Origin of the sequence: Paenibacillus sp. YIM B09110 (assembly GCF_037167145.1) — a bacterium.
Classification (GTDB): Bacteria; Bacillota; Bacilli; order Paenibacillales; family Paenibacillaceae; genus Pristimantibacillus.
In genome coordinates this window covers 115,343-173,013 of the sequence record NZ_JBANSP010000007.1, presented here as the reverse complement: position 1 = coordinate 173,013, position 57,671 = coordinate 115,343, and the positions used below count along the sequence as shown (strand labels likewise).

The 57,671-nt window shown below is 49.9% G+C and carries 49 protein-coding genes (2 of these 49 running past the window's edge); 14 read left to right on the top strand and 35 right to left on the bottom strand.

All coding sequences use genetic code 11. The features are described 5' to 3' along the window. The 6 genes from V8F51_RS13075 to V8F51_RS13050 all read right to left on the bottom strand — a co-directional run. Positions 1-485: the 5' portion of a response regulator transcription factor gene (locus tag V8F51_RS13075; protein WP_337100710.1), read on the bottom strand. Its footprint begins 190 nt before the window's first position; only the first 485 of its 675 coding nucleotides appear in the window; it begins with the start codon at positions 483-485; the stop codon falls past the left edge of the window. Positions 486-524: 39 nt separating this feature from the next. Continuing rightward, positions 525-2,270, bottom strand: coding sequence for an ABC transporter ATP-binding protein (locus V8F51_RS13070; protein WP_442956427.1), 1,746 nt, complete (start codon positions 2,268-2,270; stop codon positions 525-527). Between the two features lie 140 nt (positions 2,271-2,410). Next, a complete protein-coding gene (locus V8F51_RS13065; protein WP_337100708.1) occupies positions 2,411-2,869 on the bottom strand; it encodes a hypothetical protein in 459 nt (152 codons plus the stop codon). A 99-nt stretch (positions 2,870-2,968) separates the two neighbouring features. Continuing rightward, positions 2,969-3,463 carry a glutathione peroxidase gene (locus V8F51_RS13060; protein WP_337100707.1) on the bottom strand — a complete coding sequence of 165 codons (495 nt, stop codon included), beginning with the start codon at positions 3,461-3,463 and terminating at the stop codon, positions 2,969-2,971. A gap of 145 nt (positions 3,464-3,608) precedes the next feature. Then, positions 3,609-3,941 carry an MGMT family protein gene (locus V8F51_RS13055; protein ID WP_337100706.1) on the bottom strand — a complete coding sequence of 111 codons (333 nt, stop codon included), beginning with the start codon at positions 3,939-3,941 and terminating at the stop codon, positions 3,609-3,611. A gap of 99 nt (positions 3,942-4,040) precedes the next feature. Next, positions 4,041-4,691 (bottom strand): glycosyltransferase, encoded by a 651-nt coding sequence (locus V8F51_RS13050; protein WP_337100705.1) that lies wholly within the window; start codon positions 4,689-4,691, stop codon positions 4,041-4,043. A gap of 398 nt (positions 4,692-5,089) precedes the next feature. On the opposite strand from V8F51_RS13050, the gene V8F51_RS13045 reads away from it, so the two are divergent. Next, on the top strand, positions 5,090-5,521 hold the full coding sequence (locus V8F51_RS13045; protein WP_337100704.1) for a DUF1641 domain-containing protein: 432 nt from the start codon (positions 5,090-5,092) through the stop codon (positions 5,519-5,521). Positions 5,522-5,551: 30 nt separating this feature from the next. Then, positions 5,552-6,733 carry an NAD(P)/FAD-dependent oxidoreductase gene (locus V8F51_RS13040; RefSeq protein ID WP_337100703.1) on the top strand — a complete coding sequence of 394 codons (1,182 nt, stop codon included), beginning with the start codon at positions 5,552-5,554 and terminating at the stop codon, positions 6,731-6,733. A 55-nt stretch (positions 6,734-6,788) separates the two neighbouring features. Here the strand turns inward: V8F51_RS13040 and V8F51_RS13035 are convergent, their stop codons facing one another. The 6 genes from V8F51_RS13035 to V8F51_RS13010 all read right to left on the bottom strand — a co-directional run bounded on the left by V8F51_RS13035 (position 6,789) and on the right by V8F51_RS13010 (position 17,608). Then, positions 6,789-8,075 carry a polysaccharide deacetylase family protein gene (locus tag V8F51_RS13035; protein ID WP_337100702.1) on the bottom strand — a complete coding sequence of 429 codons (1,287 nt, stop codon included), beginning with the start codon at positions 8,073-8,075 and terminating at the stop codon, positions 6,789-6,791. A gap of 57 nt (positions 8,076-8,132) precedes the next feature. Beyond that, on the bottom strand, positions 8,133-8,780 hold the full coding sequence (locus tag V8F51_RS13030; protein WP_337100701.1) for a hypothetical protein: 648 nt from the start codon (positions 8,778-8,780) through the stop codon (positions 8,133-8,135). A 295-nt stretch (positions 8,781-9,075) separates the two neighbouring features. Next, entirely contained in the window at positions 9,076-9,555 is a 480-nt protein-coding gene (gene greA / locus V8F51_RS13025) for a transcription elongation factor GreA (protein ID WP_337100700.1), read from the bottom strand. Between the two features lie 130 nt (positions 9,556-9,685). Continuing rightward, complete coding sequence (gene rlmN / locus V8F51_RS13020) at positions 9,686-10,768, bottom strand: 23S rRNA (adenine(2503)-C(2))-methyltransferase RlmN (RefSeq protein WP_337100699.1); 1,083 nt, start codon at positions 10,766-10,768, stop codon at positions 9,686-9,688. 166 nt (positions 10,769-10,934) lie between these two features. After that, a complete protein-coding gene (locus V8F51_RS13015; protein ID WP_337100698.1) occupies positions 10,935-14,210 on the bottom strand; it encodes an Ig-like domain-containing protein in 3,276 nt (1,091 codons plus the stop codon). 152 nt (positions 14,211-14,362) lie between these two features. Then, positions 14,363-17,608 carry an Ig-like domain-containing protein gene (locus tag V8F51_RS13010; RefSeq protein ID WP_337100697.1) on the bottom strand — a complete coding sequence of 1,082 codons (3,246 nt, stop codon included), beginning with the start codon at positions 17,606-17,608 and terminating at the stop codon, positions 14,363-14,365. A 301-nt stretch (positions 17,609-17,909) separates the two neighbouring features. On the opposite strand from V8F51_RS13010, the gene V8F51_RS13005 reads away from it, so the two are divergent. Next, positions 17,910-18,749, top strand: a complete 840-nt coding sequence (locus tag V8F51_RS13005; RefSeq protein ID WP_337100696.1) for a DegV family protein — start codon at positions 17,910-17,912, stop codon at positions 18,747-18,749. Between the two features lie 255 nt (positions 18,750-19,004). Here the strand turns inward: V8F51_RS13005 and V8F51_RS13000 are convergent, their stop codons facing one another. After that, entirely contained in the window at positions 19,005-20,630 is a 1,626-nt protein-coding gene (locus tag V8F51_RS13000; RefSeq protein ID WP_337100695.1) for a hypothetical protein, read from the bottom strand. A gap of 170 nt (positions 20,631-20,800) precedes the next feature. Here V8F51_RS13000 and V8F51_RS12995 point away from each other — a divergent pair, with 170 nt between their 5' ends. Further along, positions 20,801-21,736 carry a helix-turn-helix transcriptional regulator gene (locus V8F51_RS12995; RefSeq protein WP_337100694.1) on the top strand — a complete coding sequence of 312 codons (936 nt, stop codon included), beginning with the start codon at positions 20,801-20,803 and terminating at the stop codon, positions 21,734-21,736. Positions 21,737-21,774: 38 nt separating this feature from the next. Here the strand turns inward: V8F51_RS12995 and V8F51_RS12990 are convergent, their stop codons facing one another. Then, the gene (locus V8F51_RS12990) at positions 21,775-22,611 is read right to left on the bottom strand and encodes a YitT family protein (RefSeq protein WP_337100693.1); all 837 of its coding nucleotides are present in this window, start codon (positions 22,609-22,611) and stop codon (positions 21,775-21,777) included. A 25-nt stretch (positions 22,612-22,636) separates the two neighbouring features. Beyond that, a complete protein-coding gene (locus tag V8F51_RS12985; protein WP_337100692.1) occupies positions 22,637-23,029 on the bottom strand; it encodes a winged helix-turn-helix transcriptional regulator in 393 nt (130 codons plus the stop codon). Positions 23,030-23,187: 158 nt separating this feature from the next. Between V8F51_RS12985 and V8F51_RS12980 the strand changes: the two genes are divergently transcribed. Together V8F51_RS12980 and V8F51_RS12975 are read left to right on the top strand one after the other, a co-directional pair. Continuing rightward, positions 23,188-24,399: an MFS transporter gene (locus V8F51_RS12980; RefSeq protein WP_337100691.1), complete on the top strand. Its 1,212-nt coding sequence runs from the start codon at positions 23,188-23,190 to the stop codon at positions 24,397-24,399. 28 nt (positions 24,400-24,427) lie between these two features. Then, positions 24,428-25,288: an aldo/keto reductase gene (locus V8F51_RS12975; protein WP_337100690.1), complete on the top strand. Its 861-nt coding sequence runs from the start codon at positions 24,428-24,430 to the stop codon at positions 25,286-25,288. 87 nt (positions 25,289-25,375) lie between these two features. On the opposite strand, the gene V8F51_RS12970 is transcribed toward V8F51_RS12975, so the two are convergent. The 11 genes from V8F51_RS12970 to V8F51_RS12920 form a co-directional block, all read right to left on the bottom strand. Beyond that, positions 25,376-25,885 carry an SRPBCC domain-containing protein gene (locus tag V8F51_RS12970; protein ID WP_337100689.1) on the bottom strand — a complete coding sequence of 170 codons (510 nt, stop codon included), beginning with the start codon at positions 25,883-25,885 and terminating at the stop codon, positions 25,376-25,378. 19 nt (positions 25,886-25,904) lie between these two features. Continuing rightward, a complete protein-coding gene (locus V8F51_RS12965; protein WP_337100688.1) occupies positions 25,905-26,240 on the bottom strand; it encodes an ArsR/SmtB family transcription factor in 336 nt (111 codons plus the stop codon). Between the two features lie 148 nt (positions 26,241-26,388). Then, positions 26,389-27,564, bottom strand: coding sequence for a sugar ABC transporter permease (locus V8F51_RS12960; RefSeq protein ID WP_337100687.1), 1,176 nt, complete (start codon positions 27,562-27,564; stop codon positions 26,389-26,391). 11 nt (positions 27,565-27,575) lie between these two features. After that, a complete protein-coding gene (locus V8F51_RS12955; RefSeq protein WP_337100686.1) occupies positions 27,576-29,096 on the bottom strand; it encodes a sugar ABC transporter ATP-binding protein in 1,521 nt (506 codons plus the stop codon). Positions 29,097-29,186: 90 nt separating this feature from the next. After that, positions 29,187-30,302, bottom strand: a complete 1,116-nt coding sequence (locus V8F51_RS12950) for a sugar ABC transporter substrate-binding protein (RefSeq protein WP_337100685.1) — start codon at positions 30,300-30,302, stop codon at positions 29,187-29,189. 133 nt (positions 30,303-30,435) lie between these two features. Continuing rightward, complete coding sequence (locus V8F51_RS12945; protein WP_337100684.1) at positions 30,436-32,475, bottom strand: methyl-accepting chemotaxis protein; 2,040 nt, start codon at positions 32,473-32,475, stop codon at positions 30,436-30,438. Positions 32,476-32,969: 494 nt separating this feature from the next. Further along, a complete protein-coding gene (gene xylF, locus V8F51_RS12940) occupies positions 32,970-34,118 on the bottom strand; it encodes a D-xylose ABC transporter substrate-binding protein (protein WP_337100683.1) in 1,149 nt (382 codons plus the stop codon). A 22-nt stretch (positions 34,119-34,140) separates the two neighbouring features. Next, the gene (locus tag V8F51_RS12935) at positions 34,141-35,679 is read right to left on the bottom strand and encodes a response regulator (RefSeq protein ID WP_337100682.1); all 1,539 of its coding nucleotides are present in this window, start codon (positions 35,677-35,679) and stop codon (positions 34,141-34,143) included. Then, positions 35,654-37,123, bottom strand: coding sequence for a sensor histidine kinase (locus tag V8F51_RS12930; RefSeq protein ID WP_337100681.1), 1,470 nt, complete (start codon positions 37,121-37,123; stop codon positions 35,654-35,656). Before V8F51_RS12930 ends, V8F51_RS12935 begins: the two co-directional genes overlap by 26 nt. Beyond that, positions 37,120-38,097 carry a sugar ABC transporter substrate-binding protein gene (locus tag V8F51_RS12925; RefSeq protein ID WP_337100680.1) on the bottom strand — a complete coding sequence of 326 codons (978 nt, stop codon included), beginning with the start codon at positions 38,095-38,097 and terminating at the stop codon, positions 37,120-37,122. Before V8F51_RS12925 ends, V8F51_RS12930 begins: the two co-directional genes overlap by 4 nt. A 162-nt stretch (positions 38,098-38,259) precedes the next feature. Continuing rightward, positions 38,260-40,656 (bottom strand): choice-of-anchor A family protein, encoded by a 2,397-nt coding sequence (locus V8F51_RS12920; protein ID WP_337100679.1) that lies wholly within the window; start codon positions 40,654-40,656, stop codon positions 38,260-38,262. Positions 40,657-40,783: 127 nt separating this feature from the next. Between V8F51_RS12920 and V8F51_RS12915 the strand changes: the two genes are divergently transcribed. Then, positions 40,784-42,070 carry a glycosyltransferase gene (locus V8F51_RS12915; RefSeq protein ID WP_337100678.1) on the top strand — a complete coding sequence of 429 codons (1,287 nt, stop codon included), beginning with the start codon at positions 40,784-40,786 and terminating at the stop codon, positions 42,068-42,070. A gap of 50 nt (positions 42,071-42,120) precedes the next feature. Here the strand turns inward: V8F51_RS12915 and V8F51_RS12910 are convergent, their stop codons facing one another. The 3 genes from V8F51_RS12910 to V8F51_RS12900 form a co-directional block, all read right to left on the bottom strand. After that, positions 42,121-43,137: an SDR family oxidoreductase gene (locus tag V8F51_RS12910; RefSeq protein WP_337100677.1), complete on the bottom strand. Its 1,017-nt coding sequence runs from the start codon at positions 43,135-43,137 to the stop codon at positions 42,121-42,123. Between the two features lie 440 nt (positions 43,138-43,577). Beyond that, the gene (locus tag V8F51_RS12905) at positions 43,578-44,123 is read right to left on the bottom strand and encodes a hypothetical protein (RefSeq protein ID WP_337100676.1); all 546 of its coding nucleotides are present in this window, start codon (positions 44,121-44,123) and stop codon (positions 43,578-43,580) included. A 99-nt stretch (positions 44,124-44,222) separates the two neighbouring features. After that, positions 44,223-45,131 carry a hypothetical protein gene (locus V8F51_RS12900; RefSeq protein ID WP_337100675.1) on the bottom strand — a complete coding sequence of 303 codons (909 nt, stop codon included), beginning with the start codon at positions 45,129-45,131 and terminating at the stop codon, positions 44,223-44,225. Positions 45,132-45,330: 199 nt separating this feature from the next. Here V8F51_RS12900 and V8F51_RS12895 point away from each other — a divergent pair, with 199 nt between their 5' ends. From V8F51_RS12895 to V8F51_RS12885, 3 genes are all read left to right on the top strand, one after another. Next, complete coding sequence (locus V8F51_RS12895) at positions 45,331-46,386, top strand: LLM class flavin-dependent oxidoreductase (RefSeq protein ID WP_337100855.1); 1,056 nt, start codon at positions 45,331-45,333, stop codon at positions 46,384-46,386. Positions 46,387-46,502: 116 nt separating this feature from the next. Then, the gene (locus tag V8F51_RS12890; protein WP_337100674.1) at positions 46,503-46,973 is read left to right on the top strand and encodes a MarR family winged helix-turn-helix transcriptional regulator; all 471 of its coding nucleotides are present in this window, start codon (positions 46,503-46,505) and stop codon (positions 46,971-46,973) included. Positions 46,974-47,051: 78 nt separating this feature from the next. Then, positions 47,052-48,338, top strand: coding sequence for an MFS transporter (locus V8F51_RS12885; RefSeq protein WP_337100673.1), 1,287 nt, complete (start codon positions 47,052-47,054; stop codon positions 48,336-48,338). 59 nt (positions 48,339-48,397) lie between these two features. Here the strand turns inward: V8F51_RS12885 and V8F51_RS12880 are convergent, their stop codons facing one another. Beyond that, positions 48,398-49,588 carry an MFS transporter gene (locus tag V8F51_RS12880; protein WP_442956426.1) on the bottom strand — a complete coding sequence of 397 codons (1,191 nt, stop codon included), beginning with the start codon at positions 49,586-49,588 and terminating at the stop codon, positions 48,398-48,400. Between the two features lie 255 nt (positions 49,589-49,843). On the opposite strand from V8F51_RS12880, the gene V8F51_RS12875 reads away from it, so the two are divergent. Next, a complete protein-coding gene (locus tag V8F51_RS12875) occupies positions 49,844-50,275 on the top strand; it encodes a MarR family winged helix-turn-helix transcriptional regulator (RefSeq protein ID WP_337100671.1) in 432 nt (143 codons plus the stop codon). A 61-nt stretch (positions 50,276-50,336) separates the two neighbouring features. Here V8F51_RS12875 and V8F51_RS12870 read toward each other — a convergent pair whose 3' ends face one another. Further along, positions 50,337-50,684, bottom strand: a complete 348-nt coding sequence (locus tag V8F51_RS12870; RefSeq protein WP_337100854.1) for a potassium channel family protein — start codon at positions 50,682-50,684, stop codon at positions 50,337-50,339. Between the two features lie 359 nt (positions 50,685-51,043). Here V8F51_RS12870 and V8F51_RS12865 point away from each other — a divergent pair, with 359 nt between their 5' ends. After that, positions 51,044-51,901 carry a class II fructose-bisphosphate aldolase gene (locus tag V8F51_RS12865; RefSeq protein WP_337100670.1) on the top strand — a complete coding sequence of 286 codons (858 nt, stop codon included), beginning with the start codon at positions 51,044-51,046 and terminating at the stop codon, positions 51,899-51,901. 82 nt (positions 51,902-51,983) lie between these two features. On the opposite strand, the gene V8F51_RS12860 is transcribed toward V8F51_RS12865, so the two are convergent. The 3 genes from V8F51_RS12860 to V8F51_RS12850 form a co-directional block, all read right to left on the bottom strand. After that, positions 51,984-52,985: a phosphotransferase enzyme family protein gene (locus V8F51_RS12860; protein ID WP_337100669.1), complete on the bottom strand. Its 1,002-nt coding sequence runs from the start codon at positions 52,983-52,985 to the stop codon at positions 51,984-51,986. Between the two features lie 16 nt (positions 52,986-53,001). Beyond that, positions 53,002-54,255 (bottom strand): RNA polymerase sigma factor, encoded by a 1,254-nt coding sequence (locus V8F51_RS12855; RefSeq protein WP_337100668.1) that lies wholly within the window; start codon positions 54,253-54,255, stop codon positions 53,002-53,004. Positions 54,256-54,374: 119 nt separating this feature from the next. Continuing rightward, positions 54,375-55,049: a TetR/AcrR family transcriptional regulator gene (locus tag V8F51_RS12850; protein WP_337100666.1), complete on the bottom strand. Its 675-nt coding sequence runs from the start codon at positions 55,047-55,049 to the stop codon at positions 54,375-54,377. 149 nt (positions 55,050-55,198) lie between these two features. Between V8F51_RS12850 and V8F51_RS12845 the strand changes: the two genes are divergently transcribed. After that, on the top strand, positions 55,199-56,170 hold the full coding sequence (locus V8F51_RS12845; protein ID WP_337100664.1) for an aldo/keto reductase: 972 nt from the start codon (positions 55,199-55,201) through the stop codon (positions 56,168-56,170). A 75-nt stretch (positions 56,171-56,245) separates the two neighbouring features. Here V8F51_RS12845 and V8F51_RS12840 read toward each other — a convergent pair whose 3' ends face one another. After that, positions 56,246-57,322, bottom strand: a complete 1,077-nt coding sequence (locus tag V8F51_RS12840; protein WP_337100662.1) for an NAD(P)-dependent alcohol dehydrogenase — start codon at positions 57,320-57,322, stop codon at positions 56,246-56,248. 196 nt (positions 57,323-57,518) lie between these two features. On the opposite strand from V8F51_RS12840, the gene V8F51_RS12835 reads away from it, so the two are divergent. After that, positions 57,519-57,671, top strand: partial view of a TetR/AcrR family transcriptional regulator gene (locus V8F51_RS12835; RefSeq protein WP_337100661.1) — the beginning only. 1,023 nt of this gene lie beyond the right edge of the window; 153 of the gene's 1,176 nt are visible here — the first part of the coding sequence; its start codon is at positions 57,519-57,521; its stop codon lies off the right edge, out of view.

Sequence of the window (57,671 nt, the reverse complement as noted above, 5' to 3'; positions counted from 1 at the left end):
ATCAGCATGAACAACAGCTCGAACTCCTTCGGCGGCAGCGTCACCGGCTCGCCGTTCACCGTCGCCGCGAAGCTATGCCGATCAAGCTGAAGCTCGCCGGCCGTTACCTGCTGGGACAACGCAATCCGATAGCGCTTGAGCAGCGCCCTGACGCGAACGGCCAACTCCGCCGGATCGAACGGTTTCACCAGGTAATCGTCCGTTCCGATGTTGAAGCCGCGCACCTTGTCGCCCATTTCTCCCTTGGCCGTCAACATGAGCAACGGAATATCGTAGTTGTCGCGCAGCTCCCTGCATAGCTCCCAGCCGTCCATATTCGGCATCATGACGTCGAGCACGACCATATCGGCGGCAGCTTTCTCCATCATAGCGAGCGCCTCCCGGCCATCCGACGCCTCCTGTACGCTATAGCCTTCCTTCCGCAAAATAACGCTAACAAGCTCTCTAATATGAGGGTCGTCATCCACGACCAATATATAACTCATTCGTCCTTCCCTCCTCTGCCGCTTCTTTCCCATGAGTGCTTAAGCGGATTTGTTCATTCGCAACTGACCGTCCGCGAATTCCTTGTATAGACGATGAGTACGGTACAGCTGCTCATGAGAACCGACGCCCGTAATCTCGCCTTTCTCCAGAAAAACAATGGAATCGGCATCCACTACCGTAGACAGCCGGTGCGCAATGACAACGGTCGTCCGGCCGGCCATCAGGTTTTTCAGCGCTTGCTGCACGACCTCCTCCGACTTGCTGTCGAGATTCGACGTCGCCTCGTCCAGCATTAAGATTTGCGGATCTCGCAGCAAGGCGCGGGCGATCGCAATGCGCTGGCGTTGACCGCCCGAGAGCTTAATGCCCCGCTCTCCAACTTCCGTTGCGTAGCCGTCGGGCAGATCTTCAATGAACCCGTCCGCATAAGCCATTCGCGCCGCATGCTCCACTTCCTGCTGACTGACCTCTCGCTCGAGACCGTAGCACAGATTGTCCTTGATCGTTCCCGCAATGATTGGACTTTCCTGCGATACATAACCGATTTGCTGCCGCCAGAATCGGAGCGATGCGCCGGAGATATCTTGGCCTCCGAGACGAATGATGCCCGACGACGGCTTGTAGAACCGCTCCAACAGCGAGAACAGCGTCGTCTTGCCGCTGCCGCTCGGTCCGACGATCGCCGTCACCTTGCCCGCTTCAATGGTCATACTGACATCGCGCAGAATCGGCTCTTCGGGCTTGTAGGCGAACGAGACGTGTTCCACTTGCAGCGACTTATCCATAGCGGACAGCATCTGCCCTTTGTTCTGTTCTTCCTCCTCGGATTCGAGAATACCGATGATACTCTCCGTCGCGCCCATCGCCTTTTGGAATTGCGTGAAGAACTGCGAAATCTGCGTAATCGGCAGCATAATTTGGAACAAATACATAATGAACGCGACAAGCTCTCCCGCCGTCATTTTGCCCGATGAGACTTGCACGCCGCCGAAGCCGATCAGGCCGACCAGCAGCATCAATATAATAAACGTGATGATAGGTGAAATAAGCGCCTGCATTCTTGCTTCCTTAAGTCCCAAACCAAACAGGTTGTGAATACCTTTGCGTCCGTGTTCGTATTCAGCCGGCTCCGATCCCGAAGCCTTCACGAGTCGGATCTCCGAGACGACGCGGTTCACCACCGAGGTGAAGCTGGCGTTCTCCGCCTGCGTTTCCTTCGATACCTTATACATTTGACGTCCGATCGGCATCATAATGAGCGCCGCTACCGGAAATACAACTAACATGACGAGCGTCATCTGCCAATTCATGTAGAACAAAATGGCAAGTGATCCGATAATCGATAATATGCCGGTAAAAAATCCGGTCACATGCTCCGTAATTAGCCCCTTGAGAATGCCCGTGTCATTCGTCAAACGGCTGACCGTGTCGCCCGACGACTTACTGTCGTAATACGGAACAGGCAGCCTCAGCAGCTTGCCCCATAACCGCTCGCGGATAGCAGCCACGATTTTGTTGCCGCCATAATGCAGCAAATACACTGATATGCCCCCGCAAACGACTTGCCCGATGAACGCCGCCGCCAGTCCCAGCATTTGCCCCGTGCTCAAAGAGCCGAACGAGAAGCCGTTGACCAGGTTTTTCGTGAACATCGGGATCGTCAAGCTAACGAGCGTATTCATCACGCTTAGCACGACCGCGACAGACAACAGCGCTTTGGGCGGGTTCGTATCCATTAACAGGCGAATGAATCGCTTAAGACTTCCTTTTTGAGTATTCATCATACCACTCCTCTATTCCTTGTTTCTCTATCTCTCTTCGTACTGTACCGTACCCATTTAAACGCAATTTAAACGAAAGAAAGGCATCTCCCCAACAAAAAAAGCACCCGTTACATACGGATGCCTTCGACTTGCACGCTTATTTAAGTTGCTATTTTTCTAAGCTCCGGAAATTCCTCTAAGTAGCCGTTCAGCTCCAGCTCGATCAGCGCCTTGCGGATGCTGTTCTCGTCCTCGCCTGATTGGTCGGATAGCGCGAGCAGCTCCTGCATCGAAATATCCGGTTGCTGCTTGCAGTAAGTAAGCAAGCCCTTGGCCGCCCAGGATAGGCGGTCATCCTGAAACTCGCCGATCATTTTACGGAATAACTTGTGTGGAATCAACTGCTGATCGACAAGAGACTGCATCGCTTTAATCGCTTCCTTAACCGTCATACGCCCTTTCCTGGATACTTCGGACAACGTCAATGTAGACGCCTCCGATGTCCGGGAGCTTAAGACGATATATATCATTTGCGAGTAAATATCGAGGTTCGGCTTAAAGAAAATTTCTGTTGATACGGTAAAATTGCGTACGTCAATTTGCTTCATTTCGTTAGTCATGATGAATTCTCCCTTCCAGATGGTCTATACCATCATAAAGGTTCGAAAGCGAGGATTCAAATCGGTGCTTTATGAGAAAAACATCATAATAAATCCGGATTATACTTTTGTTGCCGTGCCGAGCAGCTTCTGGATATGGCTCTCGATCTTAGCCGGGTCATCGGTCGGGCTGAACCGCTTGACGACGTTGCCACCCTGGTCAACGAGGAACTTCGTGAAGTTCCACTTGATCAGCTTCGATCCGAGCACGCCGCGCGCCTCGTTCGTCAAATGCTGGAACAGCGGATGCGCATTGCTGCCATTGACATCAATCTTCGCGTACAGCGGGAACGACACGCCGAAGTTGATCTCGCAAGACTGCGCGATCTCATCGTCGTTAGCCAGCTCTTGATTATTGAATTGCGAGCAAGGGAAGCCAAGGACGGCGAAGCCTTCCCCCTTGTGCTCGTCATGGAGCTTCTGAAGGCCTTTGAATTGCGGCGCGAAGCCGCACTTCGTAGCCGTGTTCACGATCAGCAGCACATCACCCTTGTATGGCGCAAGCGTCTGCTCCTCCCCTTTGATCGTCTTCACATCGATATTATAAATAGACATGTTCATCCGCTCCTTCGATTTTCTCGATTTTGTATAATTGAATTGTATACAATACAAAAACCGATGTCAACCCTGATCGGTGCCTCCTGCAAAACAAAGAGGGCTAACCGTCCGAATCCCTTCGGCAGTCAGCCCTTCTCCTTAGCTAGAATCGTTCTTCTTCCTCCCAAGCAAGCGGCGAATGGCGGTAACGAGCGAGGTCGATCCTGCCAGCGTCGCTCACCTCAACGCCCTCTTCCTGTAAATTCATCATTTGCAGAAAACGTCCTTCGTCATCCGGAATCGCCACTTCGCCTTTGGCGTTAACGACTCGATGCCATGGCAGGTTATGAGCACGGCTCATCGAGTGAAGGATACGAACGACTTGGCGAGCGCCCCGGCTACTGCCCGCCAGCTCGGCTACCTGACCATACGTCATGACGCGTCCTTCCGGAATTTGTTGAATAATCGATATAACCCGTTGCGTGAAAGGCTGCATAACTTTATGACGCTCCTCTGACTTCTTTGCCTGCCTGAAGGCAGCGCTATATTTGTAAGCAGAGGATACTCGATTGAGCTACGTATCGTCAACTACGCGTTATTTGAACTTCGCCGGAAATTGCTTCACGACTCCCGCCACCAGCTTATCGCCGAACATCGCCATATGATTCTCGCCTTTATCGAACGCCGCTACGCTTGCATTCCAATCCTTGTTCATTCTTGCCGAGATATCTTCGGTGAGAAGCTTTAGATGAGTATCCAGATCGTCCTTCATCTCCTTGTACGACCAATTCGGATTGGCGGCGCTTAGAAACTTCGCGATATCGTCCGCATTCTGATACCACTGCTTATTGTACGCTGCCGCCTCCTCCGATTTGCCGCTCTTCAGCGCGTCAAGCAGCTTGCCTGCCAATACGATATGCTCGGTCAGCAGCTCCGTTAACTTCGTACCGGCAGCTTCGCCATAATAAGGCTTGAAAGCATCGCCGATATCCTTCTGGTTGCGAAGCAATCTTGCCAGCACCTGTTCCTGGTCTCCCACTCCGGCTAGTGTGCTAACGATATACAACCGCGTCCATACAACATGATCAATCCACAGCTCTCTCAGTTCCTGCTTCAGCGTAGCAGCAGACAGACTCAAACATTTTGTTGGATTGTTCTCCGCGGCTTGAGCTTTCATACCCGGCACACCCGCTCCGAATATAAGCGCTGCACATAATAGGGCCATCACAACTGATTTTCTTAACATACACTCATCTCCTCCAAGTGGTGGTACGACACGCCTGAGATTAGTGTGACCCAATCGATCTTTTCCATGCGACTACAAACTTTTGAACGTTTTTCCACCTTTTTGCTGTTTTTATTTACGATTTCGACATTTTTTTCGACTTTCAATAAATTTGCTTTTTATTTTTCCGATAAAGGATGTAGAATAGAAGTAAAGAGTTAATGCCCGATCTCGTCAAACTCGCCGATGCTTGCCGTCGGTAAAGTAAGACTTACTTTGTAACATACCCGTAAGGAGTTTTTCTCTTTTACTATGTGAAAAATGTTACAATCTCATGCCTTACTCACCTTACCTGAGGCGTTTGACATCATCGAGCCCATGACTCACCTACATTCCTATGTAAAGGAGGACGTTCCCCAATGTCACAACCATCTGCTCAACAAGAGGTTTCTGCAAGCCTCGCGGAAGAAAAAAAATCGTTAGACGTGCTCGATCAGCTTATGCAGCCAGAGGTACAGACCTCTCTGACTGTATTGGTGGATAACCTGCCTAAGCTGGCTGAAATGGTCACTGCAATGACCACTGCCTATGACTTCGCTAAAGGCATCGCGACTGACAAAGTATTGATCAACGATTTCGCGCAAGGTATCGGCGAATTCGTTAAACCAGTTCAAGAGAAAGCCAAAGGCATCGCTCAAGCAGCTATCGAAGCTGGTGAGCGCTCGCAAGTCGACACTTCTTCGACAGTCGGCCTATTCGCTATGCTCAAAATGCTGAAAGATCCAGAAGTTCAAAAAACGCTTCGCTTCGCTCAAGCTTTCTTGAACGTATTGGCAGAGCGCAAAAACTAATTACAAATAAGCAAAGAATGGAGGATGGACATGTCTAAACATATTCTTATTTTGGGCGGCGGTTACGGTGGTCTTCTTTCCGCTCTAACAGCACGCCAACATCTGTCTGCATCGGAAGCAACCATTACCGTTGTTAACCGTTTCCCAACTCATCAGATCATTACGGAGCTTCACCGTCTTGCTGGCGGAACTATTGAGGAGAATGCTGTATCCCTTCCTCTTAACAAGCTGCTTGGCGACAAAAAAGTTGACATCGTTGTTGACACCGTTAAGCAAATCAGACCTGACGACAAAATCGTTGAGTTCGAGAGCGGCAAAGTAATCGGTTACGATGCGCTTGTCGTTGCACTCGGAAGTGAAACGAACTACTTCGGAATTCCTGGACTGGAAGAGAACAGCATGGTGCTGAAGTCGGTTGCTGATGCTAACCGTATCCGCAAGCATGTTGAAGCTCGTCTGGACGCTTACAAAGCATCCGGAAACAAAGCTGACGCTACAATCGTAGTCGGCGGCGGCGGTCTGACCGGCGTTGAGCTCGTTGGCGAATTTGCTGACAAGCTGCCTGAAGTATGCAAAAGCAAAGGCATCGACTTCAACGATATTTCGTTGTACTGCGTAGAAGCCGGCCCTGCCGTATTGCCAATCTTCCCTAAAGTGTTGATTGAGCGCGCGGTATCCAGCCTTGAGAAACGCGGCGTTACGTTCATCACTGGCGTAGCAATCACTGAAGCAACGAAAACAGCCGTATCCCTGAAGGACGGCAATACAATCGAATCGAACACAATCATCTGGACTGGCGGCGTAAAAGGCAACCCTGTTGTCGGCAGCAGCGGCCTTGCAGAAGATCGCGGCCGTTCGACGGTTACGCCAACGCTTCAATCGACTTCCCACTCGGACGTATTCCTTGCAGGCGACTGCGCGGTTGTATTCCCAGAGGGCAGCGAGCGTCCATACCCGCCAACCGCTCAGCTTGCTTGGCAAATGGGTGAAACAGTCGGCCATAACCTTGGCGTTCTGTTCAAAGGCGGTTCCATGAACAAATTCGAGCCTGTATTCTCCGGAACGCTCGGCAGCTTGGGTCGCAAAGACGGCGTAGGCACAATCGGCGGCAATGCAACGCAGCTGAAAGGCTTGCCTGCATCGCTAATGAAGGAAGCGAGCAACATCCGCTACCTGTCGCATATCCACGGTCTATTCGCACTGGCTTACTAAGCCAAGAAATAGAAGAAGGTCGAGGGCTTCATATGAAGCTCCCGACCTTCTTTTTTTATTTGAATATAGCGAATTTCAATTTCTTGCTCTTCAGATATTGTATGATTTCAGGAAGCGCTTCGACCGTTAATTTCTTCTCGTGCATGACGTAGATACCGCCTGACGGCGATTTTTGTTTGAAATAGCTTAATATTTGTTTCTCCGTCTTCGCCTTCCAATCGACAGGATCGCGATTCCACATAAGTACCTTCATCCGCTCCTGCTTCGCAACCGCCTCTACTTCATCATTAATCGCACCGTATGGCGGACGGAACAGGCTAACGACTGTGTTCTCGCCCTCCGCTTCCGATTCAATCAGCTCGTTCACTCTTGCAATGCTATCGGCATTCTCTTCAGCGGTACTCGCCGTGAAGTCGTTATGCGCCCAAGAGTGATTGCCTACAGCCATACCATTATCAACGGCATACGCCGCAGCTTCGGGATCATGCTTCACGTTAAGTCCTACGAACAAGAACGTTGCCGCGATGTCATGCTCCTTCAATATATCGACGATCTGCTCCGTATATTCGGAAGGGCCGTCATCGAACGTCAAGGCAACATAACCTTTCGGAACGGAATAGGTATACTCCTCAGCGTCTGCCTCCAACACTTCGTAGCTATGCGCAGCAACTTCAGTCTTCGGCTCGACCGTTTCTGCAGGTGGCGTCACTTCAACTACTACAGGCTCCACTGCCGGCAGCACCGGCCTCGGTGTAGTTCTTATTAAGAGCTCATCGACAAATGGGAACGATTGTGCCGCATTGGCGCTTACCGTATCGTCGCTGTCCGGGCTTAGTGCATCAGCATGATTAGAGAACAAGCCATTCTCTGTACGAGAAGCGAACAAGAAAAATAAGCAAACCACCATAGCGAGACGCAGCGCTGCCTTGCCAACGAACGGCGCCCATTTGCGCTTGCGAGGCTTCGGTTGAGGCGGCTGTATTTCTTCAACTTCAGAAGCAGCCTTCTCCGGAAACGAATCACTCAGCCGCATTTGTTCCAACTGCATGGCATAGGACTCCGAGCAAGCAAAATACAGCGTTTCCCCAAAACGTTCATCCATCTTGATCAGCGAGCTATAATGCCGATTGCGGAACGGATCCCACTTGGCATATAAAGACATCCTCACTCTACTCGCAGCAAGAGGATGGAGTGCGATTATTTCATTGTAGGTAAACTCATCAATGGCGATGACGTACCGAGCCGGCTCCTGAATGCGAGTGATGATGACCTCCATCTGAAAGCCGGTCCGTGTCTGCTCAATGGACGATAGCTCAATCATTTGGACTGTTTTAGTTTCCATAGCTGCTCCCGACTCTCATAACCGATCATTTATGTATGAATGCGATATGTTATTCTATTAGTCGTTGCGATCGTTTTTGTTCTGGCTTAGCGGTATAGACATCCGGCTCGTAAAGTCGCTAATCATGTTGGACAAGTAAGCCTTCTCTTGGCGTACCGTATCGAACTTCTGTTTCACATGCGCGTTCTCTACTTCCAGTCTGCCGATCCGCTCTTCCATCTCGTTGATTTTCTTCATCTTCTCGGCATTAGCCTCGTTATGGGTCTGAGCAAGACTCGTATACTTCTGCTGCTCGAGGTCAATGACACTCTTAAGGTCATCGATTTCTGTCGACAAGGTGGACTGGAGCTCCCGGTAATCCTCGATCACTTGATCGACCTTCAAGTTCTTCTCAATCAGCTTCTGCTCTAGATCTAGAATGCTCTTCTCGCGCTCTTCAATCACTTTGTTCAAGTTCTTCAGATCACGGGTTAATCGTTCAATGTTGCCGTTCGAGTGCGTCAACCGATCCTGCAGCTCGTAAATGTTGATTTCCGCATGTTGGCGAGCTTGAATCATCTGCTCAACGGCAAATACGAGATCGAGCGACTTCTTGTCTAGATTAGACTTGCTGGCTGCGAATGTCATGGACGATAACGACTCCTCTACTGCCGAGGCCAGCTCGGAATCGGCTAAGCCGCTGTCAGGCGCAGACTTTGGGACCAATGGTTCAGATCCCAACTCCTGTTGTTGATCTTTTGCATCCTTTTTTTTGAAGAAGGGTGAAATCATTCTCTCATCATCACCTTGTCTAATTTATCTATTAAATTTGTCATTATCTGTCGAACTATATTGGATCTATTATAAAATAATTACAGACGCCATAAGCGAGACTTTGTACCTAACTTTACCAAATCGAACTAAAGGCCTAGTTTACGAACGCAAATAAACCGTGACATTCGTCCAGGCGGACGAGTGCACGGCTCATAGGCGGCTGCTGTTAAATTAAGCTGTCAATCGATCAATCTGCTCGTATTTCGAGCAACTCGTATTTAATGATGCCCATCGGCGCTGTTACCTCAATGATATCTCCGACTTTCTTGCCAATAAGCTCCTTGCCTAGCGGGCTTTCGTACGAAATTTTGTTATCTTCGACGTCCGCTTCCTCGCTGCCGACGATTTTGTATTCAATCCGTTCAGCGAATTCAATATCGTTTAGTACAGCAGTAAGGCCGATATTGACCTTCGACGTATCGAGGGTGGTAGCATCCACAACGCGTACCTTCTTCAGCATTTTCGTCAGGATCGTAATACGCGTCTCCATGAACGCTTGATCTTCCTTAGCCGAATGGTATTCGCTGTTCTCCTTCAGATCGCCGTAGCTGATCGCCAGCTTAATACGGGCAGCCAACTCCTTGCGCTTCACGTATTTCAATTCATCCAATTCAGCTTCTATTTTCTCAAGCCCTTCTTGGGTCAATATAATTTCGTCATTCGCCATTTGGACAACTCCCACTAGTAATATTTATATAGTTTAACCGATATTGGTCCAAAACAGAAATTTTCATTCTTTGTAATGTTAGAAAAAGAAGCGTACCCGACCTTTCGGATACGCTCTCGCTTGCTGTTTATTAAGCTAAAACCGCCTCATTATCGTTGCTGCGCAGCTGCTTGCTTCTCAGTTGACCGCAGGCAGCATCGATATCCGCGCCATGCTCTAGACGAACGCTGCAGTTAATCCCCTGCTTCTTCAGCGTATCGTAGAAGATTCGGATTGATTCCTGCTCGCTCCGCTGATACTGACTATGCTCATCAACCGGATTATACGGAATCAAGTTGACCGTCGCCAGTTGCTTGCGATTGGCAACTAGCTCAGCCAGCTCAAGCGCATGCTCCTTCTTGTCGTTGACGTCCTTCAGCAGTATATATTCCAGCGTGATTCTCCGCTTCGTTTTCTCCAAATAATAATCGATCGCCTGCATCAGCTTCTCGATCGGTATCGCCTTGTTGATCTTCATAATTCGCGTGCGCAGCTCGTCGTTAGGCGCATGAAGCGACACGGCGAGATTAACCGGAATCTCGGTATCGTCCGCAAACTCGATAATCTTCTTCGCTAGTCCGCTCGTCGATACCGTAATATGTCTAGGTCCGATAGCTAGACCCTTATGGTCGGTCACAACACGGATGAAGTCCGACATGTTCGTGTAATTGTCGAAAGGTTCGCCGATACCCATCACGACAATATTGCTTACGCGCTCTCCAGCGCCTGCGCTATCTAGATGCAGCTGCACCTTCATGATCTGCTCCACGATTTCTCCGCTCGACAGGTCGCGACTCTTCGCAAGAAGACCGCTCGCGCAGAAGCTGCAGCCGATATTGCAACCGACCTGCGTTGTCACGCAGACAGACAGACCGAACTTATGACGCATCATAACCGTCTCTATCAGGTTGCCGTCCGTCAACCGGAACAAGAACTTGACCGTTCCGTCAGCCGACTGCTGCTTCACATGCTCGGTTAACGTCTGAATCGTGAAGTGCTCGGCAATCAGCTCCGCACATTGCGGGTTCAGATCCGTCATCTCCGTAAATTCCGTTACTCTTCTACGGTACAAGTAATCCCATACTTGCGCCGCTCTGCCTTTCTTATGTCCACGCTCTTGCAGCCACTCCGTCAGCTGCGCAAGCGTTAATCCGTAAATGGATGGTTTGCTCATTGGTTGCCCTCTTTTCAACGCTGTTTCCTCGTACGTCACATTTTCGCTATATCATATTGTCCCAAAATTTCGAACGGAACACAAGGAGGGATATGACGGTATCTAAGTTTTCGTCCAAATAAAAGCGGGCTCCGAGAGGAGGCCCGCCTTTAACGTACTTATATTGTTAAGGTGCAATATTAGGCGTCACTTTGACAGCAATCACAACCGTCTTTCCCCCGTACCTCAAGGTTACCGTCGAACTGCCTGCTTTGAGGGCGTTAATGTTGCCATTATCTACGCTAATAATATCTCTTCCCGATACAGACACCGTTGCCAATCCTGACACGTCCTGCGTTGACTTGTCGCTGTACGTAGCTGTAACTACATACGGAACGCTATTCCCCGCAACTATGGATTGCTTGGAAGCATCTACGGTCAACTTGAACGGAACGTCAACGGCTATCGTTATTCTTTTGCCTCCGTATACAGCCGTTATGTTGGCCTTGCCGATACCAACAACGGATATGACGCCGTCCACGACCGTCGCCACGTTTGCGTTGCTCGTAGCCCATACCGTTCCGGCCGCCACATCTTCCGTGGAATCAAGTTTTCCGTCACTAAGTGTTGCTATAAGCTCAATGTCATACTCTTGCCCGGGAGCTCCCGTAATTTTCTTCGTCAGTGACGTGAGCGACTTCACTGAGACATCGATCGGGATCGATATGGACTTCACATTTCTGCTCGCAGGATCACCGAATGTTGCCGTAATCTTTCCTTTGCCAAAGCCGTTCACCGTTACAACGCCATTCTCGACTGAAGCTATGCTGGTGCTGCTTGTCCATGTAGCTTGGTTCGTCACATCTTCCGTGTATTTATCTCCATACGTTGCGATTAATTCGATATGATGCTCGCCCTTGCCAGCTATTTTTTTCAAATTGGCTTTTATGGAGGACAAGGCGACGTTTACTTGAAACTTAATTGATTTACCGGCATAAGCAACAGTGATGTTCGCTCTACCGTATCCTACCGCTGTGACATTACCGACACTGTCTACGGTAGCAACATTCGGATTGTCGGTCGCCCATTCCACTTCGTCGTTATAAAACTCGGAGCGTGTATTGTCTTTAAACGTGGCGATGTGTTTCCAGTCATTCTTCACTTGATTCGGGTGCATATTTATCGATTTAACCGCTCTGCCCGTAGAATCGGATACGCTGACAGATTTAGCTGATGAGTCAACATCGATTGAATAAACAAGACCGTTATACTCACCTGTTATTCTTGCAGTACCGTACCAGTTAACCCTAAGAACCCCTGTCTCTGAAACCGATGCAATCATTGGATTAGTAGAGGACCAATTGACTCCCGAATCAATGACCTCGGGCTTGTTGCCAGCGCTGTCAGCGAATTGCGCTTTCATCACAAGTTGGATCGATTGTTCGTATATTGGTTGCAAAATCAATGTCTTTACTTTTTCGATCGCACTTGTCCCAATGTATACATTTTTGGCTTGAGAGTTAACTGAAATAGCCACTTTCTTACCGCCATAAGATCCCGTTAATGTTGCCGTTCCGTATCCATTCACTTTCACTTTTCCATCTATAACTTCAGCAACCTGATACTTCGTGCTCGTCCAGTTTGCCATTGTAGTGACATCTGACGTCTTCTTATCCGCATACGCAGCGGTTAATGTCACCGGATATTCAACGCCTACACGCCCGTTCAATTTGCTCATCGAAGCTGAAAGATTCGTTACAAGCTGCTCGGAAGCCACGTTAACCTTAACGGACTGCGATTGGCCACCAAGACTCGCAGAAATAATAGCCGAACCAACTCCTGTAGACGTAATTACACCATTACTAACCGTCGCTACTGCTTCATTACTAGATTCCCATTCTGCTATTTGAGTCACATCTGGCATTGTTGCATCGTTATACAAAGCTTGCGCCATCACGGTTTCCGTTTTAGCCAGACCGGTAATATTAACCGTTGTCTTATTGAGGTACAAGCCGATTAAGCGTATTTCTTGGCCGCTATTGGTTATATTAATTTGAGCCGAAGCCGGTTTTAGCTTTAAATACTCCGCCCCCGCCCCAGGTGTAAACGTCATTGTATAGACGCCGGGATTAACGGGTAACGTTGTGCCGTAATTAAGATAAGTATAGTCCCTCTCAATGACTTGATTGGTTTCATTGTTTGTATAAGTTATTTTATGCTTATTATCCCAATCTCCCCATTCGCTTAAATATGAAACCCTATTTCCAAAACCGTCTATAATACCTACAACATCCGGATTAATTATTTCGCCAACTCTGTATACATCTCGGTTTAAGCTAATTTTTGACTCCAGATTCATATCCGTGCGGAAGATAAAGTCATTTGACACTTCTTTGAATTTCTGTGAAAAATCGACGTATACGTACTCCTGGTTCGATTCGAAACCATATACGATCTCACTGTAGGATAACTTCGATACGTATATATGATCTACTAAACCTAATTTCGAACCACTATACAGGCTTGCTCGCTCTATCGGACTAAAAGCCCCCTCCATTGGCACAAGTCCAATGTCGGTAGCTTCCCACTCTTCGTCATCTACTTGAAACGAGATTTTAGTTAATTCCTCCTGACCGAATAACAATGTCGTTGTTCCCGAAACAACAACATCCTTCTTAAACAAAGAATAGGCTTTATCCAGGTCATATGCATTAATTTGCATATTATAGGTATCAGGCTTCACGAGGATCTTGCCACTGGCTTGAATAGGGGCACCGCCAATGGCCCTTTGATTATTATCAAGAAATGTAACGATATTCTGATCGTATTCAAAGTATTGACCCTCATTAGGCAGGTCTATTGTTACCGGAACGTATGAGCTCAAGTCAAGTTGTATTGGACTGCTAGTTTCTATGGATATTGGCAATTTTATAGCGTAAGAACCTACCGCCATTAGAAGATACTGTTCCGTGCCGTTGCTCCATTCATTCGTATTAAAATGAAGTGTCACGATATCTTCATCGTAATTAACTGTATAATCATAATTGGAAATGTTTTCCTCGTAATCATACAAGTAACGCCGTGAGTATAAATAGTCGTTTTCTGCTTCGCCATATACCCTCTTGGTTACCAAATAGACTTTGATCTCGTCTATACTGTATGAGTTTTCTAGATGAACAGGGACTATGACGGATATGCTGCCGTCACTATTAACAGAGGAAGTAGAGTGACCCGGGGCGTTTCCAGCAGCAGAGCCTTCTACTCTTCCACTATTCATTGCATAGGAGGGAGGATTGTGTTCGAAAGGTTCTAATACATTCTGATTACTCGCTGAGCTTGGCGCCTCACTCAAGTAGTTTCTTGACCCTTCTGCACTTGCCGAAACTCCCATTGGCAATAAAAAAAGCTGGGCCGCAATTAAAAGGATGGTTAATAAACTTAATGGTGTACGGATAAATCGCATGTAACACTACTCCTCTTCCACTTGGCATAATAGTAAATATATTCCACGTATATCTAGTATTATAACATACTCAAAGAAGTATATAAGGTATGAAAAAAGAAAAACGGACACTCCGAAGGGATGTCCGTTTCTTGGCACTGTGCATATTAATTTTAGTTTATTGAGCTATTTGTTACTGTCACTTTGATCGTGGTCGACTTGCCTCCAAATTTCAACGTAATCGTGGAACTTCCGGCTTTGAGCGCCGTGATATTCCCTTCACTAACGTCGACAATTCCCTTACCGGAGGCAGCGAATGTCGCCAAATCGGTTACATCCAAAGTAGAATTGTCGCTAAAAGTAGCCGTCACGATGTAAGAAACGATCTCACCTGTACCGATTGTAAGTTTGGACTCACTAACGCTCAGCGTGAATGGCACATCAACAGCAACCGTTACTTTCTTGCCGCCATATACAGCTGTAATGTTAGCCTTGCCTACACCGATAATCGTAATGACGCCATTCTCGGCTGTCGCCACGGTAGCATTGCTAGTCGACCACACTGTACCTGCTGCCACGTCTTCTGCGGAATCAGCCTTCCCGTCGCTAAGCGTTGCAAGTAGTGCCACTTCGTACTCCTTACCAGGTACACCAGTTATTTTCTTCGTCGGTGATGTGAACGACTTCACCGACACATCCACTGGAATGGATACCGTTTTCGCATTTTTGCTTGCAGCATCTCCGAACGACGCTGTAATCTTCCCTTTGCCTAAACCATTAATCGTAACGTAGCCATCCTCGACAGTCGCAACGCTGGAACTGCTCGTCCAAACGGCTTGTTCTGCCACATCTTCCGTATATTTATCTCCATACGTAGCCGTTAACACGATATCGTACTCGCCTTTGCCAGCTATTTTGCTAAAGTTAGCTTTAAGGGACGATAGTGCCACACTCACAGCAATTTTGACCGGTTTGCCTCCGAAAATAGCAGTAATATTAGCTTTGCCGAAACCGTTAACTTCAAGAGCACCACTGTTATCTACACTCACAACATTTTCATTGTCGCTAGCCCAAGTGACATCCTCGTTCTCTACATTGACTTGTTTGTTATCTTGCAAAGTAGCCTTTACAACCAAGTCGCTCTTCACTTGATTAGGGTGAAGGTTCAACGATTTGATCCCCTTCGGATTCGCGCTATCCGTAATGCTCAATGCTTTAATCGATGCGTCCACTTTGATTGTTACAGTAAGCCCCTTGTATTCTGCAGTAACATTGGTAGTACCAAAATCATTAACTGTTAGCAAGCCCGCCTCTGTGATTGAAGCGACTTCCGAATTCTCGGAAGACCATTCAACACCTGAAGAAATCACTTCCGGTTTGCTGCCGATGCTGTCCGCGAATTGAGCTTTCATCGCTAATTGCTGGCTATCTCCGGGCTTCATTGTCAACAGTTTCGGTTTGTCCGTTATCGTTGTGCTGATATATACATTTTTTGCAGCGGAATTAACTGATACGGTCGCTTTTTTACCGCCAAACTCAGCAGTCAATGTGGCCGATCCATAGCCGTTTACTTGTACTTTGCCGTCATCAAATGTTGCGACTTCCGGCTTGTTACTGCTCCAGTTTGCTGTTTCCGTCACGGCTTCATTCGAGTTATCCGAGTAGGTCGCAGTCAACGCTACATCGTAACTATTGCCAGTGCGCCCCGTCAATTTGGTAGGCGTTACGCCAAGGCTTTTGAGTTGCTTCGCAACAACGCTGACTTTAACTGCCTGCGATTTGCCTCCATAGTTAACCGTAATCGTAGCTGTACCAACGCCCGTGGAGGTAATGGCGCCGTTATCAACGGTCGCAACATTTTCATTGCTTGAGGTCCAACTCGCATCATACGTAACATCTTGCTTCGATCTATCGCTGAACGTTGCGCTAGCCGTAATGCTCTCCGTTTTATCGAAGCCAATCATATTGATCGACGATTTATTAACGGTAAGGCTCGACAACGTGACGTTGCTGCCGTTCGCAGTAAGCTTGATTGGAGCCGATACTGTCTCCAAGCCGAAATATTTCGCGCCCGCCCCCGGTATATAGGTCATCGTGTAATCGCCGACAACATCAGGAAGGAGTATAGGGTTGGACAAATAATAAGGATTAATGTTAAAAACAGCATTAGTTACTTTATTCGTGAAAATTATGCTATGACTGGTATCGCGGTCATTATCATCGTAAATATCCGTAACATGATTACCTCGGCCGTCTACGATCCCAGCGGTATCCGGATTAAAAAGATAAGAATTCGCTTTGTAGGAACTTTGGGTCAAATTAATTTTGGATTTCAAATTCGTATCCGTTTGGAATGTGAAATCTCCAGTAACATTCTTATTGCCTTGATTATAACCAAGTGAAACGACATCAACCTTGCTTTGGTATCTGACATCCGTCTCACTGTAGTTTAATTTGGAGACGTATACCGACTTCAAGCTCTCCTTATCTTCGTATTTATACAAGCCGACAAACCAAGTCCAGTTGTAACCCCCGTCCTGCGGATACACTCCGAAGCTTAATTGCTCCCAATCCTCATCGTCCATTTGGAGCGATACCTTTGCCAAAGTGCTTAATGCTATTGATAATGTGTTCTGATTGGAAATAGTTACGTTTTTCTTGAAAATCAAATAGGCTTTCTCGTCGTCCCTCGCATTAATTTGCAGGTTGTAAGTATCCGGTTCAACTAATATTATGCCGCTATTTGCAATGGCCGAAGCTCCAATAGGCTTCTGATTGCCATCCACGTACGTCACAAGGTTCTGCTCGAATGCAAAGCCTTCTCCCTTGTTCGGCAAATCTATGGTTACGGGAATATATTTGCTCAGATTGACCGTTTTGGACTTTCCTTTATCAGCCGAAGTGAACGGTAATTTAATGGCATAGGAGCCTACTGTTAATAGGAGGAATCTTTCGCTTCCGGCAGTCCAATCAATCGATTCAACTCGGATTTTAACGTTATCTTCACCATATTCAACGGTATAATCATAGTCAGTATTATAATATTCCGAATTCCTATCTAGAAAATCCAACGAGTAGTAGTAATCCGTGCTTCCTGCCCCGTAAACTTGCTTTGTAGCAATTTTTGCATCGACGCTGTTATATTGCGGATTAGCAATCACGGTCGGAACGACTACTGTAAGGATATCTCCGCTATCGACGACATTAGCAGAGCCTATAATAGAAGACTTCGCTTTGGTTGAGCGTGAATCGCCAACTCTATTCTCAAGTTGAGTGGTATAAACGGGAACTTCACCCTTCATCGTTACAACAGTTGAAGGCGTGTTTCCTTCCGAGATCGGCGCCTTGCTTAAACTATCCACAGATAATTCCGCATTTGCGGAAGCTTGTCCGATAGGTAAAACAAATAATTGGACCATGAGTGCTAGTACAGCTAGTAAAGCAAATGATTTACGGGTAATTCGCATGCTGATTACTCTCCCTTTTCGTTAAGTTTTAAAGTAAAAACATTCCAAATTCTTTGGGTATTATAACATGGGTCTTCCAACTTGTGTAACCATATATTTACAATTTAAGATAAATTAAATTAATTTTCGTTACTATAGAACTAGTATATTAAATCGGACTACCAGGTACTTAATGGGAGTATCCCAATCCTTGAAACTTTCGACAAAAAACGACGTACATACTTTTGTCATATACATCGAAGGAGGCCGCATTATGACTGGCATCAGAATCGTTACCGATTCCACGACAGACTTGCCCAAGGAATTGCTTCAACAGCACGGAATAGAGGTCATTCCGCTGTCAGTTTATATAGATGGAGAAAGCTATGAAGATAATGTTACGATTTCCCCGATAGATTTTATTCACAAAATGAAACAAGCTGCCGAGTTGCCAAAGACCTCGCAGCCTGCTGTAGGAGCGTTTGTAGACTTATATGACAGGCTCGGGGCAGACGGCCATACGATTCTATCCATTCATATGACAAGCGGCATGAGCGGAACATATTCGACTGCCTGCGCAGCTGCAACGATGTCGGAAAGCAATGTCGTCGTTGTAGATTCGCAAATGATATCGCAAGCGCTTGGATTCCAAGTCATTGAAGCGGCCAAGATGGCGCACGCAGGAAGCACGATTGACGAAATTACTGCGAGGCTGCGCGGCATACTTGAAGGTACATCTTTATTCGTCGTTGTCGATACGGTCGAAAATCTGGTCAAAGGCGGGCGCATCGGCAAAGCGAAAGGCTGGATCAGCACCGTTCTCAGTATCAAACCGATTGCCATGCTTGATAAGGGCGTCTATTCGCCTGTTGCCAAAGTTCGGACCACCACACAAATTATTAAAAACCTAATCGAACGTTTCCAAGCCGATACCGCAGGAAAAGAAGTGAAGGAGATCGGCATTTCCCATGCGGACAACCTTACATTAGCCGAACGGCTGCGCGACGAGATTAGTCGCTTTACTGCAGCACCGATTCGTATTCAGCCCGCAACGCCGGTCATAACGACGCATACAGGACCTGCCGCAATTGGCTTTATGTATTGCGTTAATTAATCATTTACAGGCTCGAAAGCTGCTTGATATCATAACGAAAAAAAGTTTCGCTATTGCTCTACGCCAGGTTGGCTCGTAAGCAAATAGCGAAACTTTTTTACTCTATTTCTTCTCAAAGTGTTCGAGTTAGGCGGATGGAGACGAATTGCTGGCGCAATAAAGTAAATTCGTTACGTTATTGAAGCTAGTACGTGTACACAAGGTGAAATAGCGAAAATTCGTTACGCTATTCCGCTCCGGTCAAGGCACACCGCCTTACAGCCACCACTCGTTATCATTCACGTCCGCGTTCTCAAGCGGGTTGCGGCTCCATTCGAATGTCGTCTCCTCGCCGTTCAGCAGCCATCGGCTTGGGCAGGTCGTTTCCATCCAGTCGAGCGGCTCGCCGGGAGGCAGCTCTTGGGATGCTAGGTCGAATGCGGCCCGCAGAGCCGCCTCCTGCTCCTCGGTCACGATGGCTGGATCAACGGAGACGAAGAGCGGCGTTCCGCTGCCTGCGAGCAAGTCGAGCCACTGCTTGTTCAGCTCCCATGGAACATCCTTTGTAATGCCAATGCAGTCGGCATCGTGACTATAGAAGGTATTATGCTGGGCCATGCGGAACGCCATCGTATTGACGCCCATATAACGCGTCCGCTCCCATGACTTGCCGCTCGTATCATCGCCCGTGCGCTGGATTTCGAATAGGCCTGCAGCAAGATGACTGATCGTATTGCAACCGATCAACAGACTGCTGCCAGAAGCTTCGGCGATAGTCCGATAGAGGTCAAGCACGATTTCGGCTGTTGTTCTCGATTGGTCGCTGAACGTATTGGCAAGCGAGTTCACGTTCGATTTCATTCGGAACCCCCATTCGCCAAGCAGATCATAGGTAGAGAAATCATGCTTAATCAGCTCGAAGCCCCAATCCGACATTTCCTTAATCGATTTCGCAATGAACTCGAGTACTCCCGGTACGGTTGGATCAAGCACGCTGTCCGTCTCGCTTGCCGAATATCGCAACCATTCCTTCGGCACATTCGGGTCAGACGACATCAACGGCCTGCACCAAATGCCTGGACGAACGCCGGTCTCTTTCATCGCTCGCGCAAGCCCCGCCATATCAGGGAACTTGTCGCTGCCCGTCCATGGTGCTCCCTTACAGCCTCCGCCGCCGCTTGCAAGCTGCCAGCCATCGTCAATAACCATGAATGGACGGTTAACTTCCGATGAAGCGAGCGAGGATATGAACGCCGAGTCTGCCAAGATCTCCTCATGCGAGCTATTGCCGTAAGCGTAGTACCAGTTATTGCCCCCATATACCGGCTGAGACGGCAACACGGGCTGCAAGCACATCAACTGGCAGAAGCGCCGAGCTGCAGCAAAGGCTGATTCCCCCTCTTTTCCTTCGAACGCCAACAATGCAGCTACTTCCAGCCTTCTATTTCCGAGCAATACGCCGACTGCACCATTTCGCACATCCGCGGTGAAGGTTATTCCCTCCTGATCGAGCTTCCAACTGCAAAATGCGCTTGGTCCTGTCCGTACGCCATAACCGTTCGTGACATTGCCGTTATTCGTCAAGAAGTACCATGGCATCACTCGCTCAGGCACGATGCCCCGCCATTCCAAATCCCCATAAGCCCGCTCCCAGTGATCGCCCATTACGAGCAGCTTGCCTTCTGCCTGCTTCGCCCAGCGGATCTTCACTGTAAGAACCGGTTCGGCCGCTGACTCCAGCCATAGATGCACCGGCGCCCCATCAGACTCTTGCGCCCCCGCAAGCTCCACTACAACACGGTCTTTACTCCACTTGCCCGTTTCCTGCAGGGTCAGCTGTTTCCAGCCAAGCTCCGTCTCTACCCGAATATCGATTGGTTGCTGCAAAATAGATAGTGACATATATTCCAATCCCCTCTCTGCTCTTCCTTGCATGCCTTATTAGAAAACTCGATAATGAGAGTATAAATGACTCTCGCTGCATTCGTTATCACATATGAGGTCTTACTGCTAGAAATAATGAACCAAATGGGACATGATAGAGAGACACAGAAAGGAAGGAGATGCCAGCGATGACGAACAGGGCTGCCGCTGTGCTAAAGAGCCGTACTTTTCCCAACTTAAAATCGGAGGTTTATCTGTATGGCATGCATACAGGCGTAACCGGCAAAGGCTGGTTATGCCAGCGGCATCTTCACCACATGATGGTGGAGGTCAATCTCGTGCTGAGCGGGACTCAGACTGCCATTATGGATCATGCCTCCTATGAGCAGCAGGCTGGCGATCTTCTCATCATACCGCCTATGAAGCCCCATCGGTACAAGTCGGATCGGCAGGAGCCACTGCATTATTTTGTTATGCATGTTCAAGTGTCCGACACGGCATTCATGCAGCTTATGAACAAGTGCGAGCAGCTCCATTATCCTAAGGGCGATCCGCTTAACGACAAGCTTCGACCGATCATCATGCAGCTTATCGAGCAGCTCCAAGAGGATGACTCGCACTCGCACATCGCGTTGTTGGCCAACGCGCTCTTGATGATGAGCCTGCTCGAGCGTCATATGAAGACGCAGCAGTCAGACAGCCCGCACTCTACCGAAGAAACATTGCCCGCACTTATTGCACGTGAGATTGAGAAGCTGGTTACACTCCGCCCTTCTGATGGCGAGGGCTGGTTCGAAACCCGTGAACCGCTGCACAATTGGCTCGCACAGATCGCAGAGAAGCTGCTTATCAGCCGCCGCCATTGTTACCGTGTATTCCAGCAAGCTTACCGTATGTCCCCGCGCGATTACTTAGCCGTGCTTAGACAGCAGGAAGCGATGCATTCGCTTGTAAACAGCGATGACTCCTTGGAGCAAATCGCCTATCGCATCGGGTTCGAAAATGTGCAAAGCTTCATTCGCCAATTCAGCAAATGGACAAGCATGACGCCAGGCAGCTTCCGCCGCTCGGAACGAGATTCAATTCATTACTTGACTCCGCTGGAGCTGAAGCTGGAGCATTAAAAAAAACCGCAGCAATATGCTGCGGTCGGTTGGTCCCGTCACTTCGATATATCGATAAACCCTTCACCGAACACGTCGCGCACATCATGAATCGTGATGAAAGCATTTTTGTCGGCGGCTTTGACGATTTTCTTGAGCGTGCTGAGCTCCTGCTTGCTAATCACAATATACAGAATCTCCTGCTTGTTCTTCGTGTAATAGCCCTGTCCGTGCATGATCGTAACGCCGCGGTCCATGACCGTAATGACTTGGTCGGCAATCTTCTGATGCTCCTTGGAAATAATCGTAACAGCCTTCTTCGGGTTGACGCCCTCAATGATGAAGTCCATCACCTTCGTTCCAATATAGAGCATGATAATCGTCAGCATGAGCGCCTTCGCGCCAATGATGAAGAAGGAAGAGAATGCGACGATCAGATCGAAGAACAATAGCGCGTAGCTGATGTTCCAGTCCAAATATTTATTAGCGATTCGGGCCAAAATAGTCGTACCTGCCGTGGTGCCCCCGACCCTGATGATCATGCCGATGCCGATTCCGACAAACATGCCGCCGAAAATAGCGTTAACGACGATCTCATCCGATTCGATGCGCCAATGGTCCGTCAGGACGAGGAACAGCGAGTTGCTCGCGACGGCAATGATCGTATACAGCACGGCCGTACGGTCAAGGAAACGATAGCCGACGATCAACAGCAGACCGTTGATTACCAAGTTGACGATGCCAGGCGACCATTCGAACAAGTAGTACAAAATAATCGTAATGCCCGTTACGCCGCCTTCGCCGAGCTCGTTCGGAATGACGAACAGATTGACGCCCAGCGCGAACAGGAACGCTCCGCCTATAATAATGAGTATATCCAGCAGCCTTTTCTTCATCGCGTATCTCCTAAAATAGCCGCAGTTAACGAATAACCGTCTGCTCTTCCTTATCCTTATAATTCAATATGCTGTCCTCCAGCATTTCGTTAATATCCCCGTACTCCTTAATAATATGAAGCTCGCCCCAGTTGCACAGCGAGTCCAGTATCGGCTTCAAGCTCCAGCCGTATTCGCTAAGCTCGTATTCCACCTTTGGCGGAACCTGGTTATAGCTGATTCGGTTGACGATCCCGTCCTGCTCCAGCTCCCGCAATTGCTGGGTCAGCATTTTCTGCGTAATGGCTGGCATTAATCGTTTAAGATCGCTCGTACGCTTCGTCCCATGGGTCAGATGACATAGAATGACGCATTTCCATTTCCCGCCGATCACCTCAAGCGTTGCTTCTACCGATATATTGTACCTTTTTGGAGCCATATCGTATTCCTCCTTGCCTCTATTTCCATAGGTACTTTTCAGTACCTATAGCACTTTTCGGTATCTATAGCACTTGAAAGTACGTACTATCCATCGCCGCGCGATTCATCCATAATAGCATTTACCGGCCGGTCATTACTACTGTGGAGGAAAAACGTATGACAACGAATCAACGAAGAAGTACCTTTGCGCTGCTTGCGTTAGCGATAAGCGCCTTCGCCATCGGAACGACAGAGTTCATCAGCGTGGGGCTGCTGCCTCTCATCGCCGACGACTTGCACATATCGATAACAACTGCGGGATTAACCGTATCGCTATACGCGCTAGGCGTCACGTTTGGCGCTCCGATTCTTACGTCGCTCACCGCCAAAGTATCTCGCAAAACGCTGCTGCTGGCGATTATGATCGTCTTCATCATCGGCAATACGCTGGCCTCGCTGGCGAGCGGTATTGCCGTCCTGCTGATCGGACGGCTCGTATCCGCTCTCGCCCACGGCATATTCATGTCGATCGGCTCAACGATCGCGGCTGATCTCGTGCCGGAGAACCGCAGAGCGAGCGCCATTGCCCTTATGTTCTCCGGGCTTACGGTTGCTACCGTCACCGGCGTGCCGCTCGGCACTTGGATCGGCCAGCAGCTTGGCTGGCGCATGGCATTCGTCGCGATTGTTGCCATCGGCATCCTGTCGTTCATAGCAAATCTGATTCTCGTCCCTTCTGGCTTGCGCAAAGGAGCATCCACTACGATTCGCGATCAGATTAAAGTGATCACTAACGGAAGACTGCTGCTGGCCTTCGCCATTACGGCGCTCGGCTACGGCGGAACGTTTGTCGTCTTCACTTATTTATCCCCGTTGCTGCACGACATAACCGGGTTCAGCGAGAAAACGATTGTCGTTCTTCTGCTTGTATACGGCATCGCGATTGCCATAGGCAACGTTATTGGAGGAAAAGCCGCCAACCGTAATCCTGTAAAAGCTCTTTTCTATATGTTCGCTATGCAAGCCGTTATACTGCTTATCCTAACGTTCACCGCGCCATTCAAGATTGCCGGGCTCCTGACGATTATTGCCATGGGCTTGCTGGCATTCATGAACGTGCCGGGGCTACAGCTCTATGTTGTGATGCTGGCTGAGCGCTATACGCCAAAGTCCGTCGATGTCGCCTCCGCCTTCAATATTGCCGCATTCAATGCAGGCATTGCGATCGGCTCCTATCTTGGCGGCGTCATTGCCGGAGGCATCGGCATCATTCATACCGCATGGATCGGGTCCATTATGGTCGCCGGCGCAGTCGTCCTAACCGGCTGGGTTCGTAAGCTTGAGTCAACCGACACGAAACAAGGAGAGAAGCTGCGCGCTTCCGCATAAATCATATAATTAGAGAGGATGTATCATTATGACTACAATAACTAATTCAATCACAAATTTGCAATCTACGACAACATTGAGCAACGGTGTTCGCATGCCTTGGTTCGGCCTTGGCGTATTCAAGGTAGAGGAAGGCGCCGAGCTCATCGAAGCTATCAAAGCAGCGGTCAGGCATGGCTACCGCAGCATTGATACGGCTGCCATCTACGAGAACGAAAGCGGAGTCGGTCAAGGCATTCGCGAAGCGTTAAGCGAAAGCGGCTTGTCGCGCGACCAACTCTTCGTCACTTCCAAAGTATGGAATGCCGATCTGGGCTACGAGCAGACGCTCGCCGCGTTCGAGACGAGCCTCGCCAAGCTCGGCCTCGACTATCTGGACCTCTACCTCATCCACTGGCCTGTCGCAGGCAAATACAAAGAAGCTTGGCGAGCGCTTGAGACGCTTTACAAGCAAGGAAGAGTAAAGGCAATCGGCGTCAGCAACTTCCAGATTCATCATCTGAAGGACTTGATGGAGACAGCCGGGATCAAACCGATGATTAATCAAGTCGAGCTGCACCCATTACTGACTCAGCAGGAGCTTCACAGCTTCTCCAAGGAGCAAGGCATTCAGCTTGAGGCCTGGTCGCCGCTCATGCAAGGACAGCTGTTCGAGCATCCCGTTCTGCAAGAGGTCGCCGCTAAGCATGGCAAGTCCGTCGCCCAAGTCATTCTCCGCTGGGATCTGCAGCGCGGCATCATCACGATACCGAAGTCGACGAAAGAGCAACGCATAATCGAGAATGCGAATGTGTTCGACTTTGAGCTTACGAGCGGTGATATGGAGCAGATCGAAGCCTTGAACGAGAACCGTCGTGTCGGCCCGGATCCGGACAACTTCGACTTCTAAAGCATACAGCGGCAGCACATCAAATACGGCTCGCTCCGGCTTGTCATAATTAAGCCGTTGCGAGCCGTATTTGATTTCATCCTGCGATTATTGCAACGATTCCAGACGCTCGGCGAGGCGATCCCATGTTTCTCTGATGCCTTGTTCCATACCCATCTCGATAACGGTTTTAACTGCTTCCTCCGAATCGAAACGCGAACGGCTGATTACTTTTGTCTTGCCGTCCAGTTCCTCGAACACCAACGATACATGCGATGGAGGCATGCCCTCCGCCTCGTTGCCTTCGGCATCCGAGAAGTAGTCTACATATACAATCTTCTCTTGATCCACGATCTCCTCATAGACAGCTTTGCCCCATGATTCAAAACCGAAGAAGTCGCCTTGCGCCTCATCGATACACTTCATACAGTAATGCCATACACCGCCCGGACGAAAATCAATATTGCAAACCGTCAGCGTCCAGCCGCGCGGCCCCCACCAATGCTTCAAGTGCTCCGCCTCGGAGAATGCGCTGAACACAAGACACTTTGGCGCGTTGAAGACACGCTCCATCACAAACTCTTGACCTTCTACCTTCGTCAGCATTTCATTCGTCATTTTACAATTCCTCCTAAAGTTAATTTGTCGTATCGTCCTCGTTCTTCGCTTGCAGCTTCTGCAAATAAAGTTCTAAGTTGTCAAAGCGCTCTTCCCACAATCTGCGGTAGTCGTCCAGCCACTTATCCATTGCTCGAAAAGGCTGCTCCCGCAGCTTGTAATGCCGCCGATTCGCATCCGCCTGCACCTCAACCAGTCCTGCCTCCAGTAAAACGCGCAAATGCTTGGACGCCTGGGGCTGCCGAAGCGTTAAACGTTCAGCAATCTCCCCTACTGTCAAAGGCCCGGCTTGAAGCAGCTCTACAATTCGCAAGCGGTTCGGCTCGGAAAGAGCGCTAAATGTTGTTGTATCCATACAAATTACGTTCCTTTGTTGTTCAGTCGTTAACCTATCCTGCACCATTAATATACTTCAAATTGAATATTCCTGTCAAGGAATATTCAATGCAAAAGAAGACCCCAAACGATTGCTCGCTTGAGGTCCACCCTCCTGTTGCCTAACTCTAGCCTCTTTTCTTGCGCGTCATAACATCGAAGATAACTGCTGCGGCAAGCACGCCGCCACGAATCATGTACTGGTAGGAGACGCCAACGCCGAGCAGGTTCATGCCGCTCGAGAGTGACGCCATAACAATTGCGCCAATAATCGCGCCTGTTACTTTGCCGACACCGCCTGCCGAGGAAACGCCGCCGACATAAGCCGCAGCAATGGCGTCAAGCTCGAACAGCGTACCCGCCGTTGTCGAAGCCGATTGCATGCGCGCGGTGAACAGAATCCCAGACAGAGCAGACAACATGCCCATGGATCCAAATACGATGTAGGTAATCTTTTTAACGTTAATACCTGTAAGGTGAGCCGCTTCCGGATTGCTGCCAACGGCGTAGATATGTCTGCCTAGTACCGTCTTCGTCGTCAGGAAGTGATAAATAGCAACCACGCCAAGCATAATGATAACCGTCCAGGAGAAGCCATTGTAACCCGCAAGAATCCAAGTAATATAACCAATAATGAAAGAGATGAAGATCAACTTGACTGTGAACAAGCCTATAGACATAACTTCGAATTGGTACTTCATCTTGTTCCTGCGCTGGGTAATTTCGCTATAGATGTAGAATACGATGCATAGCAAGCCCAGGAGCAGTGATAGCACATGCAGGCCTCCTACTTGAGCAAGCGAAGGAATGAAGCCATTGCCGAGCGCATTAAAGAAATCGTTATCTACGTTGATCGTTCCCGTCTTTTCAGTGACTTGCAGCAACGCGCCTCGGAAAATAAGCATAAAAGCCAAGGAAGCGACGAACGATGGGATGCCGATCTTAGCTACGAGCACGCCGTTGAATAACCCGGCTACAACGCCAAGAACCAAAATGATCGGAATGGTCAAGTACACCGGCACTCCCATTTGGGTCATTAGGATCGCTGCGATCGCACCCATGAATCCGGCTGCAAAGCCGACGGACAAATCGATCTCGCGAATGACGATGACAAGCGTCATGCCGACAGCGAGTACGGCGATGTACCCCGTAGCGTCGAGCAGGTTACTAATATTACGTGATGACATAAACAACCCGTCCGTCATAATCGTAAAGGTAAGCATAATGACAAACAGCGCAATATACATGCCGTAGTCACGGATATTCACTTTGACAAGCGACTTCGCTTCGTTAAAAAGGTTCATTGGTCTTCCTCCTATTGCGTTGCAAGCTGCATAATGTTTTCTTGGGTAGCCTCTGCGATCGGCAACTCGCCTTTCATCTTGCCTTCAGCCATGACGTATATGCGGTCGCTCATGCCAAGCACTTCTCCGAGCTCGGACGAGATCATAATAATGCTCATTCCTTCGCTGATCAGCTTGTTCATAATCGTATAGATTTCGAACTTGGCGCCTACGTCGATGCCGCGCGTCGGCTCATCCAGGATAAGCAGCTTCGGTCCGACGAACAGCCATTTGCCGAGGGACACCTTCTGCTGGTTGCCGCCGCTCAACTTGCCGACGATTTGCTCCACGGAAGGAGCTTTGACGTGCATCGAGCTCTTATACTCGTTCGAAATTTTCACTTCTTCGTTCTCGTTTATGACCCCATTCTTGGCAATCCCGCTTAGGTTAGCCGCAACGACATTGCTTTTGATATCTTGGGCCAAGAACAAACCATCGCCCTTCCGGTCTTCGGTTACGTATGCGATACCCGCTTTGATCGCATCGCTTGTATGCTGGAATTTCGCGGGCATGCCATCCACGAATAAGTCGCCCTGCAGTTTATAGGACTTGGGATTGCCGAAGATGCTAAGAGCGAGCTCCGTACGTCCCGAGCCCATTAAGCCGGCTATGCCGACGATCTCGCCTTGTTTAACATGAAGATCAACCTTTTTAACAACGTTTCGTCCTAACTTTGGATCGTAAGCGGACCAATTGTTAAGCTCCAAGATTTTATCGCCGAACTTTTTGTTCGTTCTCTTCGGATAAATGTCGTCGATCTCGCGACCGACCATGTTTTTGATAATCGCGCTTTCGGTTATTTCGCCCTTCGATGCATCAAGCGTGCAGATGGTGCGTCCATCGCGAAGGATGGTTGCCCGGTCCGCTATGGAGATGACTTCTTTCAACTTGTGAGAAATCATGATGCAGGTAATGCCTTGTTTCTTCAGCTCTCTCAGCAGCACAAGCAGGTTCTCGCTGTCGTTTTCGTTCAGCGCCGCGGTCGGCTCATCTAGAATAAGCAGCTTGACGTATTTGCTTAACGCTTTGGCGATTTCAATCAATTGCTGTTTGCCGACGCCGAGGTCCTTGATCAGCACCTCCGGATTGACGTCCAATCCAACCTTCTGGAGCATTTGCTTCGCCTGAACGATCGTTTGGTTCCAATCGATGACTCCGCCGCGTTTCACTTCGTTGCCCACGCTAATATTTTCGTATACGGTCAAATCCGGGAATAACGCCAACTCTTGATAAATAATGGCGATACCCGCCTTCACGCTGTCGCTGATCCGCCCAAACTGCTGCACGCTGCCCTCGTACACGATATCGCCTGAATACGTGCCGTGAGGATATACACCGCTTAACACCTTCATCAGCGTGGACTTTCCGGCACCATTCTCGCCGATCAGGCAGTGGATTTCGCCCTCTTCCACCTTGAAACTGACATCAGTGAGCGCTTTGACTCCCGTAAATTCCTTGGAGATGCTCTTCATCTCCAATATATATTCGCTCATTGTTATGCCCCCTTAACCTAGCAGCCGTTACAATTGCGGAATAGTGATAGCCATGGACTACCACTATCCCGCTTGTGCTATGCTTTTGTCTTATTCCAGGCCTGTGAAGTCTGCCGCTTTGTAGTAATCCGATTCAACAAGCTCTGCTTTTACGTTCGCTTTGTTAACAACGATAACGTCTGTTTGTTTAGCCGGCACGTCGATCTTGCCGTTTTCGTACGAACCTGTCGTTTCAGGCGATCCGCCGTCCAGCAGCGTTACCGCCATGCCCATTGCGTCTTTAACCAGCGTACGAACGTCTTTGAATACCGTCATGGACTGTTTGCTGTCGATGATGTATTGAACGGAAGCTTTCTCCGCGTCTTGGCCGGTTACGACGAAGCTCGATACCGCGCTGTCGGAACCGAATACGTCCGCGATGGCGCGAGCCGTGCCGTCGTTTGGAGCAAGAATCAGAACATCGCCTTTTGCGTTAGCGGCAGCGGATGTCAGGTGAGTTTGCGCTTTGTTTTTAGCTTCGTTCGGATCCCAGTTCGTTGTAACTTGGCCGATGATTTTGCTTAGCTCATCGCGGGACAGTTCAGCTTTGTCTTTCAGAGCAACCGCTTCGCTGGAGTTGGCGATAGCGAATGTGCCGTCGGCGATTTTTGGCTGCAATACTTTCCATGCGCCGGCGAAGAATAGGAATGCGTTGTTGTCGGTAGCTGCGCCAGCATACAGGTACAACGGTTGGCCTGCGCCTTTTGCATTGTCCACCAGGTATTTCGCTTGCGCCGCGCCTACCGCTTCGCTATCGAACGTAACGTAGTAATCAACCGCGTCCGTATCCGTGATCAGACGATCGTATGCGATAACTTTGATGCCTTCTTTTTTCGCTGCTTCTACGGCTGCGCCAGCGGCTGCGCCGTCTTGAGGACAAATAATGAGGACGTCGATGCCTTTGTTAATCAACGTTTCTACGTTTTCTTTCTCCTTAGCGGAGGAGCCTTGGCTGAACAAAATTTCTGTCGTATATTTCGTGCCGGATAGCGCATCCTTAAAACGTTGCTCGTCTTGCACCCATCTTGGCTCATCTTTGGTCGGCAATACGATACCTACGCTTACGTCGCTTCCGCCACCGCTTCCGTCTTTGCCGCATGCCGCCATGATTGTAGCGAACACCATCACAACTAGCAGGAGAGAAATCGCTTTAAACTTTTTATTCATTTTTTTACCCCTCTCAAATGTGTTTCTGCTGTTTACAGGTCAAATATATCACCAAAACCGATTCATGAAAGCGCTATACAATAGCACTCTTTTATAACCTTCTATACTTTTTTAAGGTGAGTCTTGTCCGTTGTTAGGTTCTAAACTTGGAGACCGTGAGCTTCAGCTCGGCTACCAGCTCCACGAGTCTGCTTGCATGCTCGGACACTTCCTCGATGGATTCCGTCTGCATGTCCATGGAGGATGCGATCTGCTGCGTGGAAGCCGTCGTCTGCTCGGATACGGCAAGTATCGTCTGTATCGACGCGACTACTGTTTCCTTTTGCGCTTCGATGCTTGCGATTGTACCCCGCTCTCCTTGCAGGCGAGACTGCATTCGGCCAAGCGAATCGTTCATGCTGCTCATGGCTCGGCTCACCTCGGACACGGCTATCCGCTGCGTTTCGTTCATCGCGTTCGTATCGCCGACGACGGAGACGAGACCTTCCGTTTGCAACAGCATCTCGGAGATGGTCGCATGAATGCTCTTCGCCGATTGCTTCGCCTGAACCGCCAAGTTGCGCACCTCGCCCGCCACGACAGCGAAGCCTCTGCCGTGCTCGCCGGCCCTAGCGGCTTCGATCGAAGCGTTGATAGACAAAATATTGGTCTGATCCGTAATGGCGAAGATCGCTTTCGCCACGGAAACAATCGATTGCGACTGGCGGCTTAAGTGGTTCACGATGTCCGAGACCTTTCCGAAAGCCTGCTCCAAGCGGGTATACGAAAGCTCGAGCTGCTCTACTTGGCTGTTGCCGCTCTTGAGATCGCGGCTGGATTCGGCAAGCACCAGCTTGATGTCGCCGGACTGACCGATGAGCGTCTCGATCTCTCGGCTTAGAACATGAACAGCTTCGGAGCTTTTCTCGATTTCGGTCGAGGTGTGGGAAGCGCCGCGCGCGATTTCATCTGCTGAACGGGCAATCTCGACGCCCGAGGTCGCATTCTCGCTTGCGATGGTCGTAACGAAGCCAGCCGTCTCTTCCACCGCCTGCACGCTGAGTTCGACTTTCCTTATCAAAGCGCGCATGCTGCCAAGCATCGTATTGTAACTGGTCGCCAGCTCGCCAATCTCATCTGCTTTCGCATAGCTGAACTCCGACATCAAGTCGCCTTCCGCGGTCTTAGCAATAGTCATTCGAAGCGAATTAATTGTCTTCAGCAGCCCCGTCGCGATTAAATAAGCAGCCAGCGCTCCGATGGCGAGACCGATGACGAGTGCGATCAAGCTAGTGCCCACGAACGTGAAAAGCTTGTCGCTCAGTGCTTGTTTGTCCACAAAGGAAACGACGCTCCAATTCATCGAATAGACGAACGAGACCTCTCCTTTATACCGGACATCCTCCCATTCCATATCGATATCGCTTCTTTGGCCTGCCGCCACGTCCGCCACCCAGCCGAAATTCCGCTTCATTTCGACCGGCTCGGTGAGCGCGTCCGGTACGCCGGGTATGCTGCCGCTCGCGTTCGGATCAATGTTCGTGCCGTCCAAGCCTTGCATGAACGAGGAAATGATTAAGCCCTGGTTATCGTAGATGACCAGCTTGTTGTTCCCGAACTTCTCGTTCGATTCCCGCAGCAGCCCAATTCCGTTCAAGTCGATATCGAAGCCCGCCACGCCGTACAAATCTTCCCCGAGCAGCACGGGCGTTACGATCGAAACCGTCATATTGCCCGTTATTTCATCCAGTCGTACGTCCGTCCAAGTTGTATCCTTGCTCTGCAAGGCAAGCTTATAGTGAAGCATCTCTCTTGCATCGCCCGATTGGCCTTTCTCGTGAGTCGTCAACTGCTGCCCTGTCGACGCGAGGATGAAGTACGCCCCGAGCAGCGAATGATTCTGAGCTTTCACATCCTGCAGCATGTTTGCGATATCCTGATTCGAATGACCGGAGCGGCGGCTCATTCGCCCAATTTCTCCCGCCATTTGCTCGATCGCCTTCTCGTATTGCTCGGCGAACATCCGGAGCTCTCTGGTAGCGCTTTCAACTTGTGTCGCGTTTGCCTTTGCGAACGTCTCTGCAAGCGAAGCCTGCATAGTGCCGAAGTTCATCGCGCTCGAGCCTATCAAGGACAACAGTATCGCCGCCGAGATCAGACCCATCCACTTGACCCGCAGTGATCGCCTGTTCATGCGAAACCGAACGATTTTACGGAAATTAAAATTCCACCCTCGCGTCTTCCTCATCTGACTATCCCCCGCCTAATATTTGGGTTGTTGTTCGTTCTACCCAAATATTACTCGAGTTGCTTGGATACCCGCTTAACAATTAAGATGATAAATTTGTGTTGCCTAGTATTTTTTTGTGCAGGCTGTCGATTCATTCGGCTCTATAGCGGTGTGCTCGCTTTTGAATGGATTTGATACAGTCAAAAGCCTAGGAAGTAGCAAATTTCGGGGTTTAATTGGAATTTGTGCAGTCAAATGGACGAATAAAGGTTACTCGGCGCTATAACGCTGGTTTTGGCTGTATAAAATCCACTCAAAAGTAAATTTACAGACGATCTGGATGATTAGACTGCATGAAATACAGGCAAACGTAACATTAGTAAGCCAAGTTTCCGGTTTACACAGAAAAGGACCTCAACCCTTCACGGCGAGGTGAAGGCTGAGATCCTCTTACAACGTTATTCCGGCTGCGCGAACCTGTATACGTCCTCCTTGGCGTGGAAGCCGTCGGCAATAATGGTCGCGTCCAGGTTCAGCCGATCTACGGCGATCGGCGACAGCAGCACGGACGGCACCTCGATCTTGCCGTTATTCACCTTCCGGTCGGCGTGCGGAGTCTCCCCCTTGGCCATCATGACGGCAAGCTCTGCCGCCTTAAGCGTCAGCGCATGGATCGGCTTATACACCGTCATCTCCTGAGTGCCTGTTACAATACGTTGCGCGGCAGCGAGATCCGCGTCCTGTCCGGCGACCGGAATTTTGCCGGCCAGTCCTTGCGCTTCCAGCGCTGCGATAACGCCGCCCGCCGTCGCGTCGTTGGCGGCGATTACCGCATCGATCTGATTGTTGTTCGCCTTCAGCGCCTCTTCCATATTGGCTTTGGCGTTAGCCGGCGTCCAATCCTTGGTCCACTGGTCGTAGACGACCGTAATGTCTCCGCTGTCAATGAACGGCTGCAGCACGTTGAACACGCCTTCTTTGAACAAGTGGGCGTTGTTGTCCGTCTCCGCTCCTCCGATATACACATATTTGCCTTTCGGCACAAGCTTTGTGATCGAATTGGCCTGCAGCTCGCCGACCAGCTCGTTGTCGAAGGAGACGTACAGATCGATCTCTGCATTTTTGACCAGCCTATCGTAAGCGATAACCTTCACCCCGGATGAATGGGCCTTCTTCACAATCGCTGCCGTGGCCTCCGCATTATGAGGCACGATGACGAGAAGATCGATGCCATGGCTGATCATCGTCTCCGCCTGCACGATCTGAAGCGCGTCGTCTCCGTTCGACGCACTGATCTCGACCTCAACTCCTAGAGCTTCCACAGACTCCCGGAACAAATCCCGGTCCTTCAGCCAGCGTTCCTCGAGCAGCGTATCCATGGAAAAGCCGATCTTGATCGGTTGCTCCACGGCGGTCCCAGAGCTCCCGCCCGCTTCACCTCCGGGTGATACCGGAGAGGGAGAAACGACCGAGTTCGACGCGCCCGCACTTCCATCCGCATCCGCGCCAAGTCTGCCGTCGTCGCCGTTATTGTCGCAAGCGGCTACGGCTAAGACGATAACGATCGCAAGCAGAGCCGGCCTGACTCGCATCCATATACGCTTCACGCTAATCGCTCCTTCTCTGCCGTCAGCTCTCATCGTCGGTCAACTTTCTGCCGCCGAGCAGCGTCTTGCGGTATTCCTTGGGCGAGACAGAGCACATCTTCTTGAACACCTTGCTGAAGTAGTTCGGATCGTGATAACCGACCTCGAACGTAATTTCCTTGAGGCTCTTCTCCGGATCGGCCATCAGCTTCTTCGCTTTTTCGATGCGGCATTCCGTTAGGAAGTCGATGTAGTTGATGCCGAGCTGGTCCTTGAACATTTTGCTAATGTAGAACGGACTAAGTCCCACTCGTTTCCCGATAGCGTCGAGCGAAATATCCTCTTGGGAATGCTCCGCGATATACAGCTTGATCTGCTGGATCGTGTCCGGCTCCACCTGTTCGTAGTGCTCCGCGTAAGACTGCTTCATGCGATCCAGCAAACGTCCGGTTTCGGCCCGCAGCTGGCGGCCGTCCTGAGACTGGAAGGAGAACAGCGGCGTTTCCGCCTCGATGCCCATCTCGCTGAGCACGCGAGAAGCCACCCACAGCAGCTCGAGCACGCGTTGCTGCGTCTGCATCAATTCGGCGCCTTCGTTCTCATACTGCTGGATAAAGTCCATGACGCCAGCCCGCACCTGGTCCCATTGTCCCAGCCTGATCTGGTCGAAGAACTGCCTCTCCCGCTGCTTGGCCAGCTGGCCGTCAAGCACGGCGCCCAATACGGGCGTGTCCTCATAAAACCGGTATTTGACCGGTAGCGACGTATCCATCGAGGCTATTAGCGATTCTTGGTAAGACTGGCGAATGTGCTCGAGCGATCCCGAAACGTTGCCAATGCCAACGAACCAGCCCGCAATGGCGTCCTGCTTCGCAACGGATAGAATATCGCGGGCGAGGGAGATCGCTTGGGTACGGTACGAGCGCTCCGGATCGCGAACGACGATAACGGGCAGCTGACGGCCGTAGAGCGCTCCGACCAGACCGCCTCCTGCCTGCCTAACCTTCTCCTTCACCGCTGTATAGAATGGCTCCGCGCCTGCGGGCAACAGCACGAGCATGACGAACATTTCATTTGCCGTTCGGATGTCAAGGAGGCCGACCAGCTCGTCGACATGCACGTCGTGCACATGGTCGAACAGCAGCTGCGTCACGACGTCCGTCTCAATGAGCGGCAGCGCCTTCTGCAGCGAATTCTGCTTCATGCGGTCTTCTTCGATCTCCCGGAGCACCTTCCCGACCGTGGCAATAATTTCGCTTGCCTTGCTTGGCTTGAGCAGGTAATCTTTCACGCCAAGCTTGATCGCCTGCCGAGCGTAATCGAACGCGTCATACGCCGTTACCATGACATATTTGATCCGAGGATGCTGCTCCTTGATCACTTCCACCGCTTCCAGACCCGTCATGCCCGGCATTTTGATATCCATTAAAATCAAGTCCGGCTCGAACTCCCCTGCCATTTGCACCGCGATCTTCCCGTTCTGGGCTTGCGCGATGACTAGATCCGGGTAGCCCTTACGCAATATCGCCTGCAGACCTTCGCGTTCTATTTGCTCGTCATCTACGATCAGGAGCTTTATCATAGGTTTCGATTCCCCTTGTTTTCGGTATTTTCATAATGACCTTCGTGCCGCGCCCGCTTCCGCTTTTAATATCAATTACGTCCTCAAGGCCGTAGAACAGGTGGAGCCGTTTGACGACGTTGCTCATGCCGATGCCCGTCGAATGTCCTTCCGCCTCTACGGCATGCTCCGCTAATATGCTTTGGATTTTTTCCTCGGTCATGCCCGGGCCGTCGTCTTCGATCTCGATCGTTATTCGCTCTTCCCCGTCGATGACTCGAAACCAGATATTGCCGCCTTCCTCTTCGGGCTCGACCGCGTAAATGACAGCATTCTCGACGATCGGCTGCAGCGTGAGACCTGGAATTTGCACGTACAGGCATGACTCGTCGAGCTCTATGTGCAGCCTTAGCCGCTCCGTGAACCGCGCTTTTTGAATATCGATATACTGGCGCATCACTTTCACTTCATCGTACAGCGTCACGGACCGATCCAGTCGCTTCAGATTATAGCGCAGCAAGCCTGCCACGCTAACAAGCAGATCGCTTGTTTCCTCTGAGCCCTCCAAATAAGCTTTCTTCGACAGCGTATCGAGCGTGTTGAACAGAAAATGCGGATTAATCTGGCTCTGCAGGCTGCGAAGCTGACTCTCTTGAAGCAGCAGCTTGTTCTGCTGCAGCTCGTTCTCGAGCTGCGCCTTCTGCTGGATTTCCGAGATCAAGTTATTAATGTTGATCCTCATCCGGTCGAACATCTTCGCGAGGAAAGAGATTTCGTCGTTGGACTCCACTTCCACTACCAGGTCGAACCGCCCTCTGGACAGCTCCTTGGCCGCTTGGGTCAGCTTCAGTACCGGACGCGTAATGCTCAAAGAGAACCAGTACGTGAAGACGAGCAGGAGGAACGTAATGAGCATGAGAAGCCAGACACCCAGCTCCCTGAGCTCCTTGGATTGCTCAATAATGCCGCGGTAGAAGCGATCATAAGTCCTCAGCTCGGTATCGATCAGCGTCAGCGTCATCTCGGAGATGTACTTGGAGATGCGCGTCGCCTCCGTGAACGCCTGGGACGAGGCCTCCGTCTCCTTCTCCGATTGGAAAATAAGCGATCGGTCCGTCGTCTCGACGAGACTGTCGATTAGGTTCATGTAGCTGGTTAAGACAAACGCATTCTCGGCATTGCGAAGCATATTGACCTCGTTCTTCGCCCCTAAAATACTCTCCCGGCTCTCGTCCAGCTGGGTCAGGTTCGCATCACTCGGCGTCATCAGGTAGTTATTCAGCGACGTAATGATCTGCTGGCTTGCCGTCGTCACCTCATTCATGCGAAGGTAGCGCTGCAAAATGTCATTGTACCGATCTTGCGTCTTCTGGTTGTAATAAGTAAGCGCTATCCATATCGTCGCCATAAAAAACAGCACGATCGCCGCCAGTGTCCATATTTTTTTCTGAATGCTGATGTTCATCGCGCTTCCATCGCCTTCGCCATCCGAATATCGGTGAGATAACCGTTCATATCAAGAGGAACCGTCTCGCCGCTCAACCACTCCATCATCAGTTTCACGCTCAGCTCGCCCATCCTCTCGGGAGATTGCTCGATCATCCCGTCCAGCTTGCCCTGCTCGAACAGCTCTTCCGACTCGCGCCCGTCATCGAATGAATAAATATGATACGGCCCGATCTGCGAGCGCCTGCCGATCTCATGCAGCATCGCGCTGGCCATGCCGGCGTTCACCGCAATGAAAGCATCGGCGTCCGGTACCCGGTTCATCAGATCCTTCGTCGTGGCAATGACCTGCTCCCTTGTCGCCTCCGTTTCGGCGTAAGCCGTCCGAACATCCTTATAATCCTTCAAGACGTCTTGTATGCCGGCCAGCCGCTGCTTCTGATAATACTCCTGATAGGTGTCTCCCAGCAAAATGACGTTGCCCGATTGCCCCATATCCGCAAGCAGTTGCTTTGCGATCAACTGCCCCGCCGCGTACTGATCGGAGCCGACGTAGGTTCTTCTCAAGCTCTCCGCCATCGGCACGTCGTTAGCGACCGTAATAATGGGAATGCCGTAGAAGGCCGCCTTAATTTTCGTCAGGCTCTTGAACTCCTCCGCATCGAGTCCCTGCACAATGATGCCGTCCACTTTGGAGTCGATCGCGATTTCGATTTTTTCCAGGAATTCTTCTTTGTTTTTCCCGTAACTGCCCCATACCTCAAGACTCGCTCCGTCCTTCCGCGCCTGCTCGACCGCGCCGTGGCCAACCTTGTCCCAGAACGTCGTCTCCAGCTCCTGTGTGATGAGCACTAGACGATATTCGGTCTGCTTTGGGATCTCCGTCTGCGGCAGCCGCCAATCAGAACGAAAGGCTTTGCCCGCTGACACGAAGGTAAAAAAACATAATGTAAGACATACAATGCCTAGTAGAACCATCACCATTTTGCGCAAGAGAAGCGTCTCCTTTGTTCGAGCCTAACATCTAGCATCATCATATCCATGAATAGGAAAATGTTCAACTACGCTTATGTTATTTCGTCTTTTAGTCAAAGCAAACAAGGGATGCCCCGCAAGCAGCGGAGCATCCCTTGTTCTATTCATGCATGCATGCTGCTACTCCTCTTCCTCCTCCGTTACGATAATGCGACTCGTATTAGACAGCAGTCCCGCCCTGAAGCACGAGGCGCCGAAGCGGAATTCGAAGAAGACGACCGCTTGGTTCTCGATGAAATCGCCTGCCGGCTCGAACAGCACTCTAACCCGGAACGAAAGCGTGCGCGTTACGCCCGGCCCGATCGTGCCTAAGCCCACGCCCACCTTCGGATCCATTTGCCTGACGCCGTCGACGACCAGACTGCCCGATACGAATTGCAACTGATTAGCCAGCTTATCATAGAAAATAACATTTCCCGCTACGATATCAGTCGAGTTATTGCTTATGGATATATGATATTGATAGCTTTCTCCTACTTTAATAGTCTGTACGCTCGCCGTCTTAGTGAATGTCGCGAAGTCGGAGGCTCTAATCTGTACAATTGGGTTCACAATCGTATTCGACTGGAACGTCCGTGTCGAGAGTGTGCCGTCTGCAAGCAAGAAGCTCGCCGTCGCCTGTGCTGTATTCGTGAATGAGCTTCCGCCCGTTACCAAAGCATCGAAGCGAACGAATACCGCCTCATTTTGCGGAATAGGACCGAGATTAATGCCCGTATTCGGATTCGCCTCAAGCCTCACGACATCATCAACAATAACAGTGCCAGGTATGAAGATCAGATTCGGCGACAGGACATCTTGCAGCGTCGTTCGAACCGATATCGCATTGCCGTTATTGACTGCGAACAGACTTAACGTAATGCGTTGACCGATGAACAAAGTTACGTCGAGAAAGGTTTTGGACAGCAGCAGATTCGGCGACTGCGGTTGGACCGCACGGATTACCGTTACAAGTGCCGTGTTGACAATAGGCTGTACGGTGCCGCCCATGAACGGTATCGTTACCCCCGGGAGCGGCGGCAAGGTAATACCTGGAACCGTTACCGGCTGATTGAGCACGACAACGCCTCCTGCTATCGTTAGCGGCCCCAGGCCCGCATTGTCTCCCGGTGCCGGCGTAACTCCCGGCTTGAACACGGGAAGAACAGGCAGTAGCATGCCGTTCACCGGCGTTACGCCCGGTATGCTTGGAATGGCGATCTCCTTCGGGCTGCAAGTCGGAACGAGCGTGCCCGGAGGAACAGTAACAACAACACCGTTGTTCGTAATTAGCCCCTGCGGCGGAAAACCTGCGACAAACACCTGGAATTCTATTGTAACCGTTTGGCCGACAGCAATCGTCCCGATCACAAGCTCCGAGCCAATGTCCACGCCGCTGAATCGACCGCCGTCAATGAACACACTCGACGGTATGACGATAATTCCCTCAGGGAACACATCGGTTAAGATCGCTTCGCCAGGCGCCGTTCCCGTATTCGTTATCGTTATCGTATACGTGATCGTATCGCCTATTTGGGCGGTAGTCACGCTCGGCGTCTTCGTTCCGACAATGTTAGGCCCCGTTATGACAGCCGGCGTCGTTGTCGTCGTACTCGAAGATGATGTGGAGGAGGTCGTCGATGTTGTGGAGGTTGATGTTGTTGTCGTCGTAGTCGATGTCGTTGTAGTCGTCGATGAGGTAGGTTCAACTACCAGTCCCGGCAAGCAGCCCATGAAAGGAATATTATGCGCCTCAAGCGTGCCCGACACATTCGTCAGCGAGGCCGCAACGATCGTTCCGTTAATGTTGCCAAAGCCAATCGCTTCCCAGTCCGCATAAGGCGCAAGCACGGAGCCTGTAATGGATAAGTTTTCGTTGAACGCTCTTGTCGCCTGATAGAAATTCCATAGAATCGTTGCTCCGTCTTCACGCGTGGACGTAACGCCATTGCGGAAGATTGTATAGCTGCCGAAGCCGACATCGGTTCCTCCAACGTTAATCACTATGGTTGACCCAGCCGGGGCCACGATGTCGATGCCATTCGCCGTATTGAGGCGAAGGCCGTTGCCGTCGACATTGTCTCCGTTGAACGTGAACACGTTGAATGCAGGATCGGTTGCTGTTAACACAATTTGGCCAAAATTGTTCGCTACCGTTCCGTTCGGCGTTACAGCCGACAGATTGAGAGAAAGCGCTGCGAGCTCTTGCTCTGCTAAGTCAAAATCGATAGGTGTTCCGACTAAAGGCTGATTCGGAACGCCATTGTTGTTGGTCATCGTGTAATTAATAATTTCGCTGTCCGGATAGATGACCGTATTTCCCGCGAAATTCGTTCCTTGCGAAACATTAATGTTTCCTTGAACGATTAGATCCGGCCGTGTCGTTGACACGGGCAGCGTATCGCCGATGCCGTAGCCGGTGTAGGTAGCCGTCCCTCCAACGGCAACGCGTCCCTCCGAATCGACGAACGACTGGGTATGATCTCCGAATACAAATACGTTAAAGTCATTCGCGATGCCTAAATTCACACAAGCCATCCTCTGCGCCCCTCCTCCATCTTGAGGTCAATTCCTAAATGTCATTCCATGATGTGTATGCATAAAGAGCTAGTCTCAAACATACATGAGTATGGACTTTAAAAAATTCGCAAAGAGGGAGTCTTCGATGAGGGTTGCAGTCCTAACGATGTTCAACGGACTTGCCAAAACCTATTCTCTCGTCAGCGTCGTCGAAGAGCATCTGCATATGCTGCTCGATGCAGGCGTAAAAGTGAAGCTGCTCGTCAGCCAAGATTGTCCGGATTCCGAGCGCTTCGGCATCTTCGCCGATGATCGGCTGGAATGGGTGAAAATTACGAATCGGCTGCACGGACAGCAGATACATTGGATGGATTACTCGCAGCCGACAGGCAGAGTTCATGAGGCCTTCTACGATGAAGCGGAGACGATTGCCGAGAGCTTATATGAAGCGTTAAAGGATGAGGACGTATGTATCATGCACGATATTTTGTATCAAGGATGGCATCTCGTTCATAATGTAGCGGTTCGGATCATGCAGCGGCGGCTACCGAATCTTCGATTCCTCGCCATGAGCCATTCCATGCCGATCCCAAGGCCGGCTCGTATGGTCTGGCCGCTCTCGGCGCGGTATACCCCGTTGCCTAACACGACCTACCTCTACCCGACACAATCCGGACTAGCCGCGCTTGCCCGGCAGTACAACGTGCCGCTGGAGCGCTGCCGCGCCATCTCCAATTGCTGTAACCCGTACGCTGAATTCAGCCAAGAGCTGCAGCAGCTAGCCGCGAAGACCGACCTGCTGTCGCCGGATATCGTGGCCGTCTATCCCGGGCGGCTTACTCCCGGCAAGCAGCAGAACAAGGCTGCAGCCTTAGCAGGGGCACTCGCCGCTGCCTCCGGCAAGCGTGTAAAGCTTGTCTTCTGCGACTTTCCCTCGCTCGATATTGAGGCCGCTGCATTCAAGCGAATGATTGTAGAAACCGGTATACACAGCGGAATTCGCAAGGAAGACATCGTGTTCACTTCCGATGCAGGCTGGCCTGACGGATTTCCCCATCGCAGCGTCATGGAGCTGTTCACGATCAGCAATTTGTTTATTTGCCCCTCCTACTCCGAATCTTTCGGATTGATCGTGCTAGAGGCAGCCAGTCGCGGTAATTTCATCGTGCTGAACGAAGCCGTTCCCGCTTTGGAGGAGCTGGGCAAGCAGCTCCATGCCTACTTCATGCGTTGGGATGCTCGGAACATCGGCTATGATACCCAGGAGCACTATCACCCTTCCGAGCGCCATTATATGCGGGAGCATGCCGCGGCCATAGTGGGCCAGATGGAACAAAACCCTGTTCTCCATGCCAAAACTATCGCCCGTCAGCGCTATAATCCCGAATGGATTTGGCAGCATCAATTGAAGCCGCTGCTCGAAGAGGTTTGAGCGAACGACAAAGGACGCCCCCTGCGAGGGGCGTCCTTGTCGTTCGCTCGTTATTCCTTTATGCTTGCAATCGCCGCATCAAGAGCACTGACTACTTTATCACACCAAACATCGAACTCAGGGTCCTCCGTCTGATACTCCGGATGCTCCAAAATATATTGGATCGTCCTCTTAATGCCTTGATCAAGCCGCGTTGTCGCAACGAATTCCGGCACGAGCCGCTTTAACTTGGCATTATCGAACACAACGGTATTCGCTTTATCCCCCAACAAGCCGCCTCTGAAATCTTCATTGCTGCAAGCGTCAAGGAAGGCCGACGATACGTGAACCGCATTCAGCTTCACGCCTAGCGCATCGGCGATAATCTCGTAGATTTGATTCCACGTCACCGACTCATCGGACGTAATATGGACAGACTCGCCTATCGCATGGATGTTGCCCATCAATCCGATGAATCCTTTGGCAAAATCGCTATTATGCGTCATTGTCCACAACGACGTTCCGTCTCCATGAATAATGACCGGCTTGCCTTCCAGCATCCGTTTCGCCACCTGCCACGAACCTTTGCTACCGTGCACGCCAAGCGGAATCGAACGCTCATCGTACGTATGGCTTGGTCTAACAATTGTAATCGGGAAGCCCTGCTCTCGATATTGCTTAATCAAGTACTCCTCGCAGGCAATTTTATTACGGGAATATTCCCAATACGGATTGGACAGCGGAGTTCCTTCCGTAATTCTATAGTCAGATAACGGCGTCTGATAAGCAGAAGCCGAGCTAATGTACATGAACTGTTTCGTCTTGCCGCTGAACAAGCGATAATCCCGCTCGAGCTGCGACGGTACGAAGGCGATAAATTCCGCGACGACATCGAAGCTTAAATCCTCGATTAGCGCAGCTACCCGCGCTTCATCGTTAATATCGGCTTGCAGCACCTTCACGCCGGCTGGCAGCCCTTCGTTTCTTGAACCTCTGTTGAGCAGGTACAGCTCGCAGCCTTGATCCAGCAGTTGTCTCGTAATGGCGGAGCTGATAATGCCCGTGCCTCCAATAAATAACGCTTTCATTTATTCGCACACCTCCGAAGTATAGTCGGGTCTAGCGCCTCTCCTGCATATCGATGCATATGAACAGGCGTTCATAAACTTATTCGACGTTACTGCTGCAAACCCTCCCTCTCTTGCAAGGGTTAACAAAGAAGCGGCTATCCCAACACGGACTGGGAAAATGGAGCTATGTTGGATTTGCGCAGCAACTTTCCGAGGTTTGGCGCCTTTCCGGGAGCTATAATGGATATTTGCATTAACTTTTTCCATTAAACTTCTTTAACAGCTTCTTAATTCGAAAGTTAGTGCAAGAATCCAACATAGCATTCCAACCATGCTCTCATCCCGCAAAGTTACTGCAGATATCCAACATAGCTAGCTCATCGCATTAAATTGAACGAAGGAGGTACCCCTAAGCCTATCGCTTGGGACACCTCCATCTTAACGACCAGCCTCATATATTACGCTTTCTTCTGTGCCGTAGAGAACTGAATAGCCGTTCCGTTAATCACATTGCGAAGCACATTTCGGAAGACAAAGGCTGCTACATTGTTGTAGTTGCTGTAGAAATCCGATAAGTCGTCATTGAAGAACTGCACGACTCTCACCTTGAACACGGGATACACGAACGTATTGCCGAAAGGCGTCCTGGCCGCAACAAAGCTGAACAGCTCGTTCGTGCGAAAGGCAATTCGATATAGCGCAACAATCTTAGCCGGGGTAAGTCCTGTCGTGATTGGACTGACGATTTTGCCCCCCGACTTCACTCTCACCGCAACTCTCGTATTGCTGAACGACTTCGTGGACAATAACAGTGTTGCAAGCGCCTTCGCTTTACTCAGACCGCATACCTCCAGCGTGATCTGAAAACTGCCGTCAGGAAGCTGTACCATAGGCTCGACCGTTACTAGCCGGTCCTTGCCCACGGAATACTTGATCTCGCTCCAGAAAGTCGCTTCTGGCGGAGACAGCGAGATACGGACCTTTTGACGTAAATCCTTTGTCATATGAACCCTCTCCTCCTCATGTTATCTATCATTTTATGGAAGAGAGAGTGATTAGGAACTGCATGGGCCTAGTCCTGAAGGAAATAGGTTGCAGACGTTCTATAGGGTGAAAAATGAAGGGAACTCGCTCCGCAGCTCATAAGGATCCTGCTCTTGGAAACGATGAATGCGCTCCCTCTTAACCTCGTTGGCTTGTCTATATTGGCTATATGCTCTGTCCGTAAGGAATGTTCTCGTCCACTCTTTGGGAGATTCATAGTACTCGATAATTTCGTTATAAGCGAAAGGTGAAATCAACTGGAGCTCAAGCGCCTCAGCGAACAGCGGCTTGTCTACTAGCAGCGGTGATGTGACCTGGACCCCGCGACTTGCGAGCCGTTCAAGGCCGTCCTTGCTGCGGACAGCGACCGTCAGCGTCTCCGTAAGCGTTACGCCCGCCTTGTCCAGCATCGGAATCCAACGGTCCACATAACTGCTGGCTAGATTGATAATATCGGCTACGTGAAGCACGCGCTGGTCCGTTAGCTCGGCCTCGACTTTCTGGCCCTGATGATCTGTAATCCATATATCTCCGTTTTTGAACAAGAAGATATGAGGAAGTCCCAGCCTGCGCGCAACCGGTATGGAGAAAAACCAATCTCTTCGCTCTCCGCCCGATATGTATAATGGCAGGACGGCTTGCTCCGACAAGTAGAACTCGGCTAGCGCATCGATGGCCGCTTCATACTGCTTATCCGCTTGCAAAGTCTGCTCGATGAGCGCAATGATCTCCTTAACTTGGTTATCTCTCGGCTGCGATTCCTTCAATATGCTCGTGATGCGAGCCAAGACTAACTCCGCTTCCTTTGCTCCTGCAATATTTTCCGTGTTGATGTAGAATGGGCCAGGGTTCCCGGAAGTGTACCAAAAAGCATCGTCCTCCTGGCCTGCTCGTACTGCAAGCCCCTTCGTTTCGATCAATCTCGCAAGCAGTATACTAGTAGCTTTCATCCTGTCCTGAATCGACATCCTCATTCCCCCTTCAATTCGCCTCGACTATTGTACTATAAATTGGAAAAGAGAGCATTATACGATATATAAAAATGTGGACACTCAAAAGGATAATTTCATCGCTATATTCTTGTAAGGTACTTAACATTTTGATGCGGAAAATGGTACACTAAAGCTATTCAGGAGGCGATTATCAATGTCCAATGAGACAGTTAATATGGAAATAGGAATTAGTACATTTCTAGAAACGACACCGGATCCGTCAACCGGGATCGTCATCAGCCATGCGGAAAGAATCCGCAATGCGGTGGAAGAAATCGTCGTGGCCGATCAAGCAGGCCTTGACGTCTACGGAATTGGCGAGCATCATCGCCCCGATTACGCGGGCAGCGCTCCGGCCATTATATTGGCCGCGGCAGCTTCGGTAACGAAGCGGATACGGCTGTCGAGTGCCGTCACCGTTCTGTCGTCGGATGATCCCGTTCGCGTATATCAATCCTTCTCCACGCTCGACGCGCTCTCGAACGGACGGGCCGAAATTATGGCAGGCCGCGGCTCGTTCATCGAATCGTTCCCGCTATTCGGTTACAGCCTTGACGACTATGACGCGCTATTCGATGAGAAGCTCGAGTTGTTGCTTAAGATTCGCCAGTCCGAGAAGGTATCATGGCCCGGCGGCGGACTTCGTCCCGCTATCGACAATCTCGGCGTATATCCGCGATCCGTTCAAGAACCGCTGCCGGTATGGATCGCCACAGGCGGCAATCCGGAATCGGCCGTTCGCGCCGGAACGCTTGGGCTGCCAGTCGCATTCGCGATTATCGGAGGCATGCCTGAGAGCTTCGCACAACTCGTTGCCTTGTACAAGCAGGCAGCCGAACGTGCCGGTCACGATCCGAGCAAGCTGTCGATCGCAACGCATTCCCACGGCTTCGTCGCCGACACGAATGAGCAAGCGGCCGACTCCTTCTTCCTGCCGACCGCGAGACAAATGAACGTAATCGGTCGCGAGCGCGGTTGGCGCGGCTCTTATGACCGTGCTGCATACGACGCCGCACGAAGCTTAAGAGGCGCATTGTATGTCGGCGATCCCGAGTACGTTGCAGAGAAGATCGTTCTCCTGCGCAAAAATCTCGGCATCACCCGCTTCTTCCTACATGTCAACGTCGGCACGATGCCGCATAAGGAAGTGCTGCACGCTATTGAGCTGCTAGGCACGAAAGTTGCCCCTATCGTTCGCAAGGAAATTGCGCGCATGGAAGGAACGAACTAAAGAGAGAAGGTCGCTTATAGCATGTCTATAAGCGACCTTTCATTTTGCCTGTTGACAGCTTCATTCATATGATGTATTTTCGTTGTACATACAAACTAGAAATGGGGGACGACATGATGAACGAGGAACAACAGACGCATAACGCTCCGGAGCAATCTTCCGACCATGACGATTCATTTCTTCACACCTGCTTATATTTCACGACGAATCGCCTAAGCAGAGCGATTACGCGCATGGCCGATGAAGCTTTCTCCACGACCGGACTCACGCCGGCCTACGGCTATCTCATCCGCCTCGTCATCGGCCAACCCGGCATTACGCAGAAGGCGCTGTCCGAGAAGCTGTATATTACGCCGTCGACGCTGACACGCTTCATCGATAAGCTGGAAGGGAAAAGACTTGTTGAGCGCAAGGTGCAAGGGAAGACCGTGCTCGTCTATCCAACCGAACAGGGCATGCAGCTTGGACCGTCCCTTCGCGAAGCTTCCAAACGGCTGAAGGAAACCTACGAAGCCCTTCTCGGCAAGGAAGCTGCCGCATTATTGACCGGCTATCAAGAAGAATCGAGCCAGAAGCTGGAGAGTTAACTCTCTTTCGCGTCATATATGTTGTATGTACAAGCAAAAGACAAAAGATAAGTGAAATAATATGGAGGTTGTTTTCCCATGAATGAGACTGCTGCACAAGATGCTGTCAAACATCCGCGATTTTATTATGGATGGATCATCGTATTCCTTACCTTTGCCACCTTGCTCGTATCCGCCGGCATCCGCTCTCTTCCGAGTATTTTGCTCGTTCCGTTCCAAGAAGAATTCGGCTGGAGCAGGGGAGGCATCTCAAGCGTCATCTCCATTGGGATTTTCCTATACGGACTAGTAGGTCCTTTCTCGGCTGCTCTGCTGCTGCGCTTCGGCATTCGCAAAGTCGTTATAAGCTCGCTTGCCGTATTGGCGGCAAGCCTCGCAGCAACGCCTTATATTCAATCGCTATGGCAATTCGAGCTGCTATGGGGACTTGTCTCAGGGCTTGCTACCGGGATGATGGCTAACGTGCTGGGCGTCACGGTCAGCAATCTTTGGTTCGTAGAACGTAAGGGCCTTATTATCGGGTTGCTGACGGCAAGCGCTGCAACGGGTCAGTTGCTATTCCTTCCTCTATTCGCGAAGATGAGCGCTGATTTCGGCTGGCGATATGCGATCTATACCGCAATTGCGGGCATCCTCATCGTGCTTGTCGCCGTCATCGTCTGGATGAAAAACCATCCGTACGATGTTGGAGCTGCGCCATACGGCTCTGACCAGATCGTGAAGCCGCCTGTTTTCAGTGAAAATCTGTTTCTTGCTCCGCTGCGCAGTCTGCGGCTGGCGATGAAGAACCTTACCTTTTGGCTGCTTGCCGGAACGTTCTTCTTCTGCGGCTTCTCGACCAATGGCCTTATTGGCACTCATCTCATTGCTGCTTGCGGCGATCATGGCATGCTGGAAGTAACTGCTGCAGGACTGCTCGCCATGATGGGCTTGTTCGACCTGTTTGGCACGACGATATCCGGATGGCTCTCTGATCGGTTCGATAGCCGTTGGCTTCTGTTCTGGTATTATGGACTGCGCGGACTGTCGCTATTGTTCCTGCCCTATGCGCTCGGCGGTTCGCCTGCAATGCTCGTTGTATTCGCGGTCTTCTACGGCCTTGATTGGATCGCAACCGTTCCTCCGACTGCCAAGCTGGCAGGACAGACGTTCGGAAAGGAAAAGTCCGGCATGGTCTTCGGTTGGATCGTCGTTGCGCATCAGATTGGCGCCTCTATCGCTGCGTACGGAGCAGGCGTTATGCGCGACTGGTTCGGCAGCTATTCGCAAGCGTTCGTTATCGCCGGTTTCGTATGCTTCGCAGCGGCTTTAATGGCCGTGCGGATTCGCAAGCATAGCCCTTCAAGTACCCAGGTGACTGCTTAACCGATAAAAAAGTCCATTCCTCGCGGAATGGACTTTTGCGTATTAGCTCAAACTAACGATTAATGTGAAGGCTTCGCCTCATCGATGTGACGGATATGCTTGTAGCTGATCGCTATGAAGACGATCGACAGAAGCACGAACCCTGCGCCTACATAGAACGGCACATGAGCATTGTATATCTCAGCTAGCTTATTCGCCATATACGGTGCAATAGCCGCACCGATGAAGCGCAAGAAGCTGTATGTCGCCGAGGACGTTGAACGCTCTACAGGAGCAGCGTCCATTACGGCTGTCGTAATAAGCGTATTGCTGTTGCCGAGTATCGCCCCTGCAAAGATGACCGCCGAGATGACAACCCACTTGGTCGAAGTGAAAATACCCATTAGCGCCAGATCAGCCGCGAACAAGATCAGCATGAAGCACATTGCCTTCAGCGTGCCGAATCGTCTCTGAAGCTTAGGAGCCATAAAGACGGAAGTAATCGCCAGCAGGATGCCCCAACCGAGGAACACATAGCCCATGCCGCGCGGTTTCAAGCCCATAACGAATGGCGCATAAGCCATAATCGTGAAGAAACCTACATTATAAAGGGCTGCAACAATGCCAAGCGTCAGCAACGAACGATGCTTCATCGCCTTGAACGGTGCAAGGAGCGACGTTTTGTTCTGCGGAGCAGTCTTCGCAGCCGGCTTCGGCATCGTCAGAATAAGAACGAGGAAGCCTATGACCATGAAGCTTGAAACGCCGAAGAACGGGCCTCTCCACGAAATCGAGCCTAACGTGCCGCCGAGCAGCGGCCCGATCGACATCCCGATACCTGCAGCCGCTTCATAGAGGATGATTGCTTTCGCCGTTCCGTTCTTGGACAACGATACAAGAGCCGTTAAAGCCGTAGCAACGAACAAAGCGTTGCCAAGTCCCCAGAAGGCGCGCAAGCCGACCAACGTCCAGATACTGTCCGCGAATCCGCCGAAGAAGGATACGATAGCAATAATTACGATACCTGACAGCAGCGTCCACTTCGCTCCTAGACGTGTTGATATGGTGCCGGTTATCAGCATGGCGATGGCCATAATCGCATTATAGCTCGTATAGAGCAAGCTGACCTCGCTTGGAGAAGCGTGCAAGCTGGCGGACAGCTCACGCAGAATAGGATTAACAAGTCCCATGCCCATGAAGGCAATGACGCTCGCGAAGAATACCGCCCAAACGGCGATAGGTTGATTAAGTATGCTATTCTTTTGTTTCAACAACTCCGGTTCACTTTTTAAAACTGCGGTAGAAGCCACGATATTATCCCCTTTATGTTCATTTGATGGAGTGGTTCACGCTCAATGTTGTATCATACAACCACTTAATTGTATTATGCAACTAGATGGGTGTCAATGGCTATTTACAGCGCGTTTATTTGATTAATTCAACGCCGAAGTCTATCATTATAGTAGCCATGCAGCGCGCTGCGTGCTATGAACAACCAAATGAATTGCCAATGAGGTGTTCCATTCATGAATGACGATTCACTAGCAACTATAGAGCTAGAACTGGCCTTTCTAGTCCGACTTATTACTTCCCGTACTTCGAATAAAGGTGTCGGCAATCTCGACCGCTCCGCTTATTTGCTGCTGCATCAAATATCGGTCGAAGGCTCGGCTGGCGTCAAAGCGCTGGGGGACGCGCTTCTACTCGATATATCGACCGCAAGCCGGCAAGCGGCTGCGCTGGAGCAGAAGGGCTACGCCGTCAAAGTGCCTGACGAGCAGGACGGCCGGGCCTACTTCTACCAAATTACCGAGCTGGGGGCGCAAGCGATTAGCGAATATAAGCAATCGCGGCAAGCCAGCATCTCTAGACTGCTGGATGAATGGCCCGAAGAGGAGCGCCAATTGCTTGGCGAGATGCTTCATAAGTTCAATCATGTGCTGCGTACGAAAAAGTAACTCATACCTAGAAGCCCAGTGCGCATTCATCATGCCTGGGCTTCTTTATTATGAACAGCTTTTAGGAGGGAGAGGGTTCATCAGGCTTATCCGGCTGCTTAATAAGCGAATACGCGACATAGCCAATCAGACCGAGGAAAAGCCCCGTGCCGACAATAATATATACCATCGTAAACAGCTTCCCTAGCATCGTCCGGGGCTCGAAGCTCGGATGACCGACCGTGCTCAAAGTCGTCACGCAAAAGTACAGCGCATCGATAATCGACAGCCCTTCCTCACTAACGTAGAAAATCGTACCGGACAGAAGCATAATAAGCACAAGGATGAGCAGCGCCTGAAAGTTTTTCATTTTCAAGGACTTCCACAGCCCCTTCAACAACCGCCCCAATGTCAGCATAAACGAAATCATCGGCACTTCCCCTTCGGCTAACACGTTAACAATCATGTATTCATTATTTCCATTTACATGAAATCCTATTGATCCTCTCTTCTGGCGGCGAACGACGAATATACGAATCTGATTGCACACGCGACAAGATAGCGCTATCATTGCAATTCGACGAATCAACCGCGCCTATTTTGTAGTTTTATCGTGAAAATTGTGATAACATATTGACTTAAAGGAACTGCGTGGACGGGGATACATTATTCCGTTCATACTCGTATGTACGCCGGCTTAGAACGATCATTTTTAAACGGCGGCCAAATGGGGTATGATTGAAAAGTCGAGTTCTTACGTTGCAATTATTTTGAAGGAGGATTTAACAAATGGCATTGGTTTCGATGAAAGAAATGTTGATTAAAGGTTTGAACGAAGGTTACGCTGTTGGTCAATTCAACATCAACAACCTGGAGTGGACGCAAGCAATCCTTGGTGCTGCCGAAGAAGAGAAATCGCCGGTAATTCTTGGCGTATCCGAAGGCGCAGCTCGTTATATGGGCGGCTTCACGGTCGTTACTGCGATCGTTAAATCGTTGATCGAAGAGATGAAAATCACAGTTCCAGTGGCAATTCACCTTGACCACGGTTCCAGCTTCGAGAAATGTAAAGCAGCGATCGACGCTGGTTTCACTTCCGTTATGATCGACGCTTCGCATCACCCATTCGAAGAAAACGTAGAAACAACGAAACAAGTTGTTGCTTACGCGCATGAGCGCGGCGTTTCCGTTGAAGCTGAGCTTGGAACAGTTGGCGGACAAGAGGATGATGTAGTTGCTGACGGCGTTATCTACGCTAATCCAGCAGAATGCAAAGAGCTCGTAGAGCGCACTGGCATCGACTGCTTGGCACCTGCACTTGGTTCCGTTCACGGTCCTTACAAAGGCGAGCCGAACCTGGGCTTCAAAGAAATGGAAGAAATCTGCCAAACAATCAAACTTCCTCTCGTATTGCACGGCGGAACTGGCATCCCTACAGCGGACATCAAGAAATCGATCTCCCTGGGAACTGCTAAAATCAACGTCAACACGGAAAACCAAATCGCGTTCACAAAAGTGGCTCGTGAGATTCTTACTTCCGACTCCGAAGTATACGATCCGCGTAAATTCTTGTCGCCAGGCCGTGATGCTATCAAGAAAACAGTTGCCGGCAAAATGCGTGAATTCGGTTCTGCAGGTAAAGCTTAATAAATCGCTTAACGCGACAATAAAGGCTGGACAAGCTGCTTACGGGCAGCGAGTCCAGCCTTTGTTATTGGCTTGTTCCATCCTACTGTTCTAATGAACTGGCAAACATTCGTTCCAATTTGCCCGCATTCGACCCTAACCAACTATCCCGCTCAATGAGTTGATTAACCATATGCGTGAACGCCAAAGAAACATCCTTGCCCGATAAATATTGTCCAATATAGATGTGCAGCACAGCAACATGATACAAACGGGTTAACAGTCTTAACTGTCGAAATTCATCTGTAGTAAAGGTGCGAAACGCAGAATAACCTTCAACAAAAGCAACTGCCATATCCAAAGAGCCGCCCGATAGCTGTAGGACATGATTAAAGCTAATTGAAAATTCTAGAAAAGCAATATCAACAGATAAAAAATCAAAATCAAGGACACCTGTGATTACCTGATCAGTAGCCAGTAAATTAAAAATGAGCAAATCATGATGCACCAGTTGCCGCGGCAGGGACATTATCTCTTCAAGGTTTTCTTTTACTGAAGCAATGCTTTGATCATAGACTTGCTTTTGCTCGACTGAGATTGGAAATGGCGGACTATTCCAAAAGGACTCGACTTCTTCTTGGTCAATAAGAGGATGAATTCCGTATAGGTCGGTAAACGGAACCCCTCCGTATTGCAGCTCCTTTGGCCTGACATACTCACTTAACCTCGATGACATTTCCCCCACAACGAGACCAAGCATTTCTGCATCTCTCGGAGTTGAGATTATAGGAGCAGCACCCTCAATATAAGTATTGCAAACACCTAAGGCACCATCGGGCAATATGACATATGCTTCTTCCCCCAGAGTCGGCAGAAAACCTGGAATATCAAAGGTTAGTCCCCTATTTTTCAAAAAAGACGTGACGCTAATTTCCAATGATAAGCTTGCAATGGACTTTAGATACGAGTCATACTTTCGAATTACGAATTTCTGATTATTTATCGAAACGAAACCGGTTGTATTCGTTAAACCGAAAGGTACAGTTTCTATCTTTGCTCTATCGTGAAAATACTGTGTACGAATCCAACCTAACGGATCATTCATAACAAGTATCTCTCCCTTAGTTCGGCGCCGGCTGCTGTCGGACGTTTAAATAATGCACCCATTGCTCATGCAGCTCTGACGCAGAACGTTTAAAGATGCCTGCGTAATCGTCCGGTCTGCGAATCACTTGGTTAAGCGCATCCAGCCCGTACTCTTTAATAACGAACTCCACCATCAAATAAGAAAATTGAAAACCTCCCATCGTTTCGAAATCCCATGTATCATTCTCAAGCTGATCCCATGTCGGAATGGTTCCGCTCCGAATAGCGTCGGCAGTCGTATCTTTAATGAATTGCTCGCTCATCTGTTTCGCTTCGTATCCGCCAATACCTTGGCATAGCCACTTCGGCGCCTGCGGATTAATGTCGCGTACGAGCCACATCGCGAATAAATGAGTAGTTGATTTGAGAATCGATTGATACGTATGCTCTGGGCCAGGATCGAGCGGGGAAACAATCTTAAGCGTATTCCCTTCGAATGTGCCCATGAACCAATTCGGGGCATCCGGCTCTCTTACCGCTTGATGAAAAGCAGGCAGGTCAGGGTAGATTTCAATAACGATCTTCTGTGATGGCTGGTGCTTAAGCTTCTTCGCCAATTGCTCCACGCTGCCGTTAAGCTCCCGCAATACGTCCTGATGAACCTTTTTCTCGCCTCCTGCACTACCGGCGCCGCTCTGTTCATTTTTACTCACAATCTCTATCAGCTCTTGAATAGACATAATGGCGATGTCACCCCAATCTTTTAATTGTTTTCTTAACTTTTCGAGTGCACGATAAAGCCTGTTTTTCACCGCGCTCTGGCGCATGCCTACGTTCCCGGCAACCTCCGTGAGCGTACAATCCATAAAGAAGTGCAACGAAATAATTTGCTGATCCAGTTCGCCCAGCTTGCCTAGCGCGGAACCGATATCGATTCGAATTTCCACATACTTAGCGAAATCAAGCGATATGGATTGCGAAGCTTCCAATTCCGCAAAGTCTGACGTGTACTCCTTCTTCCGCGAACGGCTTCGGTATTCGTTTTTCGCTGTATTTCGGGCGATCGTGAATATCCAAGTGAATAGGCTTGCGTTCTCATTGAACCGATTCAGGTTCTCGATCGCTTTCATAAATACATGCTGCGTCAAATCATCGGCAGCCTCACGGTTGACTTTAATGGCGAAATAGTTCCATATCGCTCGGCGATATTGATTATAGGCAGCTTCGAATTGTTCGATCTTTTCCTGTCCATCCGGATAAACAGCATGCTGGTCTTGAGCTCGAGACATGAGTAAGAACCTCCTCTTGATCTTACAATTGATTAGACACCGCTCGAGGCGAAAAAGCCACATAAAAACAAAAAAACTGTCCCATAAGAAATCTCATGAGACAGCTCGAAAACAAGTATTTAGAACAAATCACGTGCAATTTTATTAGCGATATGCTCGATCTTCGCCGCCATTGCCGAATCATCTGCGGCGTTAAGCTGTTCCGATTTGAATAATTGATGCTTCGTTAATTTATAATATTCCGTAAGTATTTCACCCAACGTCATGCGGTACGTCATAAGGAATTTCATGTCCAGCATGGCCCGAACTAACACATGTCCCTGCAACAAAATCAAATTCCCATTAAATTCGTTAAAAATGTCTCTGCTTTTCCCTTCCTGATAAAACGCCAAAATCCGCTTTTCCCGTGCGACCATGGCATCACTCAGGCGAATGTGAATATCCGGATAGATCAATTGCAGTTCATTCAAGAAACCTTCGGAAATATATGCCGCAAGCAGCACCGATTGCTCGAACAGCTGTTGAAACCCGGCTCCGAATGACTCGACCGAATCTTCCGACACCACGACGAGCTCGTTAATGAATTCAATAAGAACATCGACGGCGCTATTCATAATCTCTTCTTTGGACGAGAAGTACTTGTACATCGTAGCTTTACTAACATCCATATGCTTAGAGATCGCTTCCATGCGCAGCGCTTGGAATCCGTTTTTTCTGACGATCGGTATGACTTTCATGACGAGTTTATTTCTCATTTCATTTTGCGGGTCCTTGTTCATTTCTTTAGAGTCCATTTTAATGCCTCCTTAACCTGCTACTATTATACAAGAAATATTGTCTCATCAAACACATTAAACTATTTTTACGTTTTTCGTTTACTCCGTTCATGACTTTGTGATATGCTATCTCTCGTAACTTAATACACGAAGGCGAGGTTATCCATATGAAAACAAGACAACTCGGCAATAGCAACTTGGACGTTTCATCAATCGGATTAGGCTTGATGGGCATGTCGCCAGGCATTTACGGTGAAACGAACGACGAGCAATCTATTCGTACCATTCATCGCGCTTTGGAGCTTGGCGTGACAATGCTGGATACCGCCGACGCTTACGGAAACGGACATAACGAAGAGTTGCTTGGTCGAGCGTTAAAAGGACGCAGGGAGCAAGCCATTGTCGCCACCAAGTTCACTTTTGGACCGAATTGGTCGTTTATCGGCGGACATCCCGATTACGTCAAGACAGCAATTGACGCCAGTCTCACTCGACTAGGCCTTGACTATATTGATCTATATTACCAGCACCGAGTCGATCCGAATGTACCGATCGAGGAAACGGTCGGAGCGATGTCCGAACTCGTTAAAGCGGGGAAAGTACGCTACTTGGGCTTGTCGGAGGCTTCCGCAGCAACGATACGCCGTGCCCATGCCCAACATCCAATCTCTGCCCTGCAAACCGAATATTCGCTGTGGAGCCGCGAGATCGAAGACGAAATTTTGCCTGCAATCCATGAATTGGGCATTACGCATGTGGCTTACAGCCCGCTAAGCAGAGGCATCATTTCGGGACAAGTTCGCAAATACGAGGATCTTGCTGCCGATGACATTCGCAGACACATGCCTCGTTATCAAGGCGACAATTTCCAAAAAAATCTAGATGTTTTGGCCGAAATAGAAAAGCTTGCGATCGAGAAAAATTGCACACCTTCCCAGCTCGCGTTGGCTTGGACCATTGCAAAAGGGGCGCTTCCGATTCCAGGAACGAAACGCGAAAGCTATCTGGAGCAAAATACACGCGCGGTTGAAATCGAGCTAACTGCGAACGATCTAGCCCGTATCGAAGCCGTAAGTCCCAAAGACGTCGCACATGGCCCTAGAATGAATGACCTATCCATGCAAGCCGTCAATTTATAATCCATGGTATACACATCAAAAAAGGTCCAATGCGTACTTCGCATCGGACCTTTTTTTTGTGATATTGCGCTAATCTTACATTTTAATGACGGGTTTTACCGTAACGCCCGATTTGGAATCGGCGAAAGCTTCGTTGATTTCGCCGAATTCATAGAACTTCACGAGCTTATCGAACGGGAACTTTCCTTGTTTGTAATACTCGATCAGCTGCGGAATGAACAATTGAGGAACCGCGTCCCCTTCGATGCTCGAAACGACCCGTTTGCCAAGCGAGAATGTAGCCGACTTCGACAGATCAGGCGCTCCTACTACATAGGCCGCTGTTCCAAGCATCTTCAACGCCTCGACAGCTTGCGACGCGATGAACGGAATGCCTGTTGTGTCTAATGAATAGTTGACGCCCGTACCGGTTATTTTGCGGATTTCATCGACCGCGTCCACGGCCTTCGAGTTGATCACATGCGTCGCGCCAAGCTCCTTCGCCAACTCCAATCGGCTGTCCACGATATCGAGAACGATAATTTTGGAGCAACCGATAATATGGGCTGCCATTACCGCGCTTAAGCCAACGCCGCCCGCTCCGAATATCGCGATCGTTTCGCCGAAGCTCGGTCTAAGCGTATTCAATACCGTACCGCTGCCCGTTTGAATGCCGCAGCCAAGCGGTCCTAGAAGCGCCAAATCTACATCCTTATCGACCTTGACGACGCTTCTCTCGCTTGCGATCGCGTAGGTTGCGAACGAGGATTGACCGAAGAAATTGGACAAACGATGACCATGCTGATGAATCGGCGACGTACCGTCTGCCATGACACCGGCGAAGTTAAGCTCCATAAACCGCTCACAATAAGCCGGCATGCCGGACAAGCAGTTCTCGCATTGTCCACATGACGCGAAGGACAGTACGACGTGATCGCCAGGAACGACCGTCGTCACGCCCGACCCAACCTTCTCGACGATACCCGATCCCTCGTGACCGAGCACCGCAGGAAACGGAACCATGCCCAGATCGCGAGCAGTCGCGTCCGTATGGCAAATGCCGGATGCTACGATTTTGATGAGCACCTCATTCGGTTTCGGATCCGCGATCTCGATTTCTTCCAATTCAAATTTCGAATCTTTGTCGCGTGTAACGGCAGCTTGTATTTTCATATTAAACACTCCTTCTTCTTCGGTTTATATTGCTGATCGGGCGCTTGAGCAAGCCCTTGACTTTGATCTATAGTATAAGTAGATGTGTTCACAAAGCTGTAACCATATAGAGGTCCGCAGTACGTTAACGTACATCTTCCCGTCAGATGTCAATCACGCAACGAACGAGGTGAATCAGATGATCGCCGATCCATTAATGCCAACCAGTGTCTCGCAGCAACGTCTGAAGCAGTCGTTATTATCCCTAATTGCTTCGAATGGCTACCGGAGTACGACAATAATAGATATCACCAAACATGCCGAGCTCAGCAGAACGGCATTTTATAATAGCTACCATAGCAAGGAGGAG

Coding starts and splice junctions, on each gene's coding strand:
- V8F51_RS13065 (WP_337100708.1), bottom strand. CDS start 2,869: ATGACTAACGAAATGAAGCAAATTGACGTACGCAATTTTACCGTATCA.
- V8F51_RS12955 (WP_337100686.1), bottom strand. CDS start 29,096: ATGAGCGAATATATATTGGAGATGAAGAGCATCTCCAAGGAATTTACG.
- rlmN (WP_337100699.1), bottom strand. CDS start 10,768: ATGAGCAAACCATCCATTTACGGATTAACGCTTGCGCAGCTGACGGAG.
- V8F51_RS12870 (WP_337100854.1), bottom strand. CDS start 50,684: ATGATTTCGTTTATGCTGACATTGGGGCGGTTGTTGAAGGGGCTGTGG.
- V8F51_RS13000 (WP_337100695.1), bottom strand. CDS start 20,630: ATGTCACTATCTATTTTGCAGCAACCAATCGATATTCGGGTAGAGACG.
- V8F51_RS12950 (WP_337100685.1), bottom strand. CDS start 30,302: ATGAATAAAAAGTTTAAAGCGATTTCTCTCCTGCTAGTTGTGATGGTG.
- V8F51_RS12850 (WP_337100666.1), bottom strand. CDS start 55,049: ATGGACTCTAAAGAAATGAACAAGGACCCGCAAAATGAAATGAGAAAT.
- V8F51_RS13035 (WP_337100702.1), bottom strand. CDS start 8,075: ATGGAAACTAAAACAGTCCAAATGATTGAGCTATCGTCCATTGAGCAG.
- V8F51_RS12845 (WP_337100664.1), top strand. CDS start 55,199: ATGAAAACAAGACAACTCGGCAATAGCAACTTGGACGTTTCATCAATC.
- V8F51_RS12905 (WP_337100676.1), bottom strand. CDS start 44,123: ATGACAAAGGATTTACGTCAAAAGGTCCGTATCTCGCTGTCTCCGCCA.
- V8F51_RS13070 (WP_442956427.1), bottom strand. CDS start 2,270: ATGATGAATACTCAAAAAGGAAGTCTTAAGCGATTCATTCGCCTGTTA.
- V8F51_RS12985 (WP_337100692.1), bottom strand. CDS start 23,029: ATGGCTCCAAAAAGGTACAATATATCGGTAGAAGCAACGCTTGAGGTG.
- V8F51_RS12975 (WP_337100690.1), top strand. CDS start 24,428: ATGACTACAATAACTAATTCAATCACAAATTTGCAATCTACGACAACA.
- V8F51_RS12900 (WP_337100675.1), bottom strand. CDS start 45,131: ATGTCGATTCAGGACAGGATGAAAGCTACTAGTATACTGCTTGCGAGA.
- V8F51_RS12935 (WP_337100682.1), bottom strand. CDS start 35,679: ATGATAAAGCTCCTGATCGTAGATGACGAGCAAATAGAACGCGAAGGT.
- V8F51_RS12915 (WP_337100678.1), top strand. CDS start 40,784: ATGAGGGTTGCAGTCCTAACGATGTTCAACGGACTTGCCAAAACCTAT.
- V8F51_RS12980 (WP_337100691.1), top strand. CDS start 23,188: ATGACAACGAATCAACGAAGAAGTACCTTTGCGCTGCTTGCGTTAGCG.
- V8F51_RS12970 (WP_337100689.1), bottom strand. CDS start 25,885: ATGACGAATGAAATGCTGACGAAGGTAGAAGGTCAAGAGTTTGTGATG.
- V8F51_RS13010 (WP_337100697.1), bottom strand. CDS start 17,608: ATGGTCCAATTATTTGTTTTACCTATCGGACAAGCTTCCGCAAATGCG.
- V8F51_RS12840 (WP_337100662.1), bottom strand. CDS start 57,322: ATGAAAATACAAGCTGCCGTTACACGCGACAAAGATTCGAAATTTGAA.
- V8F51_RS13040 (WP_337100703.1), top strand. CDS start 5,552: ATGTCTAAACATATTCTTATTTTGGGCGGCGGTTACGGTGGTCTTCTT.
- V8F51_RS12990 (WP_337100693.1), bottom strand. CDS start 22,611: ATGAAGAAAAGGCTGCTGGATATACTCATTATTATAGGCGGAGCGTTC.
- V8F51_RS12930 (WP_337100681.1), bottom strand. CDS start 37,123: ATGAACATCAGCATTCAGAAAAAAATATGGACACTGGCGGCGATCGTG.
- V8F51_RS12860 (WP_337100669.1), bottom strand. CDS start 52,985: ATGAATGATCCGTTAGGTTGGATTCGTACACAGTATTTTCACGATAGA.
- V8F51_RS12995 (WP_337100694.1), top strand. CDS start 20,801: ATGACGAACAGGGCTGCCGCTGTGCTAAAGAGCCGTACTTTTCCCAAC.
- V8F51_RS12965 (WP_337100688.1), bottom strand. CDS start 26,240: ATGGATACAACAACATTTAGCGCTCTTTCCGAGCCGAACCGCTTGCGA.
- V8F51_RS12945 (WP_337100684.1), bottom strand. CDS start 32,475: ATGAACAGGCGATCACTGCGGGTCAAGTGGATGGGTCTGATCTCGGCG.
- V8F51_RS12890 (WP_337100674.1), top strand. CDS start 46,503: ATGAACGAGGAACAACAGACGCATAACGCTCCGGAGCAATCTTCCGAC.
- V8F51_RS13015 (WP_337100698.1), bottom strand. CDS start 14,210: ATGCGATTTATCCGTACACCATTAAGTTTATTAACCATCCTTTTAATT.
- greA (WP_337100700.1), bottom strand. CDS start 9,555: ATGGCGAATGACGAAATTATATTGACCCAAGAAGGGCTTGAGAAAATA.
- V8F51_RS13060 (WP_337100707.1), bottom strand. CDS start 3,463: ATGTCTATTTATAATATCGATGTGAAGACGATCAAAGGGGAGGAGCAG.
- V8F51_RS13005 (WP_337100696.1), top strand. CDS start 17,910: ATGACTGGCATCAGAATCGTTACCGATTCCACGACAGACTTGCCCAAG.
- V8F51_RS12920 (WP_337100679.1), bottom strand. CDS start 40,656: ATGGCTTGTGTGAATTTAGGCATCGCGAATGACTTTAACGTATTTGTA.
- V8F51_RS12875 (WP_337100671.1), top strand. CDS start 49,844: ATGAATGACGATTCACTAGCAACTATAGAGCTAGAACTGGCCTTTCTA.
- V8F51_RS12885 (WP_337100673.1), top strand. CDS start 47,052: ATGAATGAGACTGCTGCACAAGATGCTGTCAAACATCCGCGATTTTAT.
- V8F51_RS12960 (WP_337100687.1), bottom strand. CDS start 27,564: ATGAACCTTTTTAACGAAGCGAAGTCGCTTGTCAAAGTGAATATCCGT.
- V8F51_RS12895 (WP_337100855.1), top strand. CDS start 45,331: ATGGAAATAGGAATTAGTACATTTCTAGAAACGACACCGGATCCGTCA.
- V8F51_RS13045 (WP_337100704.1), top strand. CDS start 5,090: ATGTCACAACCATCTGCTCAACAAGAGGTTTCTGCAAGCCTCGCGGAA.
- V8F51_RS12855 (WP_337100668.1), bottom strand. CDS start 54,255: ATGTCTCGAGCTCAAGACCAGCATGCTGTTTATCCGGATGGACAGGAA.
- V8F51_RS12910 (WP_337100677.1), bottom strand. CDS start 43,137: ATGAAAGCGTTATTTATTGGAGGCACGGGCATTATCAGCTCCGCCATT.
- V8F51_RS13050 (WP_337100705.1), bottom strand. CDS start 4,691: ATGTTAAGAAAATCAGTTGTGATGGCCCTATTATGTGCAGCGCTTATA.
- V8F51_RS13055 (WP_337100706.1), bottom strand. CDS start 3,941: ATGCAGCCTTTCACGCAACGGGTTATATCGATTATTCAACAAATTCCG.
- V8F51_RS12865 (WP_337100670.1), top strand. CDS start 51,044: ATGGCATTGGTTTCGATGAAAGAAATGTTGATTAAAGGTTTGAACGAA.